45 protein-coding genes are annotated in these 56,258 nt (G+C 71.2%); 23 read left to right on the forward strand and 22 right to left on the reverse strand.

The genetic code is table 11. The annotated features are described in order from the left end of the window. On the reverse strand, positions 1–1,249 hold a 1,249-nt coding region (locus RGD00_RS09510; protein WP_310457086.1), incomplete at its 3' end, for a GumC domain-containing protein. A 26-nt stretch (positions 1,250–1,275) separates the two neighbouring features. Next, positions 1,276–2,154, reverse strand: coding sequence for a CpsD/CapB family tyrosine-protein kinase (locus RGD00_RS09515; protein ID WP_310457087.1), 879 nt, complete (start codon positions 2,152–2,154; stop codon positions 1,276–1,278). A 278-nt stretch (positions 2,155–2,432) separates the two neighbouring features. Here RGD00_RS09515 and RGD00_RS09520 point away from each other — a divergent pair, with 278 nt between their 5' ends. Beyond that, a complete protein-coding gene (locus RGD00_RS09520) occupies positions 2,433–3,410 on the forward strand; it encodes a glycosyltransferase family 2 protein (protein ID WP_310457088.1) in 978 nt (325 codons plus the stop codon). Between the two features lie 2 nt (positions 3,411–3,412). Here RGD00_RS09520 and RGD00_RS09525 read toward each other — a convergent pair whose 3' ends face one another. Next, entirely contained in the window at positions 3,413–4,168 is a 756-nt protein-coding gene (locus RGD00_RS09525) for a WecB/TagA/CpsF family glycosyltransferase (protein WP_310457089.1), read from the reverse strand. Between the two features lie 345 nt (positions 4,169–4,513). On the opposite strand from RGD00_RS09525, the gene RGD00_RS09530 reads away from it, so the two are divergent. The 9 genes from RGD00_RS09530 to RGD00_RS09570 all read left to right on the forward strand — a co-directional run bounded on the left by RGD00_RS09530 (position 4,514) and on the right by RGD00_RS09570 (position 23,043). Next, a complete protein-coding gene (locus RGD00_RS09530) occupies positions 4,514–5,866 on the forward strand; it encodes a glycosyltransferase family 4 protein (protein ID WP_310457090.1) in 1,353 nt (450 codons plus the stop codon). A 66-nt stretch (positions 5,867–5,932) separates the two neighbouring features. Further along, on the forward strand, positions 5,933–12,331 hold the full coding sequence (locus tag RGD00_RS09535) for a type I polyketide synthase (RefSeq protein ID WP_310457091.1): 6,399 nt from the start codon (positions 5,933–5,935) through the stop codon (positions 12,329–12,331). 2 nt (positions 12,332–12,333) lie between these two features. Continuing rightward, a complete protein-coding gene (locus RGD00_RS09540; protein ID WP_310457092.1) occupies positions 12,334–13,347 on the forward strand; it encodes a glycosyltransferase family 2 protein in 1,014 nt (337 codons plus the stop codon). After that, positions 13,347–17,906, forward strand: a complete 4,560-nt coding sequence (locus RGD00_RS09545; protein ID WP_310457093.1) for a MupA/Atu3671 family FMN-dependent luciferase-like monooxygenase — start codon at positions 13,347–13,349, stop codon at positions 17,904–17,906. The genes RGD00_RS09540 and RGD00_RS09545 overlap by 1 nt, the downstream gene beginning before the upstream one ends. Beyond that, complete coding sequence (locus RGD00_RS09550; RefSeq protein ID WP_310457094.1) at positions 17,903–18,628, forward strand: 4'-phosphopantetheinyl transferase family protein; 726 nt, start codon at positions 17,903–17,905, stop codon at positions 18,626–18,628. The genes RGD00_RS09545 and RGD00_RS09550 overlap by 4 nt, the downstream gene beginning before the upstream one ends. Before the next feature lie 44 nt (positions 18,629–18,672). Then, on the forward strand, positions 18,673–19,641 hold the full coding sequence (locus RGD00_RS09555; RefSeq protein ID WP_310457095.1) for a hypothetical protein: 969 nt from the start codon (positions 18,673–18,675) through the stop codon (positions 19,639–19,641). Between the two features lie 53 nt (positions 19,642–19,694). Continuing rightward, complete coding sequence (locus RGD00_RS09560; protein ID WP_310457096.1) at positions 19,695–19,817, forward strand: hypothetical protein; 123 nt, start codon at positions 19,695–19,697, stop codon at positions 19,815–19,817. Then, entirely contained in the window at positions 19,814–22,225 is a 2,412-nt protein-coding gene (locus tag RGD00_RS09565; RefSeq protein ID WP_310457097.1) for a hypothetical protein, read from the forward strand. Before RGD00_RS09560 ends, RGD00_RS09565 begins: the two co-directional genes overlap by 4 nt. Continuing rightward, positions 22,225–23,043, forward strand: coding sequence for a glycosyltransferase family 2 protein (locus RGD00_RS09570; RefSeq protein WP_310457098.1), 819 nt, complete (start codon positions 22,225–22,227; stop codon positions 23,041–23,043). Before RGD00_RS09565 ends, RGD00_RS09570 begins: the two co-directional genes overlap by 1 nt. 190 nt (positions 23,044–23,233) lie before the next feature. On the opposite strand, the gene cbiB is transcribed toward RGD00_RS09570, so the two are convergent. Beyond that, a complete protein-coding gene (gene cbiB / locus RGD00_RS09575; protein WP_310457099.1) occupies positions 23,234–24,181 on the reverse strand; it encodes an adenosylcobinamide-phosphate synthase CbiB in 948 nt (315 codons plus the stop codon). Further along, positions 24,178–24,738 carry a histidine phosphatase family protein gene (locus RGD00_RS09580; protein WP_310457100.1) on the reverse strand — a complete coding sequence of 187 codons (561 nt, stop codon included), beginning with the start codon at positions 24,736–24,738 and terminating at the stop codon, positions 24,178–24,180. The genes cbiB and RGD00_RS09580 overlap by 4 nt, the downstream gene beginning before the upstream one ends. A 65-nt stretch (positions 24,739–24,803) precedes the next feature. On the opposite strand from RGD00_RS09580, the gene cobU reads away from it, so the two are divergent. The 4 genes from cobU to RGD00_RS09600 are packed head-to-tail and all read left to right on the forward strand — an operon-like array spanning position 24,804 to position 28,498. Continuing rightward, positions 24,804–25,310, forward strand: coding sequence for a bifunctional adenosylcobinamide kinase/adenosylcobinamide-phosphate guanylyltransferase (gene cobU, locus RGD00_RS09585; RefSeq protein WP_310457101.1), 507 nt, complete (start codon positions 24,804–24,806; stop codon positions 25,308–25,310). Further along, positions 25,307–26,326, forward strand: a complete 1,020-nt coding sequence (gene cobT / locus RGD00_RS09590) for a nicotinate-nucleotide--dimethylbenzimidazole phosphoribosyltransferase (protein WP_310457102.1) — start codon at positions 25,307–25,309, stop codon at positions 26,324–26,326. The genes cobU and cobT overlap by 4 nt, the downstream gene beginning before the upstream one ends. Next, entirely contained in the window at positions 26,319–27,056 is a 738-nt protein-coding gene (locus RGD00_RS09595; RefSeq protein WP_310457103.1) for an adenosylcobinamide-GDP ribazoletransferase, read from the forward strand. Before cobT ends, RGD00_RS09595 begins: the two co-directional genes overlap by 8 nt. Continuing rightward, the gene (locus tag RGD00_RS09600) at positions 27,053–28,498 is read left to right on the forward strand and encodes a cobyric acid synthase (RefSeq protein ID WP_310457104.1); all 1,446 of its coding nucleotides are present in this window, start codon (positions 27,053–27,055) and stop codon (positions 28,496–28,498) included. The genes RGD00_RS09595 and RGD00_RS09600 overlap by 4 nt, the downstream gene beginning before the upstream one ends. Before the next feature lie 170 nt (positions 28,499–28,668). On the opposite strand, the gene RGD00_RS09605 is transcribed toward RGD00_RS09600, so the two are convergent. Next, a complete protein-coding gene (locus RGD00_RS09605) occupies positions 28,669–29,829 on the reverse strand; it encodes a DUF1501 domain-containing protein (RefSeq protein ID WP_310457105.1) in 1,161 nt (386 codons plus the stop codon). 10 nt (positions 29,830–29,839) lie between these two features. Continuing rightward, positions 29,840–31,180 carry a DUF1800 domain-containing protein gene (locus RGD00_RS09610; RefSeq protein ID WP_310457106.1) on the reverse strand — a complete coding sequence of 447 codons (1,341 nt, stop codon included), beginning with the start codon at positions 31,178–31,180 and terminating at the stop codon, positions 29,840–29,842. Between the two features lie 114 nt (positions 31,181–31,294). On the opposite strand from RGD00_RS09610, the gene RGD00_RS09615 reads away from it, so the two are divergent. From RGD00_RS09615 to RGD00_RS09630, 4 genes are read left to right on the forward strand one after another with little or no spacing between them, the layout of a single operon-like run. After that, complete coding sequence (locus RGD00_RS09615; RefSeq protein WP_310457107.1) at positions 31,295–32,488, forward strand: glycosyltransferase; 1,194 nt, start codon at positions 31,295–31,297, stop codon at positions 32,486–32,488. A 54-nt stretch (positions 32,489–32,542) separates the two neighbouring features. After that, positions 32,543–34,009: a hypothetical protein gene (locus RGD00_RS09620; RefSeq protein ID WP_310457108.1), complete on the forward strand. Its 1,467-nt coding sequence runs from the start codon at positions 32,543–32,545 to the stop codon at positions 34,007–34,009. Further along, positions 34,006–34,716: a hypothetical protein gene (locus RGD00_RS09625; protein WP_310457109.1), complete on the forward strand. Its 711-nt coding sequence runs from the start codon at positions 34,006–34,008 to the stop codon at positions 34,714–34,716. Before RGD00_RS09620 ends, RGD00_RS09625 begins: the two co-directional genes overlap by 4 nt. Further along, complete coding sequence (locus RGD00_RS09630) at positions 34,706–37,018, forward strand: sulfatase-like hydrolase/transferase (protein WP_310457110.1); 2,313 nt, start codon at positions 34,706–34,708, stop codon at positions 37,016–37,018. Before RGD00_RS09625 ends, RGD00_RS09630 begins: the two co-directional genes overlap by 11 nt. Positions 37,019–37,110: 92 nt before the next feature. Here RGD00_RS09630 and RGD00_RS09635 read toward each other — a convergent pair whose 3' ends face one another. From RGD00_RS09635 to RGD00_RS09645, 3 genes are read right to left on the reverse strand one after another with little or no spacing between them, the layout of a single operon-like run. Then, positions 37,111–37,806 carry a class I SAM-dependent methyltransferase gene (locus tag RGD00_RS09635; RefSeq protein ID WP_310457111.1) on the reverse strand — a complete coding sequence of 232 codons (696 nt, stop codon included), beginning with the start codon at positions 37,804–37,806 and terminating at the stop codon, positions 37,111–37,113. Then, on the reverse strand, positions 37,807–38,697 hold the full coding sequence (locus RGD00_RS09640; protein ID WP_310457112.1) for a hypothetical protein: 891 nt from the start codon (positions 38,695–38,697) through the stop codon (positions 37,807–37,809). It lies immediately after the preceding gene. Positions 38,698–38,707: 10 nt separating this feature from the next. Further along, on the reverse strand, positions 38,708–39,523 hold the full coding sequence (locus RGD00_RS09645; RefSeq protein ID WP_310457113.1) for a hypothetical protein: 816 nt from the start codon (positions 39,521–39,523) through the stop codon (positions 38,708–38,710). A gap of 234 nt (positions 39,524–39,757) precedes the next feature. On the opposite strand from RGD00_RS09645, the gene RGD00_RS09650 reads away from it, so the two are divergent. Next, positions 39,758–41,482, forward strand: a complete 1,725-nt coding sequence (locus tag RGD00_RS09650; RefSeq protein ID WP_310457114.1) for a glycosyltransferase family 2 protein — start codon at positions 39,758–39,760, stop codon at positions 41,480–41,482. Between the two features lie 235 nt (positions 41,483–41,717). Here RGD00_RS09650 and RGD00_RS09655 read toward each other — a convergent pair whose 3' ends face one another. The 10 genes from RGD00_RS09655 to ffh all read right to left on the reverse strand — a co-directional run bounded on the left by RGD00_RS09655 (position 41,718) and on the right by ffh (position 48,538). Continuing rightward, positions 41,718–42,527, reverse strand: a complete 810-nt coding sequence (locus tag RGD00_RS09655; RefSeq protein WP_310457115.1) for a division plane positioning ATPase MipZ — start codon at positions 42,525–42,527, stop codon at positions 41,718–41,720. A gap of 152 nt (positions 42,528–42,679) precedes the next feature. Continuing rightward, positions 42,680–42,901: a 50S ribosomal protein L31 gene (gene rpmE / locus RGD00_RS09660; protein WP_310457116.1), complete on the reverse strand. Its 222-nt coding sequence runs from the start codon at positions 42,899–42,901 to the stop codon at positions 42,680–42,682. Between the two features lie 11 nt (positions 42,902–42,912). After that, on the reverse strand, positions 42,913–43,290 hold the full coding sequence (gene rplS / locus RGD00_RS09665) for a 50S ribosomal protein L19 (RefSeq protein WP_310457117.1): 378 nt from the start codon (positions 43,288–43,290) through the stop codon (positions 42,913–42,915). Between the two features lie 236 nt (positions 43,291–43,526). Next, positions 43,527–44,342 (reverse strand): tRNA (guanosine(37)-N1)-methyltransferase TrmD, encoded by an 816-nt coding sequence (gene trmD / locus RGD00_RS09670; RefSeq protein WP_310457118.1) that lies wholly within the window; start codon positions 44,340–44,342, stop codon positions 43,527–43,529. Next, positions 44,339–45,250, reverse strand: a complete 912-nt coding sequence (locus RGD00_RS09675; RefSeq protein WP_310457119.1) for a hypothetical protein — start codon at positions 45,248–45,250, stop codon at positions 44,339–44,341. Before RGD00_RS09675 ends, trmD begins: the two co-directional genes overlap by 4 nt. Beyond that, positions 45,250–45,765 carry a ribosome maturation factor RimM gene (rimM, locus tag RGD00_RS09680; RefSeq protein WP_310457120.1) on the reverse strand — a complete coding sequence of 172 codons (516 nt, stop codon included), beginning with the start codon at positions 45,763–45,765 and terminating at the stop codon, positions 45,250–45,252. The genes RGD00_RS09675 and rimM overlap by 1 nt, the downstream gene beginning before the upstream one ends. A 68-nt stretch (positions 45,766–45,833) precedes the next feature. Next, positions 45,834–46,175, reverse strand: coding sequence for a 30S ribosomal protein S16 (gene rpsP / locus RGD00_RS09685; RefSeq protein WP_310457121.1), 342 nt, complete (start codon positions 46,173–46,175; stop codon positions 45,834–45,836). A gap of 49 nt (positions 46,176–46,224) precedes the next feature. Further along, the gene (locus tag RGD00_RS09690; RefSeq protein WP_310457122.1) at positions 46,225–46,521 is read right to left on the reverse strand and encodes a chorismate mutase; all 297 of its coding nucleotides are present in this window, start codon (positions 46,519–46,521) and stop codon (positions 46,225–46,227) included. Then, positions 46,518–47,048, reverse strand: a complete 531-nt coding sequence (locus tag RGD00_RS09695) for a GNAT family N-acetyltransferase (protein WP_310457123.1) — start codon at positions 47,046–47,048, stop codon at positions 46,518–46,520. Before RGD00_RS09695 ends, RGD00_RS09690 begins: the two co-directional genes overlap by 4 nt. Further along, positions 47,045–48,538, reverse strand: coding sequence for a signal recognition particle protein (gene ffh / locus RGD00_RS09700; protein WP_310457124.1), 1,494 nt, complete (start codon positions 48,536–48,538; stop codon positions 47,045–47,047). Before ffh ends, RGD00_RS09695 begins: the two co-directional genes overlap by 4 nt. Before the next feature lie 257 nt (positions 48,539–48,795). Here ffh and RGD00_RS09705 point away from each other — a divergent pair, with 257 nt between their 5' ends. The 3 genes from RGD00_RS09705 to mhpA all read left to right on the forward strand — a co-directional run bounded on the left by RGD00_RS09705 (position 48,796) and on the right by mhpA (position 53,048). Further along, positions 48,796–49,137 (forward strand): RidA family protein, encoded by a 342-nt coding sequence (locus tag RGD00_RS09705; protein WP_310457125.1) that lies wholly within the window; start codon positions 48,796–48,798, stop codon positions 49,135–49,137. 152 nt (positions 49,138–49,289) lie between these two features. Beyond that, positions 49,290–51,347: a hypothetical protein gene (locus RGD00_RS09710; RefSeq protein ID WP_310457126.1), complete on the forward strand. Its 2,058-nt coding sequence runs from the start codon at positions 49,290–49,292 to the stop codon at positions 51,345–51,347. 126 nt (positions 51,348–51,473) lie between these two features. Next, positions 51,474–53,048: a bifunctional 3-(3-hydroxy-phenyl)propionate/3-hydroxycinnamic acid hydroxylase MhpA gene (gene mhpA, locus RGD00_RS09715; RefSeq protein ID WP_310457127.1), complete on the forward strand. Its 1,575-nt coding sequence runs from the start codon at positions 51,474–51,476 to the stop codon at positions 53,046–53,048. A gap of 3 nt (positions 53,049–53,051) precedes the next feature. Here mhpA and RGD00_RS09720 read toward each other — a convergent pair whose 3' ends face one another. Both RGD00_RS09720 and RGD00_RS09725 read right to left on the reverse strand, forming a co-directional pair. After that, entirely contained in the window at positions 53,052–53,783 is a 732-nt protein-coding gene (locus RGD00_RS09720; protein ID WP_310457128.1) for a GntR family transcriptional regulator, read from the reverse strand. A gap of 118 nt (positions 53,784–53,901) precedes the next feature. Next, positions 53,902–55,077, reverse strand: coding sequence for a cytochrome P450 (locus RGD00_RS09725; RefSeq protein WP_310457129.1), 1,176 nt, complete (start codon positions 55,075–55,077; stop codon positions 53,902–53,904). Between the two features lie 75 nt (positions 55,078–55,152). Here RGD00_RS09725 and RGD00_RS09730 point away from each other — a divergent pair, with 75 nt between their 5' ends. After that, the gene (locus RGD00_RS09730) at positions 55,153–56,085 is read left to right on the forward strand and encodes a LysR family transcriptional regulator (protein WP_310457130.1); all 933 of its coding nucleotides are present in this window, start codon (positions 55,153–55,155) and stop codon (positions 56,083–56,085) included. Positions 56,086–56,258 lie beyond the last annotated feature (173 nt).

Genomic DNA, 56,258 nt, shown 5'->3' on the forward strand with positions numbered 1-56,258 from the left:
CCGCCCCCAATAGCGCGAGCCCGGTCGTCCGCAGGGCGCGCTGCCGCCGCCGTTCGCCCGGCGTCTGGACGTAGGGAATGGATACCACCGGCACGATCCCCACCGCGCGTTCCAGTTGCCCCGCCGTCCGCAGCACCGGGTTGCGCAGTTCCAGCGCCAGCGCCGCCGCCAGCGCCAGCGCGAGGCTCGCCGCCGTGCCGAACACCGCCGTCTTGCGCCGCCCCGAACTCAGCGGATAGTCCGGTTCCACCGCGCGTTCCAGCATGACGAAGCGAAGGCCCTGTTCGCTGGCGTCCAGCCGCTGGCTGGTCTCCGCCTCTGCCAGCCGGCGGGTGACGACGGCGAATTGTTCGCGCAACTGGTCCAGCCGCCGGTCATAGCTGCCCAGCATCGTTTCCACCGCCGGCACCCCCGCCAGGATCGCGGCGATTTCGCCCTGCCGGTTGCGGATCATCATGCGCTGGTCGTCGATCACCGCGATCTGGGCCGTCAACGTGTCGATCTGCCGCTGGATCACCGCGCGCAGCGGTCGCTCGCCCTCCAGCGCGCTGCGCTGGCCGGTCAGTTCCAGCACCCTTTGGTCCAGCGCGCGCAGGTCGTCGTCCAGCCGCATCGATTCTTCCCGCAGGCTGGCGGCGGCAGAGGGCAGCGCCTGAAGGTTCTCGTTCTTGTAGCGGGTCAGGTCGGCCTCCAGCGTGGCGATTTCCGCGCTGATGCGGCCCTCTTCGGCGCGATAGAATTCCAGCGTTTCGCGGATGCGTTCCGCCTCGCGGCTGGAATTCAGCCGTAGCACCTGTTCGGCAAGGTCGTTGGCCACCGCCGCCGCCAGCACCGGATCGCCAAGCCGCGCGGTGATCAGCAGCGCCGATACCCCCTGCGTCGGCCCGGGCGTGGTGGGGGCGATGCTTTGCAATGTCACCGCCTGGCGCAGCGCGGCCACCTGTTCATTGGGGCTGAGCGGCGCACCGTCGCGGAACAGCCCGTGCCGGTCGATCAGCGCCAGCAGGTTTTCGCGCTGGAACAGGCGCTGTTCGATCAGTTGCAATCTTTGTGCCGCCGCCGGATCCCCCGGCGCCCCCGCCGTGGTCAGCGCGTCGATCTGGATCACCGCGACCGATTCATACGTCCGCGGTTGGCCGAGCGCGACCCACAGGCTGACCGCCATCCCCGCCAGCACGATCGGCAGCATCAGCAGCCAGCGGCGGCGCAGCATGCCGATCAGGTCTTGCAGCGTCTGGATGTTTCCCATGCAACTCGTTCCAATACCTGCGCGGCCTAGCGCGCGTCATAGCGATAGCGGGCCTGCCCCGGTTCCTCTGCCCGGTTCAGCACCACGCCCAGAACGGGGGTGCGGCCTTCCAGCAGGCGGGTGCAGGCGGTGATGTCCTCGGCCCGGGTGCGGGTGCCGTCGGCGACCAGCAGCACGCAATCCACCGCCGGCAGAAAGCCGATCACGTCATCGCCCGCCAGCGCCGGGGGCAGGTCGTAGATCACGATGTCGGGCTCCAGCGCCTCCTGCATCGCCTCCAGCGCCTCGCGCGTGTCGCTCGCCTGCAACAGCGCCGCCGCATCCGGCACCGGCGTGCCGTTGAGGCCGAGCGCGAGATTCGCCCCGATGCGCAGGAAATGCGATTCGAGCGGCTGGTCGTCGGTCAGATAGTCGCGCAGCGCCCCGGGATCGGCCACGCCCAGAAGATCCGCCAGCCCCGGGTGGCGCAGTTCCAGATCCACCAGCACCGTATGCACCTGCGGCAGCCGCGCCAGCGCCAGCGCCAGATTGGCGGCGACCATGCTCTTGCCGCAGCCGCGGGTGGGCGAGGTGACGGCCAGCCGCGTCCACTGCCGTTCCTCCATCGTCTGGAGGATGCGCGTGCGCAGCATGTCGAACCGGGTGGCGGCGGGGCCCTCGTGGCCCGTGGGCAGCAGGCGGTGGCGTTCCAGATGCTGCGGGTCGGGCTGGATCGCGGTCAGCTGTTCCCACCGCCGCGCAGGGTCGGTGCGCGGCATCAGCGCACCGGCGAAGGGATCGCGCGGGCGGCCATGGCGGATCACCGCCGGCAGGTCCTGCGTGCCGCGGTGATAGCGGAAGACCGAAATGCCGGACCGGCCGCCCTGCGGGGAATCGCTGTCCTTCACCATGTCGATCTGATCCATCCGGCCGCCCCTGACGGCGGGCTGTGGATAGCTGTCTGCCATCGCCTCGGCCACCTTCCTGCTGCGGCCCGGCGCAAGCGGCCCGCGGTTGACGCCAACCCGCCTGTGCAGCAGGCCGGGCCCGGGCCATGACATAGCGCGGAACGCCGCGCGTCCCGATCACATGCCAGTGCCCGGGCCCCCGCCCAGCAAAGAAGTCTTTACCAGACAAGGCCCAACAGGGAAAGTGGCGCCGCCGATCCGGGCCTTCTGCCCGGGTGCTGTGACCGGGAAACCGCATGGATTCGCACGAAAATGCCTTGGTTGGCGCCGATCCGGCCATTGATGCGGTGGTGATCGGGCGGAATGAAGGCGCGCGGCTGGCGGCCTGCCTCGCCTCGCTCGCCGGGCAGGTGCGCCGGGTGGTCTATGTCGATTCGGGTTCCACCGACGGCAGTGTGGAGGCCGCGCGCGCGGCGGGGGCAGAGGTGGTGGCGCTGGACATGGGCCAGCCCTTCACCGCGGCGCGGGCGCGCAATGCGGGGCTTGCCCGGGCGATGGCGGCGGCGGACCCGCCGGCGTTCGTCCAGTTCGTCGATGGCGACTGCATGGTGCAGCCGGGCTGGGTCGCGGCGGCGGCGGCCTTTCTGGTGGCGCATCCGCAGGCGGCGGTGGCCTGCGGGCGGCGGCGCGAACGGTTCCCCGATGCCTCGGTCTACAACCGCCTTTGCGATCGCGAATGGTATACGCCCGTGGGCCTTGCCCGCGCCTGCGGCGGCGATGCGCTGATGCGGGCGGCGGCGGTGACGGCGGCGGGTGGTTATCGCGACGACCTGATCGCGGGGGAGGAACCCGAATTGTGCCTGCGCCTTGGCCGCGCGGGCTGGCAGGTCTGGCGGCTGGATGTGGAAATGACGCTCCACGATGCCGCGATGACCCGCTTCGGCCAGTGGTGGCGCCGCAGCCGCCGCGCGGGCCATGCCTTTGCCGAGGGCGCGGCCCTGCATGGCCGGGGGCCGGAACGCCACTGGGTGGCAGAGACGCGCCGCGCGCTGCTGTGGGGCGTGGCGCTGCCGGTTGCGGGGCTGGTGCTGGTGCCGTGGTCGCTGCTGCTGTGGCTCGCCTATCCCGCGCAGGTCCTGCGCCTGTCGCGCCGGATGGGGGCGGAGGCCGCGTTTTTCACCACCCTGGGCAAATTCCCCGAGGCGCAGGGGGTCTTGGGCTACCACCTCGCCCGCCTGCGCCGCCGCCGGGCGGGGCTGATCGAGTACAAATAGCCTCAGCCCCCCGCCCGCAGCCGCAGCGCCGCCCGCACCTGCCCCGGCAGAATCGCCGCGCAGCGGGCATAGCGGGGGACCAGCCGCCGGGGGCTCGACCCCATGCGCCAGACCCATTCCAGCGCCAGCCGCCGCACCCAGGCCGGCGCGCGCCGCTGGTGGCCGGCCAGAAAATCCACCCCCGCCCCGACCGAGGCGAAACCGACCGCCGGGGCAAGATCGCGCCCGCGCGCCGCCAGCATTTCCTGCTTGGGCGCGCCGAGCGCCAGCAGGCACAGCCGCGCCCCGCTGGCCGCCACCTGCGCCAGCACCGCCGCCGCCTGATCCCCCGCCGGGTCGAACCCGAAGGGCGGCGCGATCCGCGCCACGACGCGCAGGCCCGGCACATCCGATTCCAGCCGCGCCGCGGCGCCCGCCAGCGCCGCATCGGTGCTGCCCACCAGCGCCACCGTCACGCCCTTCGCGGCGGCCAGCCGCACCAGCGGCAACACCAGATCCGACCCCGGCGCCAGCGCCACCGGCCGCCCCGCCAGGCGCGACAGCCACACCACCGGATTGCCGTCCGCCACCACGATGTCCTGCGCCGCATAGACGCGGCGGAAGGCGGCATCGGTGCGCAGCTTCACCAGATGGTCGAGGTTCAGGGTCGCCAGCGCGAACCCCTCGCCCGCATCGAACCGCCGCCCGGCCTCTGCCAGCGCGGCGGGCGCGTCGGGGGTGTTCACGCGGATCGTCTCGGCGCCGAAGCGGAATTCCATGCGGGCCTCCCGGGGGGACAAGGCTGCATAGCCCCGGGGCGCCCGCCGGGGCAAGCCCCGGCCCGGGGTGTCCTGCCCTTTGCCCGGCGTCTGGCCGGGTGGTTCGGGCGCGCCGGGGGCCAGCCCCCGGACCCCCGGAGTATTTGGGGCAAGATGAAGCCAGCGATGCTCCTCCCGAAGGAAGGGCGGCTTCTTCTTCACTTTCTGTCCATAAATATCCCAGGGGTCCGGGGGCTGGCCCCCGGCGCGCGGTCTTCCACCGGCACTGCCCCTGCCGTGGCTTGCCAGTGCCTTGTTGCCGCCGCATCCTTGCGGCAAGGGGATCCCCGGAACCGAGGACCTGCCATGACCACCCGCCCTGCCGACCGGACCGCCCGCCCGCGGGTGCTGGCCATTGCCGAGGCCGCCAACCCCGAATGGGTGAGCGTGCCGCTGGTCGGCTGGTCGCTGGCGCAGGCGCTGCGGGGGGTGGCGGATGTCCATCTCGTCACCCAGATCCGCAACCGCGAGGCGATCCTGCGCGCGGGCCTTGTCGAGGGGCGCGACTTCACCGCCATCGACAGCGAGGCCGTCGCCCGCCCGATGTGGAGGCTGGGCGAGGCGCTGCGGATGGGCGAGGGCAAGGGCTGGACCATCCTTCAGGCCATCGGCGCCATCACCTATCCGTGGTTCGAACATCTCGTCTGGCGCCGCTTCGGTGCCGACATCCGGGCCGGGCGCTATGATCTCGTGCACCGCATCACGCCGCTCAGCCCCACGGTGCCGAGCCATCTTGTCCGCAAGGTGCAGGCCGCGGGCGTGCCCTTCGTGCTGGGCCCGCTGAACGGCGGGGTGCCCTGGCCGAAGGGGTTCGAGGCCGAGATGGCGCAGGAACGCGAATGGCTGTCGCGGCTGCGGCGCGCCTACCGGCTGCTGCCGGGGGCGGGGGCGACGCTGGCGGCGGATGCGATTCTGGTGGGCTCGCGCCATACCGGGGCGGATATACCGGCGCGGCATCGCGGGCGCTGCATCTGGCTGCCCGAAAACGGGATCGACCCGGCGCGGTTCTGGCGCGCCGCCGCGCCGGCGCCGGGCCCCCTGCGCGCCTGTTTCATCGGCCGGATGGTGCCCTACAAGGGCCCCGACATGCTGCTGGAGGCCGCGGCGCCCCTGCTGCGCGACGGGCGGCTGCGGCTGGAGATGATCGGCGACGGGCCGATGCTGCCGGATCTGCGCGCCCGCGCGGCGGCCCTGGGGGTGGCGGAGGCCGTCACCTTCCACGGCTGGCTGGCGCATGGGGCGGTGCAGGACGTGGCGGCGGGTTGTGCGGTGCTGGCCTTCCCCTCGATCCGCGAATTCGGCGGCGGCGTGGTGCTGGAGGCGATGGCGCTCGGCCTCGTGCCGCTGATCGTGGATTACGCGGGCCCGGCGGAACTGGTGGTGCCGGAGACGGGGGTCAAGGTGCCGCTCGGGCCGCGGGCGGACATCGTGGCGGGGTTCCGCGATGCATTGGCCCGCATGGCCGGTGATCCGGCCGCGCTGGCCCCGATGGGGGCCGCCGCCCGCGCGCGGGTGCTGGATCACTTCACCTGGGACCGCAAGGCCGCGCAGGTGGCAGCGGTCTATGACTGGGTGCTGCGCCGCCGCTCCGACCGGCCCGAACCGCTGCCCCCGCCGCCCCCGCTGGCTGTGCCCGAATGCCGCGGCACCGGGGCCTGATCCGCACCATATTTTGGACAATCTTTCGATTTAGCCCTAGCCTTCATCCATCCGGTAAACAGTTTCATGACCCAAGCCGTGCCCCTGCCCCCCGTTTCCGACACCGACATCGCCATCGTCGGCATGGCCGCGCATCTGCCCGGCGCGGGCAGTGTCGCCGCCTATTGGGACAACCTGTGCAACGGCATCGAATCCATCCGGCGGCTGGGTGACGACGACCTGCGCGCCGCGGGCGAATCGGCCGCGAGGATGCGCCAGCCCAACTATGTCCCTGCCGCCGCCACGCTGGACGGGTTCGAACGGTTCGACGCGGAATTCTTCGGCTTTTCCCCCAAGGAAGCCGCGATCATGGACCCGCAGCACCGCCAGTTCCTCGAGGTCGCGTGGGAGGCGCTGGAGGATGCCGGCCATCCGCCCGAAGGGTTTCCCGGCCAGATCGGCGTCTTTGCCGGCTGCGGGATGGGCAGCTATTTCTATTTCAACATCTGCTCCAACCCCGATCTGGTACGTTCGACCGGCATGTTCCTGCTGCGGCATACCGGCAACGACAAGGATTTCCTGTCCACCCGCGTCAGCCATATCCTCGACCTTCGGGGGCCGAGCCTGAACATCCAGACCGCCTGTTCGACCAGCCTTGTGGCGGTGCATGTGGCGGCGCAATCGCTGCTGAACGGCGAATGCGACATGGCGCTGGCGGGCGGCGTCACGATCGAGTTGCCGCATGCGCGCGGGTATCTCTATGAGGACGGCGAGATCCTGTCCCCCGATGGCCATTGCCATGCCTTCGACCACCGCGCGCAAGGCACGGTGTTCGGGTCCGGCGCGGGCTGTGTGGTGCTGCGGCGGCTGAAGGATGCGATTGCCGATGGCGATCACATCTGGGCCGTGGTCAAGGGCACCGCGGTGAACAACGACGGCGCGGCCAAGGCGGGGTATCTGGCGCCTTCGGTGGACGGGCAGGCGCGCTGCGTGGCAGAGGCGCATGGGGTGGCGGCTGTGCCCGCCGACACCATCGGCTATGTCGAATGCCACGGCACCGGCACCTATCTGGGCGACCCCATCGAGGTCGCCGCGCTGACGCAGGCGTTTCGGGAAAGCACGGACAAGGCGGGCTTCTGCCGCATCGGGTCGGTCAAGACCAACATCGGCCATCTGGATACCGCGGCGGGGGTGGCGAGCCTGATCAAGGCGAGCCTTGCTGTGCACCACGGGGAAATGCCCGCGTCCTTGGGATACGAATCCCCCAACCCGGCGATCGATTTCGACACCTCGCCCTTCCGCGTGAATGACCGGCTGTCGCCCTTCCCGCGCCTTGACGCGCCCCGGCGGGCGGGGGTCAACAGCCTCGGCGTCGGCGGCACCAATGCCCATGCCGTGCTGGAAGAGCCGCCCGCGCGCCCCCCTTCGGGCGAAAGCGACTGGCCCTTTCAACTGCTGGTCCTGTCGGCGCGCAACAAGGCGGCGCTGGACGAGGCGTCGAAGAACCTCGCCGCCCATCTGCGCGCGCATCCCGAACAGCCGCTTGCCGATGTGGCATGGACGCTGAAACAGGGCCGCCGCGCGTTCGAACGCCGCCGGGTGCTGGTGGCCGCCAGCCATGAGGAAGCCGCCGCCCTGCTGGACGATGGCGACCCGCGCCGGGTGTTCACCCATACCCATCTGGGCGACGGGCCCGAGGTGGTGTTCATGTTCCCCGGCGGGGGCGCGCAATATGCCGGGATGGCGCGCGACCTCTATGAGACGGAGCCCGTGTTCCGCGAATGGATGGACCGCGGCCTCGACCACCTCGCGCCCCGGCTGCCGCACGACCTGCGCGCGCTGTGGCTGCCCGGGGAAGGGGCGGCGGGGGCGGCGGCGGCGCTGCTCCGCCCCTCGGTCCAGTTGCCGCTGATCATGATCGCCGAATACGCGCTGGCGCAGTTGTGGATCAGCTGGGGGGTGAAGCCCGCGGCGCTGATCGGCCATTCGATGGGCGAAAACACCGCCGCCTGTCTGGCCGGGGTGATGGGGTTCGAGGATTGCATCGACCTTGTGCACCTGCGCGGCCAGTTGTTCGACACCGTGCCGCCGGGGGGCATGCTCAGCGTGCCGCTGGCGGTGGACAGCCTGCGCCCGATGCTGGGCGAGGGGCTGGACGTGGCCAGCGTCAACGCCCTCGACCTGACCGTCATCAGCGGCCCCAGGGCGGCGCTGGACGCGCTGGAAACCCGGCTGCGGGCGGATGGGGTGGAACCGCAGCGGGTGCAGATCGACATCGCCGCCCATTCGCGGATGCTGGAACCCATCCTGCAACGCTTTGGCGACCACCTGCGCGGCATGCGCCTGTCTGCCCCGCGCCTGCCCGTGATTTCCAACCGCACCGGCCAGCCGCTGACGGCGGCAGAGGCGACGGACCCCGCCTATTGGGTCGCCCATCTGCGCGGCACGGTGCAGTTCGCGCAAGGCATGGCGCATCTGATGGCCGAACCGGGCCGGGTGTATCTGGAGGTCGGGCCGGGCAAGGCGCTGTCGTCGCTGGCGCAGGCCAACGGGGTGCCGGGCAATCAGGTGCTGTCCTCGCTGCGTCACCCGGATCAGGCGCTGGCGGATGATGTCTATTTCCTCGGGCTTCTGGGGCGTCTGTGGGCGCTTGGCGTGCCGGTGGACTGGGCCCCGATCTGGGGCGAGGCGCGGCGCAACCGCGTGCCGCTGCCGACCTATCCCTTCCAGCGCCAGAGCTATTTCATCGAACCCGGCAAGGGCGCTGTGGATGACGCGCCCGACGGGCCGATGCGCAGCGACGATGTGGCCGCATGGGGCTGGCGCCCCGTCTGGCGCCCCCGCGCGGTGGATTGCCCGGTGGAAATCGACGCGGCGGGGCTGGCAGAGGCAGGGCCGCTCTGCTGGCTGGTGTTCACCGATACCGCCGGGGTGGCGGCGCGCGCCGTCGCGCGGCTGCGCGCGGCGGGGCACACGGTGGTCGAGGTGCGCGCGGGCGACGGTTTCGCGCGGCTGTCGGACCATGCCTATACCCTCGCCCCCGAACGCGGGCGCGAGGATTACGACCGGCTGATCCGCGATCTGGTCGCGCGCGGTCTTGCCCCGCAGCGGGTGGCGCATTTCTGGCTGCTGACGGCGGACGAAAGCTTCCGCCCCGGATCGTCGTTCTTTCACCGGGTTCAGGAACAGGGGTTCTATTCGCTGCTGTTCCTCGCGCAGGCGATCGAGGGCGAAAGCCTGCCCCGGCCGATCCATCTGACCATGGTGACGAACGGCGCCGCGCAGGTGCGCGACGAACCCTTGCCCTACCCGGAAAAGGCCACCGCCACGGGCCCCCTGCGGGTGATCCCGCGCGAACTGCCGGGCGTGACCTGCGCCGTGCTGGACGTGGCGCTGGACCGGCGGCCCAGGGGCGATGCGCTGGACCGGCTGGCGGACCGCGTGCTGGAGGACATGCTGGCCGAACCCGCCACCCTGTCGGCCGCGCTGCGCGGCGAGCGGCGGTACGAACTGACCCACCGCCCCGTGGCGCTGCCTGCGGCGGATGCGCCGGTGCTGAAACAGGGCGCGGTCTGCCTGATCACCGGCGGTTTCGGCGGCATCGGCCTGTCCATCGCCGAAAGCCTGATCGCCCGCCACGGCGCGCGGATCGTGCTGCTGGCCCGCCGCCCGCTGCCCCCGCGCGACGCATGGCCCGCGCTTTTGCGCAACAGCCCCCCCGGCGACCCGCTGGCCCGCCGCATCGCCGCCCTGCAACGGCTGGAATCGCTCGGCGGCGCGGTCGAGGTTATCGCCGCCGATGTCTGCAACGTCGAGGATCTGCGCGCCGCCCGCGCGGCCGCCGAGGCGCGGTTTGGCAAGGTGGATGTGCTGATCCATGCCGCGGGCGTGGTGGATGACGGCCCCCTGCTGGCCAAGGGCCCGGCAAGCGTGGAAGAGGTGTTCGCCCCCAAGGTCCACGGCACGCAGGTTCTGGCCGGCGTCTTTCCCGATGGCGATCTGGACCTGATGGTGGTGTTTTCCTCCACCTCCACCGTCATCGCGCCTGCGGGACAGGTGGATTACGTCGCCGCGAACGAATTCCTGAACGCTTGGGCGAAAAGCCGGCAGGGCGGGCGCACGCGCGTTCTGGCGCTGGATTGGGGCATCTGGACCGGCGTCGGCATGGCGGCAGAGGCACTGGCCGAACGCGCCCCCGCGCCCCGCACGCCCGCAGGCCAGCCGCTGCTGGACGTGGCGACCTTCGACGCCGAGGGCCATCGCCTTTACACCGCCGACTGGCGGGTGGCGGATCGGTGGGTGCTGGACGGCCACCGCCTGAAATCCGGCGCGGCGCTGATCCCCGGCACCGGCTATCTGGAACTGGCGGCAGAGGCGCTGCGCGCGCAGGGCGAAACCGGCCCGTTCGAGATCCGCGACCTTTACTTCTTCCGCCCCCTCGCGGTGGATGAAGGTGAAACCCGCGCCCTGCGCCTGCGCCTTGCCCGGCGGGACGAAGGCTATGGGTTCGAACTGCGCAGCGATGTGCAGGCCGATGGCCGCCGGGGCTTTCAGTTGAACGCGCAGGCGGTGCTGGCGCTTGGCCATATCCCCGCCCCCGCGCCGCTGGACCTGCCCGCCATCGCCGCCCGCTGTACCGAAGGCGTGGCAGAGGATCCGCAGGGCATCCGGTCCCCGCAGGAGGACCACCTGACCTTCGGCCCCCGCTGGCGCGTGCTGCGCCGCATGGGTTTCGGGCAAGGCGAGGGGCTGGCGCGGCTGGTGCTGGCCGATGCCTTCCGCGCCGAACTGGCGGGCTATACGCTGCACCCCGCGCTGATGGATATCGCGACCGGATGGGCGATGCGGCTGATCGCGGGGTATCACCCCACGCATCTGTGGGTGCCGGTCAGCTATGCCCGCGTCACCGTGCACCGGCCCCTGCCGGCAGAGATCCACAGTTGGGTCCGCAACGCCACCGACAACACCGCCGAAGGCCCCTTCGCCAGTTTCGACGTGACGCTGGCCGATGCCGCGGGGCAGGTCTGTGTCGAGGTTCACGGCTTCACCATCCGCCGGCTGGACGGCGCGCTGACCCTGACGCAGCGCGTTGATGCGCGGGAACTGGAGTTCCCCGAAACCGGCGCCGCCCGCCCGCCCTCGCCCGCCGAGGAACGGCTGCGCCACAACCTGACCCAGGGCATCCTGCCCGGGGAAGGCGCCGACGCCTTCCACCGTGCGCTGGCCCTGGGCCTGCCGCAGGTCATCGTGTCGTCCATGCCGCTCGACGCGCTGGAACGGCAGGCGGGCGAAGGGGCGGGGGCCGAAGCTGCGGCGGGCCAGAAGTTCCAGCGCCCCGAGTTGGACAGCGCCTATGCCGCCCCCCGCAACGACATCGAGCGCACCTTGGTGGGCTTCTGGGAGGATCTTCTGGGCGTCGACCGCGTGGGGGTCGAGGACAGTTTCTTCGACCTCGGCGGCCATTCGCTGATCGCGGTGCGGCTGTTCGCGATGATCCGCAAGGCGTGGTCGGTCGATTTCCCGATTTCCGTCCTGTTCGAGGCCCCCACCATCGCCCGCTGCGCCGCGCTGATCGAACAGCGCATCGGCCCGGTGGCCGAAGGCACGGGCGACGCGCCGCGGGCCCCCGAACGCCGCTTCACCCATCTTGTCCCGATGCACGAAGGCGAAGGCGGGCCGCGCACGCCGTTCTTCCTTGTGGCGGGGATGTTCGGCAACGTGCTGAACCTGCGCCATCTTGCACAGCTTCTGGGCCATGACCGGCCGTTCTACGGGCTTCAGGCGCGCGGCCTTTACGGCGATCAGGAACCCCATGGCACGCTGGAAGAGGCCGCGCGCGACTGCATTGCCGAACTGCGGCAGGTGCAGCCCCGGGGGCCCTACCTTGTGGGCGGCTTTTCGGGCGGCGGGCTGACGGCATGGGAAATCGCCCGGCAGCTGGAAGCCGCGGGCGAAACCGTCGCGCTGACCGTGCTGCTCGATACCCCCCTGCCGATGCGCCCGGGATTGAGCCGCGCCGACCGGCTGCTGATCCGTCTGGCAGAGGCGCGCGAAAAGGGCCCGGCCTTCGCCGCCGAATGGCTGCGCGCCAAGCGCGCGTATCGGGCCGAACTGCGCCGCCGCGCCGAACAGGGCGCGGCCGAATCCGAAGGCCATCAGTTCCACAATGCCGCCATCGAGGCCGCCTTCCGCGCCGCGCTGCCGCTTTACGGCCTGCAACCGCGCAGCGCCCCGGTGGTGCTGTTCCGCCCGCCGCTGGACCGGCGCTGGCAGGTCACGGGCGGGCGGTGGGTCAGTACGGCGCGGGAATATGTCACCCCCGACAACGACTGGTCGCCCTTCGCCCCCGCCCTGTCGGTCATCGAGGTGCCGGGCGATCACGATTCGATGGTGCTGGAACCGAACGTCCGCGTCCTCGCCGCCCGCCTGCGCGCGGCGATCGAGGCGGCCGAACGCCCCGCCCCTCTGGCACGGGCGGCGGAATAGCCATGGCAGAGCCCACCGTCCTTGCCGTCATTCTCAACTGGCGCACCGCGCCGATGACGCTGCGCGCCGCCGAATGCTGCCTGACGGCGATGGAGGGCATCGCCGGCGCCATCACCATCGTGGACAACGATTCCGGCGACGGGTCGTATGAGGCGCTGGTGCAGGCGGTGGCCGACCGCGGCTGGCACCGCGTCCGCGTCATCCAGTCGGGGCACAACGGCGGCTTCGGCGCGGGCAACAATGTGGGGATCCGCGCGGGCCTGCCCGGCGGCGAAAAGCCCGATTTCGTCTATATCCTGAACTCCGACGCCTTTCCCGCCCCCGACGCGATCCGCCAGTTGCTGGACTACCTGCTGGCGCACCCCCATGTCGGCTTTGCCGGCAGCCACATCCACGGCCCCGAGGGCGACCCGCACACCACCGCCTTCCGCTTCCCCTCGGCATGGAGCGAACTGGAAGGCGCCGCCCGCACCGGCCCGATCAGCCGCGCGCTGGCCCGCCATACCGTCCCCATGGCCCTGCCGCGCCACCCCGCGCGGGTGGACTGGCTGGCCGGGGCCAGCATGATGATGCGCCGCACGGTGCTGGACCGGATCGGGCTCTTCGACGAGACCTTTTTCCTTTATTTCGAGGAAACCGATCTCTGCCTGCGCGCCCGCCGCGCCGGGTGGGAAACCCATTACATCCCCGCCAGCCGGGTCGCGCATATCGGGTCGGAATCCACGGGAATGAAACGCTGGACGCGGATCCCGCAATACTGGCTCGACAGCCGCCTGCACTATTTCGTCAAGAACCACGGGGCCATGGGTGCCATGGCGGCGACGCTGGCGCATGTGGCGGGGGGGCTGGTGTGGCGGGCGCGGCGGCTGGTCGCGGGCCGGCCCCGGCTCGATCCGCCGCATTTCCTGCGCGACCTGATCGTGCATGATGCCAAGGCAGGGCTGCGCGCCCTGACCCAACCGCGCCGCGCCCCCGCGCGGCAGACCGCCGGGAAGTCCCCGGCACGGAGACCATGATGAGTGCCTTTTCCGCCATCCTTGTCGGCAACGAATCGCTGTTGATCCAATGCGCCGAACTGCTTTTGTCGCGCGGCCATGCCATCGCCGCCGTCATCACCCGCGCGCCCGAGGTGCGTTCCTGGGCCGAGGGCCGGGGCATCCGCGCCGAGGCGCAGGATGCGGGCGTGGCCGGGCGGCTGGCCGGGGTCGGGGCGGACTGGCTGTTTTCCATTGCCAACCTGTCGCTGATCCCCGATGCGCTGCTGCGGCTGGCGCGGCGCGGCGCGATCAACTTCCACGATGGCCCGCTGCCCCGCCATGCGGGGCTGAACGCGCCGGTCTGGGCGCTGCTGGAAGGGGAGGCGCGCCACGGCATCACCTGGCACCTGATCGAGGGCGGCATCGACGAGGGCGACATCCTCGCGCAGGCGGAATTCGACATCGCGCCGGGGGATAGCGCGCTGACGCTGAACACCCGCTGCTACGAGGCCGCGATAGAGACGTTCGGGGGCCTGCTGGCCGATCTGGAAACCGGCACCCTGCGCCGCCGGCCGCAGGACCTGACGCAGCGCAGCTACCATGCCCGCGACGACCGGCCCAAGGCCGCGGCGCGGATCGACTTTGCACAGGGGGCCGCCGCCATCCTGCGGCTGGTGCGGGCGCTGGATCACGGCCGCTACCGCAACCCGCTGGCGCTGCCCAAGATCGCGGCGGGGGGCCGGGTGCTGGCCGTGGGTGCGGCGGAAATGGCGGAAGGCGCGGGCGCGCCGGGGCAGGTGCTGGACGCCACCCCCGCCGGGCTGGTGGTCGGCTGCGCCGATGGCGCGGTGCGGCTGGCCGGGCTGCGCGATCTCGACGGCAACGCCATCTGCCCCACCGCCATCGCGCGGGCGGGCGACATGCTGCCCGCCCTGACGGGGCGCGATGCTGCGGCGATCACTGCCGCCATCGCCGCCCTGACCCCGGCAGAGGGCCGCCACCGCCGCGCGCTGGCCGCCCTTGCGCCCGCCGAATTGCCGCTGGCCCGCCCCGCCACGGGCGCGCCGCAACCCGTGGCGAAAGCCGTCGAAACGCCGGATCGGGCCGCCCTGATCGCCGCCTTCGGCCTGCTGGCCGCACAGGGGGCGGGTGGGGCGCGCGACATCGCGCTGACCGATGCCGCCGGGCCGCAGGCGCCGGGCTATGTCTCCGGCTGGGCGCCGCTGCGCCTGCCCGCCGAGGGGACGGCGGGCGCGCTGGTCGCGGGTGCCGAGGCCGCGGTGGCCGAAGGGCGCAAGACCCCCGGTTTCGCCGCCGACCTGCCGCTGCGCGACCCTGCCATCGGCCGGATTACCGTGCCGCCGCTGGCGCTGGCCTTTGGCGCGGCGGAACTGGTGGCGGGCAGCGCCCTGACGCTGGCCCTGACGCCCGCGGGGGCCACGCTGATCCACGACGCCACCCGCCTGTCGCCGGATGCCGCCGCCCTGCTGGCCGCGCGGCTGGCGCATCTGGCGGCCGCCCTTGCCGCCAACCCGGATGCGGATGTGGCCGGCCTGCCGCCCATGCCGGATGCCGAACGCGCGCTGGTCATCGACCAGTGGAACCGCACCGACACCGCCTATCCCGCCGATCAATGCATCCATCAGGCGTTCGAGGCGCAGGCCGCCCGCACGCCCGAGGCCGTGGCGCTGGTCTGCGACGGCGCGCAACTGACCTATCGCGCGCTGAACACCGCCGCCAACCGCGCCGCGCATGTGCTGATGGACATGGGCGTCGGCCCCGGCACGCCGGTGGGGCTGCATACCGGGCGGTCGGCACATCTGCTGATCGGCGCGCTGGCGATCCTCAAGGCGGGCGGGGCCTATGTGCCGATGGACCCGGCCTATCCGGCAGACCGCACCGCGCTGTATCTGGAGGATTCCGCCGCCCCCGTGGTGGTGACGGAATCGGCGCTTGCCCCGCATCTGCCGCCGCATGGGGCGGAGGTGCTGGCGCTGGATGCCGACCCGCGGCTCGATACCGCATCCATCGCCAATCCCGACAGCGGGGTGACGGGCGCGGATCTGGCCTATCTGATCTACACCTCGGGTTCGACCGGGCGGCCCAAGGGGGTGATGGTCGAACACCGCAACGTCGCCAACTTCTTCACCGGCATGGATGCCCGCATCCGCCACGACCCGCCGGGGGTGTGGCTTGCCGTCACCTCGCTGTCCTTCGACATCTCTGTGCTCGAACTCTTCTGGACGCTGGCGCGCGGGTTCAAGGTCGTGCTGACCAGCGACGAAAACCGCACGCTGGTGTCGGGCGGGCGCATGGGGTCCGACCGGGGGATGGAATTCAGCCTGTACTACTGGGGCAACGACGATGGCGTCGGCCCCGCCAAATACGCCCTGCTGCTGGAAGGCGCGAAATTCGCCGACGCCCACGGCTTCTGCGCCGTCTGGACGCCGGAACGGCATTTCCATGCCTTCGGCGGGCCATACCCCAACCCCTCGGTCACGGGCGCCGCCGTCGCGGCGGTGACAAAGACCATCGGTGTGCGCGCGGGATCGGTCGTCGCCCCGCTGCATCACCCGGCGCGGATCGCCGAGGAATGGGCGGTGATCGACAACCTGACCAACGGCCGCGCGGGGCTTGCCATCGCGAGCGGCTGGCAGCCCGACGATTTCGTGCTGCGCCCGGAAAACACGCCTCCCGCCAACCGCAAGGCGATGTTCGACGCGATGGATCAGGTGCGCCGGCTGTGGCGCGGCGAAAAGGTCGCCTTCCCCACCGCGACGGGCAGTTTCGAGGTGGCCACCCAACCCCGCCCGGTATCGCCCGAACTGCCCATCTGGGTCACGACCGCCGGCAACCCCGACACATGGCGCGAGGCGGGCGAGGTGGGCGCGAACGTCCTGACCCACCTTCTGGGCCAGTCGGTGCAGGAAGTGGGCGAAAAGATCGCGCTCTACCGCGACGCGCTGCGCAAGGCGGGGCACGACCCGGCGCGCTTCACGGTGTCGCTGATGCTGCACACCTATGTCGCCCGCGACCGCGAAATCGCGCGCCGCACCGCGCGCGGCCCGATGAAGGATTACCTGCGGTCCGCCGCCGGGCTGATCAAGCAATATGCCTGGGCCTTCCCGGCGTTCAAGAAACCGCAGGGCGTGACCAACCCGGCCGAAATCGACCTGCGCGGCCTGACCGAGGATGAACTCGAAGGCATCCTCGATTTCGCCTTCCTGCGGTATTTCGAGGATTCGGGCCTGTTCGGCACGGTGGACGATTGCCTCGACCGGGTGGAACAGCTCAAGCGCATCGGGGTGGACGAGATCGCCTGCCTGATCGACTACGGCATCCCGCGCGAAACGGTTCTGGAAGGGCTTTACCCGCTGGCAGAGGTGCTGCGCCGCGCCAATGCCGGGCCGGAACTGGCCGAGGGCGATTATTCCATCGCCGCGCAGATCCTGCGCCACGGGGTGACGCATCTGCAATGCACGCCGTCCATGGCGCGGATGATCGCGATGAACGACGACAGCCGCGCGGCGCTGGCGCGGGTGCGCCACCTGATGATCGGGGGCGAGGCGCTGCCCGGCGCGCTGGTGGCCGATCTGGCGAAGGCGGGCCCCGCGACGGTGGAAAACATGTACGGGCCGACGGAAACGACCATCTGGTCCTCGACCGCCACCGCCGATGCGGCCGAACCCGTGGCGAATATCGGCAGCCCGATCGCCAATACCCGCATGTATGTGCTGGACGATGCGCAGCGCCCGGTGCCCGTGGGCGTGGCGGGCGAATTGTGGATCGGGGGCGCAGGCGTGGCGCGCGGCTATTGGCAGCGCGACGACCTGACGGCGGAACGGTTCCTGCCCGACCCGTTCCATGAGGGGCGGATGTACCGCACCGGCGATCTGGTGCGCTGGCGGGCGGACGGGCGGCTCGATTTCCTCGGCCGGGCGGACCATCAGGTCAAGCTCCGCGGCTACCGGATCGAACTGGGGGAAATCGAGGCGGCGCTGGAATCGCAGCCCAATGTCCGCCAGGCCGTGGTTCTGGCGCGCGAGGATGTGGCGGGCGATCCGCGGCTGGTGGCCTATGTCACCCCGGCGACGGCGGATCCGGTGGCCTTGCGTGGTGCACTTGCGGCGCGGCTGCCCGAACATATGGTGCCTGCCGCCATCGTGGCCCTGCCGGATTTCCCGCTGACCCCCAACCGCAAGGTGGACCGCAAGGCCCTGCCCGCCCCGTCAGAGGCCGCCCCCGCGCCCGCAACGGCGGCCTACGAGGCGCCGCAGGACGGGGTGCAGGCAACCATCGCCGCGATCTGGGCGCGGGTGCTGAACGTGCCGCAGGTGGGGGCGAAGGACAACTTCTTTGCCCTTGGGGGGCATTCGCTGCTGGCGGTGCAGGCGCATCGGGAAATCCGCGCGGCGCTGAACAGCACGAAACTGTCGATCACCGACATCTTCCGCTTTCCCACGCTGTCGGCGCTGGCCGCGCATCTGGACGACAGGCCCGCGGCCGACGATCCGGCGGATACCGCCGACCGCGCGCAGGCGCGGGCCGATGCCATGTCGCGCCGCCGGGCGCTGCGTGCGGCGCGGACCGGCGCATGATGGCGGCGGATCTCAGCCCCGGGGCGGGTGTCCGGGCGGAACTGGCGGCGGCGGCGCTGGCGCTCTTGTTGCCGCCGCGGGTCACGGTGGCCGGGTTCGACCTGCGCGACGATCCGCCCCCGCCCCTGCCGGGCGAGGATCCGGGCCGCGCCGTGCCGCGGCGGCAGCGGGAATTCGCGGGCGGGCGGGCGGCGGTGCGCCGCGCGCTGGCGCTGATGGGCCAGCCGCCGGTGGCGGTGCCGGTGGGGCCGGGGCGCGCGCCGGTCTGGCCTGCGGGCGTGGTCGGCAGCCTGACCCATACCGGCCCGGTCTGTCTGGCCGCCGTCGCCCCCGCGCCCGGTTTCCACGCCATCGGCATCGACGCCGAACCCGACGCGCCCATGCCCGCCGACCTGCTGCCCGCCGTCTGCCGGGCAGAGGAACGCGCCTGGCTTACCGCGCGCAGCGACGGGTTGCGGCTGGCCCGCGCGGTCTTTGCCGCCAAGGAGGCCGCGTTCAAGGCGCAGTTCCCGCTGACCGGGGCCTGGCTCGCCTTCACCGAGGCGCTGGTGACGCTCGATTTCGCGGCGGGCAGCTTTACGCTGCGTTTCTGCCGCCCGGCGGGGCCCTTTGCCGAAGGGGCGGAACTGCCCGGGCGGTTCGCGTTCCGGGGCGGGCTGGTGCTGGCGGCGGTCGCAATTGCCCGCGACGGCGCCTTGCCCCTTGGCCCCGCCGCGCTTTGAGGCCATCCTGTCGCCGGTGAAACAAACGGAACAGGGCGCAGGGCATGCGGCGGCGGATCGTGCTGGGGGGAACCATCGCTGCGGTGGCGGCGGGGGTGGCGGGCTGGTTCGGCCTGCGGCGCCTGCGCCCGGCCCCGCTGCCGCCCGCGGCTTTTGCGGCGATCTATGCCGACCCCCTGCCGCCACCCGACGGGCCGATGCGGGTCTATCATCTGGGCCACAGTCTGGTGGGGCGGGACATGCCGGCGATGCTGGAACAGCTCGCCCCCCCCGGGCATGGCCATCACAGCCAGCTGGGCTGGGGCGCCACGCTGAAGGCCCATTGGGGCCCGGCGGCGGATATCGGCGGGTACGACCGCGAAAACGCCCATCCCCGGTTCCGCCCCGCGCCAGAGGCCACCGACAGCGGCGCCTATGACGCGGTGGTCCTGACCGAGATGGTGGAAATCCGCGATGCCCTGCGATATTTCGACAGCCCCCTGTGGCTGGCGCGGTGGGCGGCGCGGGCGCGGGCGGCCAATCCGGCGGTGCGGGTATACCTCTACGAGACATGGCACCGGCTGGACGACCCCGAGGGCTGGCTGGACCGCCTCGACACCGATCTGGACCGCCACTGGATCGGCGGCGTTCTGCGCCCGGCGCTGGCGCGGCAGGGGGTGGGCGGGCCCATCCACCTGATCCCCGCCGGGCAGGCGATGGCCCGCGTGGTGCGCACGGTCGAGGGCGGCGGGGCCGTGCCCGGCCTCGCACGGCGCGAGGACCTGTTCGCGCGCGAGGAAAGCGGCGCGCAGGACATGATCCATTTCAACGACCAAGGCGCCTATCTGGTGGCGCTGGTGCATTACGCCGTCCTTTACCACCGCAGCCCCGAGGGCCTGCCCCACGCCCTGTTGCGCGCGGACGGCACCCCGGCGGATGCCCCCTCGCCAGAGGCTGCGGCGCTGATGCAGCGGCTGGTGTGGGATGTGGTGCGCACGACGCCCCTGACCGGCGTCGGGGATATGGCGGCATGACCGGCGCGCGGGCGGATCACCGGGCGGTGCCCGGCGGCGAGAAGGGGAACGGCATGAACCTGTCTGCCCTTTGCGCGGGGCGGGTGCCCGGCGCGGCGCAATCGGTGGCCGGCTGCGGCCCGCGCGGCGTGCGGCGGATCGGGAAAGGCCCCGGGGGCAAGGGAGGAACGGCATGAACCTGTTGGGGCTTCTGGGCGGTATCCTTTTCGTGGGGCAGGGGCTGTTCGGCCCCGGCCTGCCCGCCATGGTGGAACAGGCGCTGCGCCAGCGCGGGATAGAGATCGCCGTGACCGATCCCGCCCCCGACATGCCGCTGACGGTGGCGGCAGAGGCGGTGGCGGCGCAGATCGCCGCGGATCCGCCCGCCGCGCTGGTGATCCTGCCCGAGGATCCGCAGGCCCCCGGCACCGCCGAGGCCATCGCCCGGCTGGCCGCCGCGGCGGCAGGCGCGCGGGTGCTGGTGGTCGAGGGCTGGCCGCCGCTGTCGGCCGGGGCGGACTGGCGCGGGCGCATCGCCGCCGACCTGCCCGCCTGGCAGGCGCTGGCCCATGCCGCCGCGCATCCCGGCGAGCCCGTGCCTGAACTGGTGCCCGCCGCGCAGGCGCTGGTGCAGCTGGCCGACCGGGGGGCGGGGGCGCTCGATCTGCCCTGGGGGCTTTACGGGCCCGAGGGGCTGGCGAACGACCGGGGCCGGACGCTGGCCGCCTATGCCGTATTCGCCAGCCTTTCCGGGCAAAGCCCCGAGGGCCTGCCGCCCCGGCTGTTGCGCCGATGGGCCGCACGCGACGGGGCGGTGGACGTGGCGATGGCGCGGGCGATGCAGGCGGCGGTGCAGGCCGCGCAGGCGGCGCATGTCCTGCCCGCGCCGCCCGCGCCGCCGCCCGCTGCGGCTGCCGATGCCGCCACCCCCGTGGCCGTCGCCGCCGCCGCGGAACCGGCTGTTCCCGCCCCCGCCCTGCCGGGGGTGCTGAACCCCAACCTCGCCTTCGGGCTCAACGGCGTGGCGGACTGGACGCCGCAACTGCCCTTCCTCGACCTGTTCAAGACCGCCCGGCCCTGGACGGGGCACCTGCATGGCCGGTGGGGCGGATGGGGGCATGCCGAACTGGCGGCGGGCGGATGGCTGGACGACAACGGCTGGCCCCGCGCCATCCCGCCCGAGGTTTCGGCGCTGGAGGCGTTCATCCTCACCGACCTGCCGCCCGACACCGCCGACGCCGCCGGCCGCTATCGGCTGACCTATGCCGGCCAGGGGCGCCTGAGCGTCGGCGGGCGGGCGCAGACGGTGCGCAGCGGGCCGGGCGAGATCTGGTTCGACGCCACCCCCGGCGAAGGCGTGGTGGCGATCCGGCTGGAGGCGACGGACCCCGCCGACCCGATCCGCGACATCCGCGTGGTGCGCGAGGACCGGATCGCGCTTTACGAGGCGGGCCGGATCTTCAACCCCCGCTGGCTGGAACGGATCCGGGGGGTGCGGCTGGTGCGGTTCATGGACTGGATGGGCACCAACAACGCCCCCCATGCCACGCTGGCCGACCTGCCGCGCCCGGACGATTACACCTGGGGCTGGCGCGGCGTGCCGATGGAGACGATGGTGGCGCTGGCGAACGAGCTTCACGCCGACGCCTGGTTCACCGTGCCGCATCTGGCCGACGACGCGCTGGCCCGCCGCATGGCCGAACTGGCGCATGCGGGGCTGGACCCCGATCTGCGCGCCTGGGTGGAATATTCCAACGAGGTCTGGAACTGGCAGTTCGGCCAGACCCGGTGGGCCGACCAGCAGGCCCGCGCGCGTTGGGGGCGCGAACACGCCTGGCTGCAATTCTACGCCCTGCGCGCGATGGAGGTGGCCACGATCTGGGCCGAGGTCTTCGGCCGCGCCGCCCCCGACCGGCTGGTGCGGGTGATCACCACCCATACCGGCTGGCTGGGGCTGGAACAGGACATGCTGCACGCGCCGCTGTGGGTGGCCGAAAACCCCGGGGTGAACCGCCTTCCCGCCGACGGGTTCGATGCCTATGCGGTGACGGGGTATTTCGGCGGCGCGCTCGGCGGCGACGAAAAGGCCCCGATGGTGCGCCGCTGGCTGGCCGCATCCCGCGCGGCGGCGGAATCGGCGGCGGACGGCCAGGGCCTGACCGGCGCCGCGCGCGACGCCTGGGTCGAGGCGCACCGCTTCGACACCGCCGTGGCGCTGGCGGCGGCGGAACTGCGCGACGGTGCGGAAAGCGGCGATCCCGGCGACAGCATCGTCCGGCTGGTGGCAGAGGTCTGGCCTTATCACGCCCGCGTGGCCGCCGAACACGGGCTGCAACTGGTGATGTACGAGGGGGGCACGCATGTCGTCGGCCTCGGCGCGCAGGTGGATGACGCGGAACTGGGCGCCTTCTTTGCCCATCTGAACTACACGCCGGAAATGGGTGCGCTCTACACCCAGTTGCTGGAAGGCTGGCGCGCGGTGACGGATGCGCCCTTCAACGCCTTCGTCGATGTGTCGCAGGCGTCGAAATGGGGAAGCTGGGGGCATATGCGGCATCTGGCCGACAGCTCGCCGCGCTGGACGGCGCTGACGGGGCCGCAATAGTGCTGAGCGTGATCCTGCCCGCCAGCAACGAGGCCGGATGGATCGGCCCCTGCCTGCGTGCGCTGCTGGCCTCCGACCCGGCGGGGGGGGTGGAGGTGATCGTGGTCGCCAACGCCTGCCGCGACGATACCGTGGCGGTGGCGCAGGGTTTCGCCCCGCAGGCCGCGGCGCGGGGATGGGGCTTCACCGTGTTGGACCTGGCCGAGGGCGGCAAGATGAACGCGCTCAACCACGGCGATGCGGTGGCGCGGGGCGACATGCGCGCCTATCTGGACGCCGATGTGACGGTCGGCCCGGCGCTGCTGGCGCAGGTGGTGGCGGCGCTCGACCGGCCGGGGGCCGCCTATGCCAGCGGTCGGCCGGTGGTGGGCGCGCGCGGCGCGCTGACCCGCGCCTATGCGCGGTTCTGGACGCGGCTGCCCTTCATGGCCTCTGCCGCGCCGGGGTTCGGGTTCTTCGCGGTGAATGCGGCGGGCCGGGCGCGGTGGGGGGCGTTTCCCGACATCATTTCCGACGACACCTATGTGCGGCTGCTGTTCGCCCCCGCGGAACGGATCGGCGTCCCCGCCCCCTATGGCTGGCCGATGGTCGAGGGTTTCGCCCGCCTTGTCCGCGTGCGGCGGCGGCAGGACGCGGGCGTGCGCCAGATCGCGGCCCGCTGGCCCGAGCTGCTGACGAACGAGGGCAAGGCGTCCCTCGGCGCGGGGGGCCTCGCGCGGCTGGCCCTGCGCGACCCGGTAGGGTTCGCGGCCTATGCGGCGGTCTCGCTGGCCGTGCGGTTGCGGCCGGCGGGGGATGGCTGGACCCGGGGGCGGTAGGGCGTGGGCCGGGCGGGGTAAGGAAACGCACTGCGTTTCCCCCGCCCGTGGCGCGAGAAGCGCCCGCGGGAGCAGCGGCGAGGGCATCGCTATGGCGAAGGCACGTGCCTTCGCCAGTCAGAGCGACGGAACCGGCTGCCGATGCGCTTGGCCAGTCACCGCCGTATCGGGATCACGGCACAGTAGTGCCTCAGACCCCCGCCGCCACGGCCACCGCCAGCAGGCCCGCCAGCACTGCCATCCCGCGCCGGTAGACCGCCAGCCCCGCCGCGATGTCGCTTGCCCCCGGGTCGCGCGCCCCGGCGTTCACCCAGGGCTCTGCCGCCACCCCGCCCGCATAGGCGCGCGGGCCCGACAGCCGCACGCCAAGGCCCCCGGCCATCGCCGCCTCGGGCCAGCCCGCGTTGGGCGAACGGTGGTGGCGCGCATCGCGCCCCATGCAGGCCAGCGCCGCCCGGGGCCGCGCCGACACCAGCGCCAGCACCAGCGCCGTCAGCCGCGCCGGGATCAGGTTCGCCGCATCGTCCAGCCGCGCCGCGCCCCAGCCGAAGGCCGCATGCCGGGGCGTCCGGTGGCCGATCATCGAATCGAGCGTGTTGACCGCCTTGTACCCCGCGATCCCCGGCAGGCCGAACAATAGCCCCCAGAACAACGGCGCCACGATGCCGTCGGAGGCGTTTTCGGCAAGGCTTTCCAGCGCCGCCCGCGCCACGCCCCCTTCGTCCAGCCGCTCGGGGTCGCGGCCGACGATCTGCGCCACCGCCGTCCGCGCGCCCGCCAGATCCCCCGCCGCCAGCGGCCGGGCGACGGCGGCGACATGCTGGTGCAGGGACCGCAGCGCCACCAGCGGCCAGGCGAGGCACCCGGCCAGCACCGCCCCCGCCCATCCCCCGGGCAGCGCCGCCTGCACCATCGCGGCGGGGATCACCGCCGCCGCCAGCACCGCCAGCACGCAGGCCACCCCGGCGATACGGCGGCGGGCCTCGGACGCGGGCATGCGGTTCCAGCGCCGGTCCAGCATGGCGATCAGCGCGCCGATCCATGTCACCGGATGCCCGATGCGCGCGTATAGCCGGCCGGGCCAGCCGAGCACGGCATCCACCGCCATCGCCACCAGCATCGCGCCCGCAAAGCTCATCCCGCGATCCGGTTCACATAGCCGATGGACCAGACCGGCCCCGGAAACGCCCGCACCAGCGACAGCGACAGCGGCGCCACCTCGAAGGCCAGCGCGGCGGCGGGCGAATCGAGCGCCAGCGCCAGCGCCCCGCGCACCGTGCCGGCGTGGGCGACCACCGCCACCCGCCCGCCCTGCGCGGCCCCCGTCAGCGCGGGGGCCAGACGGGCGCAGAGGTCGGCGAAGCTTTCGCCCCCCGGCGGGGCATGGGAGGCCAGCGCCGCGCGCGGCAGGGGGCCGAGGTCGGGGGGCACCGCGCCTTCCCATGCGCCGAAATCCTGTTCCCACAGCCGCGCGTCCTCTGCCGCCGCCATGCCGGGAAACAGCGCCGCCGCCGTGTCGCGGCACCGCCGCGCCGGGCTGACCAGAACCCGCCCCACCGGCCCCGCCGCCGCGCGCACCGCGGCCAGCGCCCCCGCATCCGGCAGCACCGCGGCCACATCCCGCCGCCCGGTCAGCCCCGTCACCCCCGCGACGGGCGCATGGCGGATCAGCACGAACTCTGTCACGGACGTCACGGGTTGGGTCTTTCCATTCGGGCGGATTGCTGCTTCCTATGCCCCGCAACCGGGCAGGAGGGAAGATGGCGACGATACTCATCACCGGCGGCGTGCGGTCGGGCAAGAGCCTGCTGGCGGAAACGCGGGCCGCCGCCCTGCCGGGCCGCCCCGTCTATATCGCCACGGCGGAACCCGGCGATGCCGAAATGGCCGAACGTATCGCCGCCCATCGCGCCCGCCGCGGGGCCGAATGGCGGACGGTCGAGGTGCCGCTGGATCTGGCGGGGGCGCTGGACGCCACCGACGGCCACGGCCCCCGGCTGGTCGATTGCCTGACGCTGTGGCTGTCGAACCTGATGGGCGCGGGCCGCAACTGGCGGGCAGAGGCCGAGGCGCTGGCCGCCACGCTGGCGCGGCAGCAGAGCCCGGTGATCCTGGTGACGAACGAGGTGGGCATGGGCATCGTGCCCGCCAATGCGCTCGCCCGCGCCTTCCGCGATGCGGCGGGCGGCCTGAACCAGCGCATCGCCGCCATGGCGGACGAGGTGATCCTGACCGTCGCGGGCCAGCCGCTGAAGGTGAAGGGATGACGCTTTTCCCCGCCCCCGGCTTTGCCACCCTGCGCGCGCGCCTTGCCGCGCTGCCCGCGCCCGATGCCACCGCCGCCGAGGCCGCCCGCGCCCGGCAGGACAGCCTGACCAAACCCCCCGGCGCGCTCGGCCGGCTGGAGGATCTGGCCGCGTTCATGGCCGCATGGCAGGGGGATGCGCGCCCGCGGCTCGACCGCGCGCAGGCGCTGGTGTTCGCGGGCAACCACGGGATCTGTGCGCAGGGGGTCAACCCCTTCCCGCAGGAAGTCACGGCGCAGATGGTGGCCAATTTCCGCGCCGGCGGGGCGGCGATCAATCAGCTCTGCCGGGTGGCGGGGGCGGATCTTCAGGTCGTGGCGCTGGACCTCGACCGCCCGACGCGGGATTTCACCCAAGGCCCGGCGATGACCGAAGGCGAAACGCTCGCCGCGATGGCGGCGGGTGCGGCGGCGGTGGATGCGGGCGCCGATGTGCTGATCCTGGGCGAAATGGGCATCGGCAATTCCACCATCGCCGCCGCGCTGGCCCGGGCGCTGTTCGGCGGGCGGGCAGAGGATTGGGCGGGCCCCGGCACCGGCGCGGATGCGGGCGGCGTGGCGTTGAAGGCGCGGGTGATCGAGGCGGGGGTGGCCCGCCATGCCGCCGCGCTGGCCGATCCGCTGGCGGTTCTGGCGGCGCTCGGCGGGCGCGAACAGGCGGCGATCTGCGGCGCGGTGCTGGCCGCGCGGGCGGCGCGGGTGCCGGTGATCCTCGACGGGTTCATCTGTACCGCCGCCGCGGCGGTGCTGCACCCCCTGGGGCCGGACCTGCTGGCGCATTGCATCGCGGGCCATACCGGGGCGGAACCCGGCCACCGGCGGCTGCTCGACGCGATCGGCCTGCGCGGCCTGCTGGATCTGGGCCTGCGGTTGGGCGAGGGCACGGGGGCGGCGCTGGCGCTGATGGTGCTGCGCGGGGCGCTGGCCTGTCATGACGGCATGGCGACCTTTGCCGAGGCCGGGGTGGCCGATGGCTGACCCGCTGGCCCATCTGCGGCTGGCGCTGATGGTGCTGACCCGCCTGCCGGCGGGCCGCCTTGCCGCGCCGCCCCCGCTCGGGGCCGCGGCATGGGCCTTTCCGGTCGCGGGGGCCATCGCGGCGCTGATCCCGGCGGGGGTGTTCGCGCTGGCCTTCGCCGCGCTGCCGCCGCTGCTGGCCGCCCTGCTGGCGCTGGCCGCCGGCATGGCCATAACCGGCGCGCTGCACGAGGACGGGCTGGCCGATCTTGCCGACGGTTTCGGCGGCGGGCGGACGCGCGAACGCAAGCTGGAAATCATGCGCGACAGCCGCATCGGCAGCTATGGCGTGCTGGCGCTGATCCTGTCGGTGGGGCTGCGCGCGGGGGCGCTGGCGGCGGCGCCGGATGCGGGCGCGGGGGCGCTGGCGCTGGTGGCGGTGGGCACGGCCAGCCGCGCGCCGCTGGCCGCGGTGATGGCCGCGCTGCCCCCCGCACGGGCCGAGGGGCTGGCGGCCGCGGCAGGGGCCCCCTCCGTCCCGGTCTGGGCTTTGTCTGTCGCCCTGGGCCTCGGCGCGCTGCTGGCCCTGCCCGCGCCGGGCCTGTCGCTGGCCGCGCTCGCCCTCGCCGTGCTGGCGATGGCGTGGCTGACCCGCCGCCAGATCGGCGGGCATACCGGCGACAGCCTCGGTGCGACGCAGCAGGCGGGCGAGGTGGCGTTGTGGCTGGTGCTGGCGGGGGGATGGGCGTGAACGCGCTGATGATCCAGGGCACAGGGTCGGATGTGGGCAAGTCGCTGCTGGTGGCGGGGCTCTGCCGGGCGGCGCGGCGCCGGGGGCTGCGGGTGCTGCCCTTCAAGCCGCAGAACATGTCCAACAACGCCGCCGTGACGGCCGACGGGGGCGAGATCGGCCGGGCGCAGGCATTGCAGGCGCTGGCCTGCGGGGTGGATCCCGTCACCGACATGAACCCCGTGCTGCTGAAACCCGAAACCGACATCGGCGCGCAGGTGATCGTGCAGGGCCGGCGGATGGGCAGCTACCGGGCGCGCGCCTATGGCAGCCTCAAGCCGCAGCTGGCGGCGGCGGTGATGGACAGCTTCGCCCGCCTGCGCGCGCAGGCCGATCTGGTGGTGGTCGAGGGCGCGGGCAGCCCGGCAGAGGTCAACCTGCGGCAGGGCGACATCGCCAACATGGGCTTTGCCCGCGCGGCGGGCGTGCCGGTGGTGCTGGCGGGCGACATCGACCGCGGCGGGGTGATCGCGCAGATCGTGGGCACGCAGGCGGTGCTGGACCCCGCGGATGCGGCGCTGATCGCGGGTTTCATCGTCAACCGCTTCCGCGGCGACCCGCGGCTTTTCGACGATGGCTACCGGCTGATCGCGGCGCGCACCGGCTGGCGCGGCTTCGGCGTGGTGCCCTGGTTCGCCGATGCCGCGCTGCTGCCGGCCGAGGATGCGCTGGACCTGACGCCGCGGGGCGGCGGGCCGGTGCATGTCGCCTGCCTCGGCCTGTCGCGGATCGCCAATTTCGACGACCTCGACCCGCTGAAGATGGAACCGGCGGTGCGGCTGACGATGGTGATGCCGGGGCAGGCGGTGCCGGGCGACGCGGCGCTGGTGATCGTGCCGGGCACGAAATCGACGCGGGGCGACCTGGCGTTCCTGCGCGCGCAGGGCTGGGACGTGGACCTGCTGGCCCATCACCGGCGCGGCGGGCGGATCCTTGGGCTTTGCGGCGGCTACCAGATGCTGGGCCGCACCGTCGCCGACCCGCAGGGGATCGAAGGCGAGCCGGGCGCGACCCCGGGCCTCGGCCTGCTCGACGTGGATACGGTGATGACCGCCGACAAAAGGCTCGCCCGGGTGGCGGCGGTGCATGCGGCCACCGGCCTGCCGGTTTCGGGCTACGAGATCCACATCGGCCGCACCACCGGCCCCGACTGCGCCCGCCCCTTCGCCCATGTGGACGGCACGCCCGAAGGCGCGGCATCGCCCGGCGGCAGGGTGCAGGGCAGCTACCTGCACGGGCTCTTTTCCGAGGACGCCTTCCGCGCGGCCTTCCTGTCCGGCCTCGGCGCCGCATCCGGGGGCGTGCGCTATGGCGCGCGGGTCGAACAGGTGCTCGACGACCTCGCCGCGCATCTGGAAACCCATCTGGACGTGCCCGCCCTGTTGCGGCTTGCGGGGGCCTGAGTCTCTCCGCCCGGCGGCGGTGCGGGTGGAAAGTGCGGGAGCCTCCGGCGGGGATATTTGGGGACAGAAAGTGATGCAGGGCGGGCCCTTCTTCACTTTCTGTCCTTAAATATCCCGGGGTCCGGGGCAGCGCCCCGGCGCTGCCCTCGACATCCCGCCAATCAGCAGGGTCAGCGCAGCACCGGCTCCGCCCCGCCCATGTCCAGCCCCGGGAACACCACCCGTTCCAGATCGCCGCGTGCCAGCCCGAACATCCCCGCCAGTGCCTGTGCCGCATGGGCGCGCACATCGGCGGTGGGCATCAGGTCGCGGCGGTTGAGAAGGTCAGCCTCTGCCAGCCCCGGCCAGCGGCCCAGTACCCGGCCCCCGCGCAGCGCGCCGCCGGCCATCAGCATCGCGCCCCCGGTGCCGTGGTCGGTGCCGCCGGATCCGTTTTCCCGCGCGGTGCGGCCGAATTCCGTCATCGCCAGCACCAAGGTCGTGCCCCAGTGCGCCCCGAGCCCCGCCCGCAGCGCCAGCACCGTCTGCGCCAGCGCCGCCAGCCGGTCGGCCATCAGCCGCGCCTGTCCCTGATGCATGTCCCATCCGCCAAGCGAAAAGGTCGCGATCCGCGCATCCGCGACCAGCCGGGCGGCGACATGGGTGCCGATGTCGGTCGCGGCCAGATCGCCCTTCGGGTTGGGCCCGGCGGCGGTTTCGGTGGCCAGCGCCTGCGCCCCCGTCCAGACCGGCGCGAACAGCGGGTCTGCGCCATGCAGTTCGTCCAGCAGCAGCCGCCCCTGCGCCGACAGGCGCGGGTCGGCGACCGGCATCCAGTGCGCGGTATCCGCCGCGCCCTCGAGGATCAGCATCCGTTCCCGTCCCACCGTCACCCCCGCCCGCGGCCCCGCGCCGGGGATCAGCCCGATAGCGCGGTTCAGCCAGCCGTCCCGCCCCGGGGTCAGCGCGCCGTCCGCCGCGCCCCCGCCGTTTTCCAGGAAATCCTGCCCGGTGAAGTGGCTGCGGCGGCGGTAGGGGGTGGCGACGGCGTGGGCGAAGCCCAACTCGCCCGTCTGCCACAGCGGCAACAGCGGGGCGGCGGCGGGATGCAGGGCGAAGAAGCCGTCGAGAGGCGCGCCCCCTTCCCCCTCGGCCAGCGTCGGCCGCAGGCTGGCATAGGCCGGATCCCCCACCGGCCGCAGCACGTCGAGCCCGTCCATCGCACCGCGCAGCACGATCACCACCAGCCGGTTTTCCCCCGGCGCGGCGGCAAAGCCGATGCGGGTGATCAGCGGGCTTGCCGCCGCCGAACAGCCGATCAGGAAGCTGCGCCGCGAGATCAGCAGATCCATCCCCGCCCCCCTATCGCCGCATGAAGGCGGGCGCGGCGAACAGCACGGCCACGCCTTCCCACCGTTGTTCGGCGCCGCGCACGGCCTGCGCCGTTTCCGGCCCGCCCGCAAGGTCGCCCAGCATCCGTTCCGCCAGCGCGCCGGGGTCGTCCACCGGCGGGGTGCGGCGGGCAAGTTCCACCGCCCAGTCCAGCCGCGCCGCCAGCATGGGGGCCGACAGCCAGCCCCCGGCGGTGTCGGGCCAGCCGTCGGGCTGGCGCGGGCGGTGGATCGGCTGGCCGAGCCGGGCCATCGCCTCGGCCACCCGCAACCCCACCTTGGGGATCGCGCCCACCCCGGCCTCCTGCCCCGTCATGTCCAGCGCGCGCAGCGTCGCCACGATGTATTCGTGGGGCGAACGGACCTTGGCCAGTTCCGCCGCCCGCGCCGCCGGATGCGTCAGCAACAGGCGATAAAGGGGCGGCAGCGCGCCCTCGCCGCGCAGGTATTCGGCGGCCATCGCCTGCACCAGATCGGCGGGCGGGTTGTCGGACAGGAAATGGCCCGCCAGCATCCGCGCCACGCTGTCCGCCGTCTGCGACCGCATCGCGATGTCGGCGACCAGCCGGCGGATTTCGTCCTCCCCTTCGCCATAGGTCACGCCGAGGATGCGCTTGTCGCCCGGCTCTGCCCGGTCGGGGTCGAAGGCGGTCCCGTCCGGCCCCGCCGTCAGCCCGGCCAGCAGGCGGGCGGTTTCGGTCACGTCGCGCTGGTCGTAGCCGGTGCCCATGCTGTGCAGTTCCAGCAGTTCGCGGGCAAGGTTCTCGTTCAGCCCCTGCCCCCGGCGCTGGCCAAGCACCGAATGCGGGCCGACCGAGCGGACCTGATCGAGATAGACCAGCATCGCCGGGTGGAACACCGAGGCCGCCAGCATGTCGGGAAAGCGGCCCGCGACATGGGGGCGGATCGCCTCGTCCCGGAAGGGCTGGACCAGATGGGCCATCGCCGCCGGGCCGAAAGCCACCGTCAGCCGGTTGGCCCAGAGGTTCGCCAGCCGTTCGCGGAACCCCCGTGTGGCGGTGGCGGCGCGGGGGATCCATGTCAGCGGATCCTCTGCCGTGATGCGTTTCAGTTCCGGGCCTGCGGTGGCCGCCACCGCCTGCCCGGCGCGGCGGGCGGCGGCGTCATCGCGCGCCTGCCGCTGCAACGCCAGCCGTTCGGCCAGCGTGGGGCGGTGCCAGCGCGCATCGTCGGGGTCGGGGGGGGCAAGCTGCGCCATCAGCCGGTCGGCGTCGTACCCGCCCGGCAGCGGCGCCGTGCCGCCCCGGGGGCCATAGCCGAAGCGGATGTCCTCGATCAGGGATGATGCCATGCTGCGCCGCCTTTGCGGTTCAGGTAGGCACGGGGCGGCGGAAACGCAAGCCGGGGTTTGCATCGCGCCGGGTTGGCGGTACACCGGGCAGGCTGGCAGCCAACGGGGAACGGCGTGAGGATCGCCTATCTGGTCAATACCTATCCGCGCCCCTCGCACACCTTCATCCGGCGAGAGATCCGGGCGCTGGAACGCCGCGGCATCGCGGTGCACCGTTTCGCCATGCGGTCGGACCGCGCGGCGCTGGTGGACCCGGCGGATGTGGCCGAGGATGCGCGGACGGAACATGTGCTGAAGGCCGGCGCGCCGGTGCTGGCGGCGGCGGGGCTGCGGGCGCTGGCGACGGCGCGGGGGTGGCGCGCGCTGCGGCTGGCGGTGGGCTGCGGGCGGCGCGGGGGCGGGGTGCTGCGGCATCTGGTCTATCTGGCAGAGGCCGCGCAGGTCGCCCGCCGGTGCCGCGATCTGGGGGTTGCGCATCTGCATGCGCATTTCGGCACCAATTCGGCCACCGTCGCCATGCTGGCACATGAACTGGGCGGGCCGCGGTTCAGTTTCACCGTCCACGGGCCCGAGGAATTCGACGCCCCCGCCGCGCTGTCGCTGCGGCAAAAGATGGCGCGCGCGGCCTTTACCGTCGCCATCAGTTCCTTCGGGCGCAGCCAGCTGATGCGGTGGGCACGGGCGGCGGACTGGCCGCGGATCCATACCGTCCATTGCGGGATCGAACCGGCGCTGTTCGCCCCCGCGCCGCTGCCCGAAGGCCCGGCGCGGGTGGTGGCGATCGGGCGGTTTTCCGAACAGAAGGGGCAGTTGCTGCTGGTGCGGGCGCTGGCGCTGGCCGTGGCCCGCGCGCCGGGGCTGCATCTGGTGCTGGTGGGCGACGGCGAATTGCGCGGCGCGATGGAGGCGGCGGTGGCGCAGGCGGGCATCGGCGCGCATGTGACCCTGACCGGCTGGCTGGACGAGGCCGGCGTGCGCGCCGAACTGGCCGCGGCGCAGGCGCTGGTGCTGCCCAGTTTCGCCGAAGGGCTGCCGATGGTGGTGATGGAGGCGATGGCGGCGGCGCGCCCGGTGGTGGCGACATGGATCGCCGGGGTGCCCGAACTGGTGGTGCCGGGCGGCACCGGCTGGCTGGTGCCCGCGGGCGATGCGGGGGCGCTGGCCGATGCGCTGGTGGCGCTGGCGGGCACGCCGGTGGATCGCCTGCGCGCGATGGGCGAGGCGGGCCGCGCCCGGGTGCTGGCCCGCCACGACATCGACGCCGAGGCAGGGCGTCTTGCCGCGCTGTTCGCGGCGGAAACCGCTTGACCCCGGGCCCCGCCGCGCCGGACAAGTGCCAAGGGATCGAAGGAGGTACGCGACATGCCCGGCGGCGACGGCACGCCATCGCAGGCCCCCGATGAAGGGGTTCTGATCCGTGCCGAGAACGGGGATGTCGTCACCTTCGACGCCACCGGGTTGACGCTGCGGCTGTCGGATACCGTGCTGGCCGATCTGCGCCGCCGCCTGCCGCTTGCCCCCGCCGCGCCTGTTGCCGCCCCCGACCCTGCCCCCGACGCGGCCGATGTGTTGGGCGACATCGACGCATGGGGGCTGGCACAGGCGGGCGGCTGGCACCATTTCACCGCCCGGCTGGAACCGGGGCGCGGCGCGCGCGGCTATCGCCGCCCGGTGGCGGGGGGCGACATCATCGCCGACGCGCCGGGGCCGCTTTGCGCCCTTCTGGCGCTTGGCGGTGCGCGCCGCGCGGGGTTCACGCCGGGGCCGCCGCGCTGGCGGTTCAACGTGCTGGCGCCGGGGGATCATATCGGCGCGGTGGGGCTGGAAGGGACGGCAGAGGCCGTGCGGACCCCCGGCCTGCAACATATCCCACATGCGACGCGGGAATCGATGACGGCCGACCGGCTGCTCGACTGGCGGGCGGATCGGGGAATGGGCCTGCCGCTGATCCTGACGCGGGCAGAGACGGACAATGTGGCATCCATCGCGGCGCTGGCCGAAGGCCGGGGCTATGCCAATTTCCTGACCGCGGTGGACAGTCTGATCGCCGCCGCCGCAACCCTCGGCCGCCGCCCCCGGGTGCTGGCGGTGGGGCTGGATCACACGCTGGAGGATCCGGGCACCGACCCGGATGCCTTCGTCACCGGCCTGCGCGCGTTGATGGCGCGGGTGGAGGCCGATTTCAACGCCCGCGGCCTTGCCCGCCCGCTGTTCCTGATGACGTTCGAGGCCGGCACCCGCGCGCGGGGGGACCAGCCGCAGATATTGGCCCACGAACGGCTCGCCCGCGCGCACTGGCCGCATGAGGTGCTGTTCAGCGCGCCGGGCTACATGTTCGCGCAGGACCGTTTCGGCCGGCCCCTTGATGCCGCGCGGCTGCGCATGGCGGAAATGGATGCGCATGCCATCGCGGGGCATGGCGCGGGGGGCTGGCGCTGCCCGCTGCCGCTGCTGGCGGAAACCGAAGGGGATGGAAGGGTGATCCGCGTCACCTGCGACGCGCTGGCGCCGCTGGTGATCGACGCGGGCGATCCGTTGCGCGCGGGGCCGGCCTGCGGGTTCGGCCTTGCCGGTACGGATGCGCGGGTGAAGGGTGCGGCGGTTGCGCCGGATGACGACCGGGCGGTGCTGGTGACGCTGGACCGGCCCGTGGATGGCCCCGCGCGGCTGCGCTATGCCTTCGGCGCGGCGGACAGCCCCGACGAATACCCCGCCAACCGGGGCGCGCTGCGCGATACCTGGGCCGCGCCGGCGCTGGACGGGCAGGGATTGCTGCACCGTTGGGCGCTGCCCGCCGAACTGCCGGTGCATCCGGGGGCGGGGCGATGACGCTGGTCTATCACGGCCGCCTGCCGCCCGGGGCGTTGGTGAACCACCGGGCCGAGGGGCTGTGGCTGCATGCCGAACCGGGGGCCTTCGCCGATGCCGACGCGCCGGGGCGCATCTTCGCCTGGCAGGCGAAGGCGGGCGAGGGCGTGGCGGTCGCGGTCGGCCCCAACAAGACCGGTACGCTGACCGCGCCCGGCCGCGCCGCGCTGCGGTTCGAAAGCGGCGAACAGGGCGGGCTGGTGCTGCCGGGGGCATTGGCCGATACCGCGCGGTGCAGTTTCGGCCTGATCTGGCACCCGGCGGCGGCGGATGCCGAAACCCTGCTGACCCTGCACCCCGGGGATGGGGGATACCTCTACCTTGCCGCCGCGGGTGGCACGATACGGGTGGAACGCAAGGGCGGGGGCCTCGACCTGCGCGCGGCGCAGCCCGATGGGCCGGTGCTGGTGATCTGCGGCATATCGGGCGGGCTGGTGCGGCTGGCGGTGAACGACGCCCCGCCGGTCATGGCCTCCGCCGCGATGCCCCCCGCCCCGGCGGATCTGTTCATCGCCTGCCGCGGCCAGCGCGCGGGGCTGCGCGGCAAGCTGGGGGCCTTTGCGCTGACGGATGTGTTCGTCTGGCCCGGCCACGACTGCCTCGCCGCGCCCGGCGACCCGGCCCGCGCCGCCGCCCTTGACCAGTGGAGGGAAACCCGTGCCCTTTGACCGCGCCACCCTTGCCACCGGCAATATCGTCGTCATCTGGATCGACGACATGATCGACGTCTTCACATGGCGCAACGCCTTCGGGGTGACGATCCAGACCCCCAACATCGACCGCCTGATGGCCGAAGGCGTGCGCTTTGCCAATGCCTATGCCACCGTGCCGCTCTGCGCCCCCTGCCGGGCGGAAATCGCCACGGGCCTGTCGCCCTTCCGCACCGGGCTGGTGGACCTCAACCGGTTCTGGCGCGACGTGCTGCCGCCCACGGCGTCATGGGTCTACGACCTGCGCCGGGCGGGGTTCCGCACCTTCACCACCGGCAAGACCGATGCGAACTACAAGCCGATGCCGGAGGAATACCGCCGCGTCCTGTTCCACGAGGATGCACCCGCCGACGACCGGGGGCGCAGGCGCGGGGTCAAGGAATATCTGGATACCGGCCCCGGCATCGCCGGCGTGAACCACCCCGACGATGACGGCAGTCAGGACAACAGGTTCTACGACTGGACCGTGGCGCAGAACGCCATCGACTATCTGGGCCGGGCGGAACGGGGGCGACGGCACCTGATCCAGCTTGGTTTCAAGCACCCGCATTACAACCTGATCTGCCCGGATCGGTTCTACCAGCTGTACGACCCGGCGGCGATCACCTGGCCCCGCACCGCCCACCCCGACGATTTCCACGGCCCGCAGCCGGGGATGGCGGTCTATGAGCTTGCCTATATCGTCAACGGCCAGTGGACGCCGGAAAAGGCCGGGGATGCGGCATGGCGGCAGGTGGTGCGCGGCTATTTCGCCGCCTGTTCGCATGTGGATCACGAAATCGGCAGGTTCATGGATGCGCTGCGCGCCTCGCCTCTGGCCGGGAACACCACCGTGGTGCTGCTGTCGGACAACGGCTTCAACCTCGGCACCCACGACAGTTTCCACAAGATGAGCCAGTGGGACAGCGCGGCGCATGTGCCGCTCGGCCTCTGGCATGGCGGGCTGCCGGGGGGGCAGGTGGTGGAGATGCCGGTGGCGCTGCACAACGTCCCGCGCACGATCATGGACCTTGCGGGCCTGCCGCCCCGGCCCGACTGGACATCCGGCCAAAGCCTGCTGCCGCTGGTGGACCCGGCCTTCGGCGCCTACGACCGGGCGAAATCGCCGCTGACGGCGGTGTTCGGCACGCTGTCGGTGCGGCCGTCGGCCGAGGGCCTCAGCCACCTGCGCTATTTCCGCTACCCGAACGGCGAGGAGCACGTCTACGACGTCGTGGCCGACCCGGGCGAGACGACGAACCTTGCCGGCGGGCCGGAAACCCCGGCGCTGCGGGCCGAATTGATGCGCGCGGCGCTGGATCTGGGGCTGGACCTGCGGGGGGCAGAGGACCCGGCGCGCGGGATCAACGCGATGATGGCGATGGATGGCGCGGTGGTGCTGGAAGGGGGGCCGGATGCCACCGATTTCTGGGCCTATGGCGCGGCGGCGGACCGGGTGGTGCCGCACCCGGACGGGCGGCAGGATACCTTGTGGTACATGGCCGGGCCCGATGGCCATGTGCTGCGCGTGCCCGCGGGGATCGACAGGCTGCGCATCGCCACCGTGGTGTCGCGCAGCGAAGAGGATGGCCAGACCGGCAAGGTGCAGCGCATCGTGGCGCATCCCGACAGCCGCATCGACTTCGAGGCGTCGGAGCGCGTCAGCGTCCATGTCACCGGGTCCGACCGGGGCGACGTGATGGTGGGCCCCGCCTATGCCGGTGCGGTGTTCGAGGGGGGCGCGGGCGACGACCTGCTGGTGGCGGGATCGTCGCGGCGCAACGATCATCATGCGTTCTACGGCGGGGCGGGCAACGACACCCTGCGCGGCGGGGCCGGGCGCGACACGCTGGACGGCGGGGCGGGGGACGACCTGATCGTCGCGGGCGACGGCTTTGCCCGCATCTACGGCGGGGCGGGCAACGACACGATAGAGGCGGGCGACCGCACCGTGGTGATCCATACCGGGCCGGGGCGGAACCGGGTTGTTTCGGGCGAGGGACGCGACGAGATCCATGTCGGCCCGGGCGAAAACACCGTCACCGGCGGCCCGGGCGGGGTGCGCTATGTCATCGCCTGGGGCGGCGTGACCACGATCACCGACTGGCACCCCGGCGACCGGCTGGACCTGTCCGCCTGGCCCGCCGCGCCGCAGGTGGCGGCGGAAGGCGGGGATGTGGTGATCCGCCTCGGCCTGTCGGCGGTGGTGTTGCAGGGGGTGACGGATCCCGCGGCTGTGGCCGAGGGGCTGGCGCTGCCCGGGGCCGGGGCGGCGGGATAGGGTGTTGCGGTGGAACCCCGACCTGCGATTGCCGGGAAAGACTGATGGCAGAAGGCCCCCCATGGGGCGGGATCTGGCCCGCCCCATGGGCCTCAGACGTAATGCCCCTGGATGGGGGGCGCATAGGCCGGGGCCTCCAGCGGTTTGCGGCAGGCGTAGAGCAGCATGTGCGGCCCTTCCAGCATGCGTTCGCCCCCGCGCGGCTTGCCGGTGGGATCCTCGATCGGGATGATGCGGCCGGGCGACTTGCGCGGCACGATCGAGACCTCCAGCATCTCGTAGCCCCGGGCGTGGTGCCAGTAGCGCCAGGGCACGTCCGGGCCGGTCTGGAAGAACCCGTGGCCGAACCAGCCGTCCGCCGCGATATAGCCCAGCATCAGCCCGCCGGGTTTCAGCAGCGCATGGCAGTTGTCGATGGCCTGCCCGATGTAGAAGATATGTTCGGTCGTGCCGCCGTCGATCACCACATCGAACTTGCCCTTCAGCCGCGCCGGCACCGCGCGGTTGAGGTCGTGGATATGCTGCGCGCCTTCCTTGTCGGTGAAGTCCAGCGCCTCGATCACGGGATAGCCGAGCGCGGTCAGCAGCGTTTCGGTGAACCCGTCCTCCTGCGCCACGCCTTCGGGCGTCAGGTCGAACCCCAATCCCTGTGCCGCCTTGCAGAACCGTGCCAGCTTGCGCCCGTTCAGGTGCAGCTTCTGCCGCCCCAGGATCACGCCGCGTTTGGCGCCGTTCAGATGCGCGGCATGGCGCGCCAGGAACATCGCCGGGATAAGACTGATACCCATTCACTCGTCCTCATCGTTACTGTCGGCGCTTTCGGGCGCCAGCCTGCGGACGAAACTGACCCCCGTCGCGGCCTTGAGCATCTTTTGCGCCGCCCGGTGCAGGCCGATTTCGCGCAGCACCTCGGGCTGGCGATAGTGGACGGTGAAGATTTCCCGCCCCTCGGGCAGGGGTTCGCCGCGCAACTGGCCGCCGAGGATGTAGTGCTGTTCCTCGGGCAATATGTTCCAGCGCAGCCCCGCGCGCTGGATCGCGACGGGCAGGGTCATCTGGTCCAGATAGGGCCGGCGGTTTTCCAGCGTCTCCACCCGGTCGAGGATGCGCGCGGTATCGTACCACACATCGGGAAAGCGCCCGCCCGGCCCCGGCGTTTCGGGAAAGATCACGAAACCCGCGCTGAAATAGGGGATGCGCGGCTTGCGCGACTGCCGCATCAGGCGGATGCGTTCTTCGGGGATGGGCATGCCGAAGGCGGCATAGATCACATCCCAGATTTCCTCGCCCGCCCACCGCATGGATGCCGCGGCGGAACAGGATACATGCCCGTCGCGCGCGATATTCGCCACGCTGTTCGGGCGCAGGAACAGCACGTCGGAATCGACGAAGGCCGACCATTCGGTATCGCGTGGCTGCATCGCGGCGATGATCTTGTTGCCGTGGGGATAGGGGCTGTCCCACATTCCTTCGGTGCGCATCGGGCGGATTTCGCCGCCCATCATCTCATGCGCCTTCAGCACCGCGGGGTGCAGTTCCTGCATCCGGTGTTCGGGGCAATAGCCGATGGCCTTCACGCCATCGCCGAACTGCGCCCGGATCGAGGCGAGCAGGCTGCACGCCATGATCTCGTACCCCGGCGGCTCGACGATATAGACGAAGCTGAAGCTGTCGCGCACCCCGCCGCCCCTATTCTTCCAGCGCCTTCGCCGGGTCCACCCCGATCTGTTCGCACATCCGCGCGGCATAGGAATTGGGCAGGGGCGGGTTCTTGCGCCACCAGGGCTTGGTGCCGTTGGTGTAAAGATGCACCGACAGGGTGTTGTCGGTGAAATGCCCCTCGACCCGCCCGTAGGGGTCGTAGAACACATCGTTCAGCTGGAACGGCACCGGGTAAAGGTAATCCGGCGACAGCGCCTTTTCGTAATCGCCGGTCTGCTGCGCGAACCAGGTGAAGGCCTGCGGGCCGAAGGCGGTGCGTTCGGCATTGTAGATCCGCACCGCATGGGGCAGCGACGGATCCTGCTTTTCCAGCCGCTTGCGCTGTTGCTTGTTGAACCATGCCGGCGCGTCGGGCAGGTTTTCGTAATAGTCCAGCAGGCGGGCCATCAATTCGCCCTCGCGCGGGATATAGACCACCCCGCAGTTGAGCGCGCCGCGGAAACCGTGGCCGGCGTAGATGTTCTGCATCTCGTCCGGGAAGGGTTTGTGGCAGAAGGCGTCGCAGTCGATCCAGACCGCATCGGTCGCCTGGATCATCTTGTAGCGGAACACGTTGGACAGAAAGCTTTCCGAGGTCTGGCGCACGATGTCCATGTCGATCGACATGATTTCGGTGGCCGGGCGGACATCGATACCCTCGGGCACATTGTCCACGTTTTCGGTACAATAAAGCGTCGTCGGATGCCCCTGCCGCACATGCGACAACAGGCAAAGCTGATTGAGGTAATGAAGCCGGGGCCCGATCCAGAGGGATGCGACGGGCCTGCGCGCGGGTACTGCCATGACTGCCTCTCACTCTCCACCGTGATCCTGCCGGTATCCGATGGACTTTTTAAGAATTGCCGGGATATTGCAGCAAAGGGCCGATCCTGTCCAGCGCGGCGGCGCGGGGTTGGGCGGCGGAAAAAGGGCAGGCGGGACGGCATCATGGCAAAGCGCGGGGTGGGCAGGGCGTCACCGCTGTTGCGGGAACTGGCGGCGCGGAAAAGCCCGCACGGGATTGTCACCGCCCTGTCAATGATGAAGGACGAAGGCCCCTTCCTGCTGGAATGGATCGCGCATCATCTGGCGGTCGGTTTCACCCGGATCGTCGTCTATACGAACGATTGTTCCGACGGCACCGACACGATGCTGAAACGGCTGGAAACACTCGGCCTCGCCCATCACCGCGACAACATCATCCCCGAAGGGCTGCGCCCGCAGCCCTCGGCGCTGAACTACGGGCAGGAAGAACCGCTGGTGCAGGAAAGCGACTGGCTCTTGGTCTTCGACGCCGACGAATTCCTGTGCATCAAATACGGCGACGGCACGCTGGACGACCTGATCGGGGGCATCACCGCGCAGGGCGCGAACGGGATGGTGGTCACCTGGCGCATCTTCGGATCGGGGGGCGTCCACCACTGGTCGCGCGATCCGGTGACGGAACAATATCTGATGGCCGCGCCGCCGATGTGGAACAAGGGCTGGGGCGTCAAAACCCTGTTCCGGTTCGACCCCGACCACTGGAAACTGGGCATCCACCGGCCCAAGATGAAGAGCAAATGGCTCGAAACCGATTTCCCCGACAGCGTGAAATGGCTGAACGGATCGGGCCTGCCGATGGAGGATTACTTCAAGTTCCGCGGCTGGCGGTCGATCACCCGCACGGTGGGCTATGACTGGGCGCAGATGAACCACTATGCGGTGAAGTCGATCGACAGCTATGCCATCCGCAAGTTCCGCGGCAACGTGAACTTCAAGAAGGACAAGTACAATTCCGACTACTGGGCGTTGCAGGACCGCAACGAGGTGCGCGACGATGCGATGCTGCGCTATTCCGCCGCGCGCAAGCGGATCTTCGACGCGCTGCTGACGGACCCGGACCTGAACCGCCTGCATTTCGCCGCGCTGGAACGGGCGGAATCGCGGCTGGCGGAATTCAAGGGGACAGAGGCTTACGAGGCCATGGTGGCCGATCTCAAGGCCGCCAGCGCCATCCCGATCTCGCAGGTGGAGGCCAAGCCCCCGCAGGCGCGCGACCCCGAAAAGATCGCGGCGCTGATGTCAGCGGTGGAAAAGCGCGCCTCCGCCAGGGCGAAGGAGGACCGCAAGGCAAAGGCCCCCGCGCCGGGCGCGCCGGTGGTCGCCAGCCCCTATGTGACGGGGGCGGACCTGTCGGCGGACATACCCCTGCAATGGGTGCCGAGCCAGGGGATCGACCTGCCCGCCGACCCCCGCGTCTTCACCCCCCCGGCGCTGGAGGCGATCATGGCCGGCAAGTTCGACCGCGCGGCGGTGCGGCGGCTGCCGGGCCTTCTGCCGCAGGGCGCGCGGCTGGCGGTCTACGGGGCGGGCTGCGGGTTCCTGCCGCTGTGCCTGTCGCGGATCCGCCCGGATCTGTCGATATGGGCGGCAGAGGCAGATCCGGGCCTGCGGGCGCTGCTGGAACGGGTCTGGGCGCGGGCGGGCGACGCGCCGGGGCCGCGGCTGGAACTGGCGGAACCCGCGGCGCTGCTGGCCGCGGCGCGGGCGGATGCGGTGCTGCTGGACGACCCGGCCTGCGGCCCCGAGGTGCTGGGGGAGATCCTGCCCGACCGCCTGCTCCTCGGCCCCCGCCTGCTGGCAGGGCAGCCCGGGGCGGCAGAGGCTTTCGCCACCGTCTGCGCCGCGCGGGGCCTGCCCGACCGGGCAGTGGTGCCCCCGGCCGGGGTGCTGGTCTTTGGCCGCGGCCTGCCGGTGCGGGAAAAGAAGGCGGACGGCTGAGGAAGGCCGGGGTGAACCCCGGCCTGCGGGCGCAGCGCCCACGCCGGCGGGTGGTGCGGGTGGAAAGGTCGGTGGCCTCCGGCGGGGATATTTAGGGACAGAAAATGGTGAGGGGCGCACCCTTTCTCATTTTCTGTCTGAAAATATCCTCAGGGGGTGAATTGGCGCAGCCAAGAGGGGGCAGAATGCCCCCTGCGCCGTTCGGGCCGGGTGCTGCGCCGCGCGGGATGCCCGGTCAGAAGTCCACCGTCACGCCCGGCAGGTTCAGGGCCTTGATCAGGTCGCGCAGTTCCTGCCGTGCGGCGATGTTCGACATGTTCAGGTTCTCCACCCCCACGTCGCGCAAATCCAGCAGGGTGATGCCGCGCGGGAACAACTCGCGAAAGATCACCCGTTCCGAAAACCCCGGCGCGACGCGGAAGCCGATGCGGCGCGACAGTTCTTCCAGCGCCGCGCCGACCTTCTTCTTGTTGTGCATCTGCTGCGCCCCGAGGCGGTTCCTCAGCACGATCCAGTCGATGGGCTTCAGCCCCGCCTGCGCCCGCAATTGCCGCGCCTGCCAGACCATTTCGGAATAGATCGACGGCCCCTTGACCCGCCCGGTTTCCGGGTCGATCCGCGCCAGCAGGTCGAAGTCGATGAAACTGTCGTTCAGCGGCGTGATCAGCGTGTCGGCCAGCGAATGCGCCAGCTGGCTCAGCCGGGTATGCGAGCCGGGGCAGTCGATGACGATGAAATCGCTGTTCGGTTCCATTTCCGCCATCGCGGTGGACAGGCGGTGGTCGAACGGGTTTTCGTTCGGCGCCAGCCCCGCGGCGTCGACCTCTGGCAGCTCGCGCAGGTCCGGCGTGGGCAGGGCCAGCCCTTCCTTCGCCATGAAGGCGCGGCGGTTTTCCAGATAGCGGCCGAAGCTGCGCTGGCGCAGGTCGAGGTCCAGCGCGCTGACGCGGAACCCCATGCGGGCCAGCGCCGTGGCGACATGCATGCAGGTGGTGGATTTCCCCGACCCGCCCTTTTCGTTCCCCACGACGATGATATGCGCCATGCGGTGCCGCCCCCTGCTGGTTTCGCTGTTGCGCGCCTTCATAAGCGTTGCGCCGCGCAGAGGGAAGCGGGAAGCCGCCGATGCCGGGGCGATCCGTCGGGGCCCCGGAAAGCAAAAGGCCCCGCGCGGGCGGGGCCTTTCCGGTGCCGGGTTCAGAAACCCAGACCCGCGTATTTGTTCTTGAACTTCGACACGCGCCCGCCGGTGTCCATCAGCTTGGTCGAGCCGCCGGTCCAGGCCGGATGCGCCAGCGGGTCGATGTCGAGCGCCATCTGGTCGCCCTCCTTGCCCCAGGTCGAGCGGACCTGGAACACGGTGCCGTCGGTCATCTTGACGTCGATCAGGTGGTATTCGGGGTGGATGCCCTTTTTCATGATCCGGCTCCTTACGCTTCGGTCTTGGGCTTGTAGTTGCTGACTTCGGCGATCCGGGCGGATTTGCCGCGGCGCGACCGCAGGTAGTACAGCTTGGCGCGGCGCACGCGGCCGCGGCGGACGACCTCGATCGAGTCGATGTTGGTCGAATAGAGCGGGAACACCCGTTCCACGCCTTCGCCGAAGGAAATCTTGCGCACGGTGAACGAGGCCGAGATGGTGTTGCCGCCCTTGCGTGCGATGCAGACGCCTTCATAGTTCTGCACGCGCGACCGGGTGCCTTCGGTCACCTTGAAACCGACGCGCACGGTGTCGCCGGCCTTGAAATCGGGGATGGTTTTGCCGAGGGCGGCGATCTGTTCCGCCTCGATCTGTGCGATCAGGTTCATCGCGATACTCCTTAGCCCGCGGTTGTTCCGCGAAGGTGATGCTGTCCATAGCTCCGGTCTTCGTCCGGGTCCCCGCCGCGTTGCCGCGCCGCGCCCGCCGGAGGTGGCCATGCGTTCCTGTTGTCGCTTTCCGCGGGGCCCGGGCGCACGGAAGAAGGTGCAGGGCCAAAACGAAAAGGCCCGGCGGCCGATTCCGGCCCCGGACCCGCGCGGTATAGGCATGCGGGGGCGGGCGGTCAAGCCTTGGGGTGGTGCCGGGCGGACCATCGGGCCCAAAGATCGGGGCGGCGTTCCGCGGTCAGCCGTTCGGCCTGTTCGCGCCGCCATTTCGCCACCTCGGCATGGTTGCCGGATGTCAGCACCGCCGGGATCTCTCGCCCCTGCCAGACGGCGGGGCGGGTGTATTGGGGATGTTCCAGCAGGCCGTCGGCGAAACTTTCCTCTTCGGCAGAGGCCGCGTTGCCGAGGACCCCGGGCAACAGCCGCACGGCGGCGTCCAGCATCGCCTGCGCCGCGATTTCCCCCCCCGTCAGGACGAAATCGCCAAGCGAGATTTCCTCGACCCGGTAGGCGTCCAGCACCCGTTCGTCCACGCCCTCGAACCGGCCGCAGAGCAGCGTCACCCCCTGCGCCGCCGCCCAGTGCCGTGCGGTGGCCTGATCGAAGCGGCGCCCCCGGGGCGAGAGGTAGACCACCGGCCAGCGGGCGCGGTCGTCGGGCGTGCCCTCTGCCGCGCGGTCCAGCGCACGGGCCACCACATCGGCGCGCAGCACCATGCCCGCGCCGCCGCCGGCGGGCGTGTCGTCCACGTTGCGGTGCCGCCCCTCGCCGAAGTCGCGCAGCCCGATGGGGTCGAGCCGCCACAGCCCTGCATCCAGCGCCTTGCCGGTCAGCGACAGGCCGAGCGTGCCGGGGAAGGCCTCGGGGAACAAAGTGATCACACGCGCCTCCCAGGCGCCGCGCAACTGGTTCGTCTCTGCCATCAGGTCGCGCGGGACGAGGCTTTCGCGGATGCTGCGGCGGCCGTGGGATCGGGCGGGGCGGTCGGTCATGGGGTCTCCGGCAGGGGGGCGTGGTCCTCTGGCGTCTCGGCGGGCGCCGCCGCGCGCAGGGCGGCGGCCAGTGCGGCCAGCGCGGTGTTCGCCGCCGCCCCGTTGGCGTCGTCGATGGCCATTTCCACCTGTCCGGCCCCGGGGAATTCTTCCCACCGGTCGGGCATCGCCTGCACCACGGGCAGCGCGCGGCGGGCGAACAGGGCCAGCAGCGCCGGGTCGGACCATGTGACCTCGAAGGCCACGGTCATCGGATAGGGCTGGCGGTCGTCGGCCACCACCGCAGGGTCGGTGCCCCACAGGATCGTGCCGCGCCGCCCGGCAAGGCAGGGGCCCGATGTATCCAGCAGCGCCGCCAGCCGTTCGGCGGCGGTGAAGGCCCGATCCACACCGGCGGCCATCGCCGCGGTGACGGCGGCCTGTGCGGTGGCGTCGGGCGTTTCGGGGGGCAGCGCCGCCACGGGGCGCAGGATCGCGTCCAACGCAGGGTCGGGGTCCGCGGCCCCCGCCTGCATGCCCTTCAGTTGCGCCAGCGCATCGTCCAGGAATGCCTCCATCTCGGGGTTCGGGGGCTGCGGCGTCCAGACCAGCCGCAACAGCAGTTGCGGCGCCAGCGCCAGTGCCGGCGGCAGCCACAGGGGCAGCGCCAAAGGCCCGCCCAGAACGCGCGCCAGATAGAAACCCAGAAGATACAGCACCGTGATGATCGCCGCCTGACCCGCCAGCTGGCCCAGAAAGGCCAGCCAGCGCGGCAGCAGCCAGGGCCGGGTGACGGCCAGCACAAGCGCCGTGCAGGCGATCAGCGCCAGCAGCGCCGCCCCGCCATGCCCGGCCAGCCCCGCCAGCACCGGCGCCGCCAGCCACAGCCCTGCCGCCAGCAGCATCAGCCAGCGCAGGTGCCCCGCCATCATTCCACCCCTTCGGGCGGATCGGCGATGAGGCGCCCGCCGGCGATGTCCACCGTGGGCACCACCTGCCGGGTGAAGGGCAGCAACAGCGGCGCCTTCATCCCCGGTCCCATCACCTCCAGAATGTCGGACGCGCCATGGTTGTGCACGGCCTTGACCGTGCCCAGAACCGTGCCGCCGGTATCCAGCACCGTCAGCCCGATCAGGTCGGCATGGTAGAATTCATCCTCGCCCGCCGGGGGCAGGCGGTCGCGGTCGGCGTAAAGGCGCAGGCCGCGCAGGGCGTCGGCCGCCTCTTTCGTTCCCACGCCCGACAGCCGCGCCACCAGCCCGTTGCCGGTGGTGCCGGTGATCTTCACCTCGAACCGGCGGGTGCCGTCTTCGGACCACAGCGGCGCATAATCCGCGATCGCCGCGGGATCGGCGCAGAAGCTTTTCAGCCGCACCTCGCCGCGGACCCCGAAGGATCCGGCGATAGCGCCGACACAGACACGCGCAGGAACAGGGGTGGGCATGGCGGGGCTCCGGTCGCGCGAAGGGGCCGGCCGGGATGGCCGGCCCGGATGTCAGGCGAAAGCCGGGATCATTCCGCGGCTTTGGCGGCCTTTTCCTTGGCGCGTTCGGTGGCCTTCTTGCCCGGCACCGCCTGCTTGGGGTTGTTGCGCGCGGCCTTCGGGCGGGCGCCAGCGGCCTCGAGGAAGCGCGCGACCCGGTCGGTCGGCTGCGCGCCCTGGTCGAGCCAGTATTGCACGCGCTCCATGTTCATCTTCACGCGGTCCTCGCTGTCCTTGGCGAGCAGCGGGTTGTAGGTGCCGAGCTTTTCGAGGAAGCGGCCGTCGCGCGGCATGCGGCTGTCGGACGCGACGATGGCGTAATACGGGCGTTTTTTCGAACCGCCACGGGCGAGACGGATTTTCATGGACATCTGGGTTACTCCTTCGGGATGTCGGGGGGACGGGCGGTGCGCCCGGGGTCTACTTCAGAAGCTTCTCGTGGTGACGGATCACTTCCGAGATGATGAAGTTCAGGAATTTCTTGGCGAATTCGGGGTCGAGGTCGGCCTCTTGCGACAGCCGTTCCAGCCGCTCGATCTGCCGCGATTCGCGCGCGGGGTCCGATGGCGGCAGGTCGTTCGCGGCCTTGAGCCGCCCCACCGCCTGCGTATGCTTGAACCGTTCGGCCAGCGTATAGACGAGGATCGCGTCCAGCCGGTCGATCGATTCGCGGTGATCCTTCAGCAGGTCCTGGGCGCGGGCGACGGCATCGGTCATTGCGGGGCTCCGGGTGCGGGGTGGCGGAAGATCAGCGAGCGGCCGAGGCGGACGTGATCGAATTCGTATTCCAGCACGCAGCCGAGCCGTTCCGCCAGCGCGATGGACCGCGTGTTGCCCGGCGCGATCAGGCTGATGGCGGTGGTCCAGCCCAACACGTCATAGGCATGGGCGCGAGCGGCCAGCGCGGCCTCGCGCGCGATGCCGCGGCCCTCGGCGCCCTGCATCATGACCCAGCCGATTTCGGGCTCGGGCCAGCCATCGGGGAACCACAGGCCGACATGGCCGCAATAGGCGCCGGTCGCCTTTTCCTCGACCGCCCAGAAGCCATAGCCGCGCAGCGCCCAATGCCCCAGATGCGTCGCCAGCCCCCGCCACGCCATTTCGCGCGTCAGCGGCCCGCCGATGAAATGCGACCGTTCGGTGGCGAAGAAATCGGCGAAGGCGTCGAAATCCGTCTGCCGGTAGGCGCGCAGGATCAGCCGTTCGGTTTCCAGCCGGGGGATGTGCAGGTCGAACCCGGTCATTTCTTCTTCATCAGCCCCGACAGGCCCGAAGGCAGCGTCATCCCGCGCGGCATCCCCATGGCGGGCATGGAGCCCATCCCCTGCTTCACGCCGCGGGCCAGTTCTTCCATCTGTTCGGGCGACATCTTGGACGGGTCGGGCATGCCTCCCTTGCCCATCATCTGCCTGATGGCCTGTTTCATCATCCCGCCCTTGCCGAGCTTCTTCATCATGTCGGCCATCTGCTTGTGCTGTTTCAGCAGGCGGTTGAGGTCGGCCACGTCCAGCCCCGCGCCGGCCGCGATCCGCTTCTTGCGGCTGGCCTGCAAGATGTCGGGGTTGGACCGTTCCTTCTTGGTCATGGAATTGATCAGCGCGATCTGCCGGCGCAGCATGCGGTCGTCGATCCCTGCCTGTTCGGCGGCCTTGGCCATCTTGCCCGCGCCGGGCATCATGCCCATCAGGCCCTGCATGCCGCCCATCTTGAGCATCTGTTCCAGCTGCATCCGCAGGTCGTTCATGTTGAACAGACCCTTCTGGAACCGCTTCATCATCCGTTCGGCCTGTTCGGCCTCGAACGTCTGTTGCGCCTTTTCCACCAGCGCCACGATGTCGCCCATGCCGAGGATGCGGCCGGCGATGCGTTCGGGTTCAAAGACTTCCAGCGAGTCGGTCTTTTCGCCAAGGCCGACGAAACGGATGGGCTTGCCCGTGACCGCGCGCATCGACAGCGCCGCGCCGCCGCGCCCGTCGCCGTCCATCCGCGTCAGCACGACGCCGGTGATGCCCACCTTGCCGTCGAATTCGGCGGCGACGTTCACCGCATCCTGCCCGGTCAGGCCATCGACCACCAGCAGCGTTTCGCGCGGGTTCGCCACGTCGCGGACGGCCTGCACCTCGTTCATCAGCACTTCGTCGATGTGCAGCCGGCCCGCGGTATCCAGCAGGTAGACGTCATAGCCGCCAAGGCTCGCCTGCGTCTTTGCCCGCCTGGCGATCTGCACCGCGCTTTCGCCCTTGACGATGGGCAGCGTGTCCACCCCGATCTGGTTGCCGAGGATCGCCAGCTGTTCCATCGCCGCCGGGCGGTTGGTGTCGAGGCTGGCCATCAGCACCCGCTTGCCCTCGCGTTCCGTCAGGCGGCGGGCGAGTTTCGCGGTCGTCGTCGTCTTGCCCGACCCCTGAAGGCCCACCATCAGGATCGGCGCGGGCGGGTTGTCGATCTTGAGCCGCCCGGGATCGGTATCGCCCGCCAGCACATGCACCAGTTCGTCATGCACGATCTTGACGACCTGTTGGCCCGGCGTGACCGATTTCGTCACCGCCTGCCCGGTCGCCTTGTCCTGCACGCGCCTGACGAAATCGCGCGCCACGGGCAGCGACACGTCGGCCTCCAGCAGCGCCACGCGGACCTCGCGCAGCGCGGTGGCGACATCGGTATCCGACAGCGCGCCCTGCTTCGTCAGCCGCTCGAACACGCCGGAAAGGCGCTCGGACAGATTCTCGAACATCCCGGTCTCCTGCGACCAACGACCCCGCGGGGCCCGCCAAATGCCAACCGCACCCGCGGGCGAATATCGCTGGCGGGTGGCGATCCCTGCGCGCGGCAAGGGACCGGAAGGCGCAAGGCTTTCCGGATAGCCCCCCGCACCTACGCGCGAAGGGGGCCCGAGTCAACCCCGCAAGGTCAACCCCGCAAGGCCCTTTGCTTGACCGCCGGGGCCTGCGCCCCTAAGCCTGCGCCACAGTCCCGTTCAAGGAATCCCCCATGGTCAAACGTCTCCACACCGGCAAACGCATGAGCGAGGCCGTCATCGCCAACGGCACCGTCTGGCTGGCCGGTCAGGTCGCCGAGGGCGCCACCACCGCCGACCAGACCCGCGCGGTTCTGGCGCAGATCGACGCGCTGCTGGCAGAGGCCGGCACGTCGAAGGAAAACATCGTGCAGGCGATCATCTGGCTGGCCGACATGGCCGATTTCGCCCAGATGAACAGCGTTTGGGACGAATGGGTGCCGCAGGGCCACACCCCCGCCCGCGCCACGGGCGAGGCGAAATTGGCCGCGCCCGGCTACCGGGTGGAAATCATCGTCACCGCCGCCATCCTCTGACAGGGCGCATCCTGCGGATCGGCCGGGGCCCCGTTCGCGGGGCCCTTCTTCTGTGATCACAGCCCTGATCCATGTCAATGCGCGCCTTCTCCTGTGCCGGCTATCATTAACACATGTAAACGGCCCGAGGGCCGGCCACAGGAGTGAACCCCATGACAGATATGCCCATCCGCCTCGGCAGCGAGATCATCGTCAACAGCAGCGTCTTTTCGTACCAGGGCGAGCCGACCGTCACCGCGCTGGCGGGCGGCGGATATGTCGTGCTCTGGACCGCGTTCGTGAACCAGGACATCCCCGACACGTCCTACCGCGATGTCGACAGCGTGTTCGCGCAGATCTTCGACGCCGGCGGCAACACGGTGGGGGGTGAATTCCGCGTCCACGCCGACCGCGCCTATTCGCAGAACGGCGGTTCTGCCGTGGCGCTGTCGGACGGCGGCTTTCTGGTGGTGTTCCAGTCGAACGCCCCCTCGGTCGGCGCCTTCGACGGGGGCGAGATCGTCATGCGCCGCTTCGGCGCCGACGGCACCCCCTCGGGGGCGGAATTCCGCATCAACACGAACATCCAGTACCCGCAATCCCTGCCCGTCATCACCGAGCTGGCGGACGGCGGCTTCGTCGTCGTCTGGCAATCCCGGATCGGCGGCCTCTACGAGCCCCATGACGTGCAGGCGCAGATCTTTGCCGCCGACGGCACCCCGGTGGGGGGCGAGTTCAAGGTGAACCTCACCACCGACAGCAACCAGGAAGCGCCCGACGTGATCGGCCTTGCCGATGGCAGTTTCGTCGTGGTCTGGGAATCGGATGGCCAGGACGGCAGCGGCGATGGCGTCTATGCCCGCCGGTTCGCCGCCGACGGCAGTTCCCTGACGGCCGAATTCCGCATCAACACCGCAACCGGCGATCACCAGCGCCTGCCCGCGATCGCGGCGCTGTCCGATGGCGGCTTTGTCGTGGTCTACGATTCCAACGGGCATGAGACCACCGGATGGGGCTATGGCATCTTCGGCCAGCGGTATGACGCGGCCGGCAACGCGGTGGGGGGCGAATTCCAGATCAACACCCGGACCTCGGGCGACCAGCGGTTTGCCGATGTGGTGGCGATGCCGGATGGCGGCTTCATCGTCACCTGGGCCGATGCCGGCGTGATCCGGTTGCAACGCTTTGCCGTCGATGGCAGCCCGGTGGGGGCGGAATACCAGGTGGACGCCGATCCGGGCTATTACCAGGGCACCCCCGCGATAGAGGTTCTGGCCGATGGCAGCTTCGTCGTCGTCTGGACGAACTACAACAATGCGGGCATTCCCGACACGATCCGCAGCCAGCATTTCGCGGCGCAGAGCTTTGGCACCGACGCCAACAACCGCATCGCGGGTACCCCGGGCAACGACTGGATCAACGGCCTTGGCGGCAACGATTCGATTCGTGGCCAGGCGGGCAACGACACGATCCTGGGCGGCGCCGGCAACGACACGCTGCTTGGCCTTGCCGGATCCGACAGCATCCTGGGCGGCGACGGTGACGATTTCATCGACGGCGGCGGCATGCCCGACACGCTCGACGGCGGTGCGGGCAACGACACCATCCTGGGTGGCGGGGGCAGGGACTGGATCACCGGCGGCGACGGCGACGACTGGATCGACGGCGGCGACGGCCGCAGCCGCATGTGGGGCGATGCCGGCAACGATACCATCCTGGGCGGAACGGGGCAGGATGTGATCCGCGGCGGCACGGGCGACGACCTTTTGCAGGGCGGCGCCGGTGAGGACCGGCTGTTCGGCGAGGCTGGCGCCGATACGCTGGATGGCGGCGATGGCAATGACCGGCTCGTGGGCGGGCGCGATGCCGATCTGCTTCTGGGCGGGGCGGGCTCCGACACGCTCGAAGGCGGCGGCGGGCGTGACAGCCTTGATGGCGGTGCGGGCGATGACATCCTGATCGGCGGCGCGGGCACCGACACGCTGACCGGCGGCGCGGGGGCGGACATCTTCGTCTTTGCCGGCGGTGGCTTCGGCAACGACCGGGTGACCGATTTCGAGGTCGGTATCGACAAGATCCAGATCACCGGCGGCTTTGGCCAGACCGACATCGCCTTCGATCAGGTCGGCCCCGGCGCGCGGATGACGCTGGTACCCACGGGCGAGATGGTGATCTTCTTCGGGCTGAACGTTGCCGACCTGCAGGGGTTCGGGGATTTCATCTTCACCTGAGCGGGATCGCGGCATGGGGCGGGAAGGCTTCCCGCCCCATGTTGGCAAAGTATTTTCGAAATACTTGCAATATTTCGTTAATTGATCTAGGCAGGCCCTGCACCACATCCGGGGGAGGGATCTGCCATGGTACGCACAGCCGAAGCGCATGGGGTAGAGGTGGCGGTGATCGGCCTGGGGCCGGTCGGGATCACCCTGTGCAACCTGTTGGCGGATATGGGTGTTTCCACCGTCGGCATCGACGCGGCGGCGGATGTCTATGCGCTGCCCCGCGCCATCGGCATGGACCACGAGGTGATGCGGGTCTTTCAGCAGATCGGCCTTGCCGGGGCGCTGGCGCCGCATGTGGGCGCCTATCGCCGGTCGGAATACCGCGCCGCCGACGGGGGTTTGCTGCGCCTGCTCGATTCCCCGCCCGAACCCTGGCCGCTGTCCTGGCCGCCCTACCTGACCTTCGTGCAGCCGGAACTGGAACGCTGCCTGCGCGCGCGGCTGGCCGACAGGCCGGGGGTGCGGCTGCGCGCCGGGGTGGAACTGACCGGGATCGAGACGCCCGAAACCCCCGTCCTGACCCTGCGCGACACGGCCAGCGGGCAGACCGAAACCCTGCGCCCGCGGTTTGTCGTCGGCTGCGACGGCGGCAACAGCTTTGTGCGCCGCAGCCTTGGCATCGGGTTCGAGGATCTGGATTTCGACGAACCCTGGCTGGTGGTGGACATGATCGTGGACGGGCCGGTGGACGGCCTGCCGGAAACCAATGTCCAGTACTGCGACCCGGCGCGCCCGCACACCCATGTCATCGGCCCCGGCGGCCTGCGGCGGTGGGAATTCATGATGCTGCCGGGCGAGGATCCGGCAGGGATGAACCGGGAAGAGCGGATATGGGACCTGCTGTCCCCCTGGCTGAAACCGGGGCAGGCGCGGCTGTGGCGGTCGGCCACCTACCGTTTCCACGCGCTGGTGGCGCGGGACTGGCGCCGCGGCCGGGTGTTTCTCGCGGGGGATGCCTGCCACATGACGCCGCCCTTTCTGGCGCAGGGCATGGTGCAGGGGGTCAAGGACGCCGCGAACCTGGCGTGGAAACTGGCCGCCGTGCTGCGCGAGGGGCGGGCAGAGCCGCTGCTGGACAGCTATCAGGCCGAACGCCGCCCGCTGGTGCGCGAGGTCATCGCCATCACCAAGGGCCTCGGCCGGATCATCTGCGAACGCGATCCCGACGCGGCGGCGGCGCGCAATGCGCGCATGCTCGCGGAACTGGCGGCGGGGCAGGGGCGGGTGGTGCGGCAGAACCTGTTCCCGCCGATCGCCGACGGGCTGATCGCCCGCCTGCCCGACGGCACGCCCGCGCCGGGGGCGGGCCTGCCCTGCCCGCAGCCCTGGGTGGTGACGGGCACGGGCGGGCGGCAGCGGCTGGATGACGTGGCGGGCCATGGCTTCCGCCTGCTGCTGCGCGCGGGGGGCACGCTGTCGCCCGCGGCGCAGGCGGCCGCGCGGGGCCTCGGCATTACCGTGCAGGCCATCGCCCGCGACCGCGCCGAACCCGCGCTGATCGCAGAGGAACATGGGCTTCTGAACGGCTGGCTCGACGGGCACGGGGCCGATGCGGTGCTGGTCCGCCCCGACCATGTGGTCTTTGGCACCAGCGCCTCGGACGCCGGGCTGCGCGCGATGCTGGACCAGCTGCGCGCGCAGCTCGGCTGAGGCTCAGGCCGCGTCGGTCTGCGGATCGGCAAGGCCCGCCTGATCCGTGGGCGGGAACAGATGGCCGGCGTATTTGATCACGTTTTCCGTGGTTTCGCGGATATGCCGCTCGATCAGCCGCAGCGCCGCGTCCACATCGCGGTCGAGCGCGGCATCGGCGATGGTCTTGTGCTCGGCCTCCTTTTCCCGCCACTGCGGGCGGAACCGCGAGGACATGCGGCGATAGCGGTGCGCGCGTTCATAAAGCTTCTGGCGGATTTCCAGCAGGTTGGGCGAGGCGCAGGCGGACACGAGCGCCAGATGGAAGGCGCCGTGCAGCCTGCTCCATTCCTCGGACAGATAGTATTCCTTGCCCAGTTTCTGTTGCAGGCGGTCCATCCGGTAGAAGGACGACAGGATCCCCGCCTCCCACGCCTCGTCCCCGCGCTGGATGGCGCGGGCCAGCGCCTCGCGTTCGATCAGCACGCGGACATCGGTGAGGTCGTTGAGATCCGCGATCGACACCGGGGCGACGACAAAGCCCTTCTGGTCCTGCGCCACCACCAGATTTTCCGCCGACAGCCGCGAAAGCGCCTCGCGCAGCGGGGAAAAGCTGACGGAATAGAGGTTGCGCAGCGTCTCGAACTTCAGCTTTTCGCCGGGTTTGAGCACGCAATTGATGATGTCCTGCCGCATGCGGTTGAGCACATCGCCCGACCGGGTTTCGCTGCCAGCAGTCTTTTGCGTGTCGGACATGACTTTCCCACATGTTGCCCCCGCCGCGATGCGGCAGGCCCTTCGTGGTAATATTAGGGTATTTTCGAAATAATGCCACCGCGCGATTGCGGCATCGGCGGCAAAAGTCGAAATGGCGTCAGACGTCCCAGACGACGGGCAGCGTGGTCGGCCCGCGGAACACCCAGCCCCGGATCTGCACCGGCGCCGCATCGTCCAGCCGCAGGTTCGGCAGGCGGGCGAACAGGCGCGGCACCGCCAGCTTGCTGACCAGCACGCGCGCCACCCAGGTCCCGGCGCAGAAATGCGCGCCCGCCCCGAAGGCCAGATGCGATTGCCGCGGGCGGAAGATGTCGAAGCGGCCGGGGTCGGCAAAGCGCGCCGGGTCGCGGTTCGCGGCGCCGACGCAAAGGCCGATCTGCTGGTTTTCCGCCAGCGCGACACCGCCCAACGTCACCTCCCGCGCCACGCGGCGGGGGTACATGCCGATGGGGGAAATCCAGCGCACGGCCTCTTCGAACGCCGGCCCCCACAGCGCCGGGTCGGCCTCTACGGCGGCACGCTGGCCGGGGTTCTGCAACAGGCCCAGAACCAGCGTCAGGATCGCATCGCGCGGTTCGTTCAGCCCGCCGCCCACGGCGACCTTGATATTGGCGTGGATCTGGTCGAGCGGCTGGCCCGCCTGCGCCATCGCCGACAGCATCGAGTCGTTGGGGTTTTCGCGGTGGAAGGGCAGCATGCGGGCGATGACCGCCTCGATCCCCGCCGCGGCCTCTGCCGCCAGCCGCGCGACCTCCGGGTCGCCGGCATAGTTTCCCGCCCCGTCCATGAGCGACTGGGACCAGAGCGCGAGCGTGCGCCAGTCCACCCCGCCGAAGCCCAGAACCTCGTCCAGCGCCAGCGCCGCCACGGGGGCGGCAAAGGCGTCGAACAGGTCGGCCCGCCCGGCGGGGTGCAGGGTGTCGATCAGCCGGTCGCAGATCGCCTCGAACTGCGGGGCCCAGCATCGCGCCGCGGTGGCCGGGCGCAGCGCCGGTTCCATCGCCGCGCGTTCGGCCTTGTGCGCCGGGCCGTCCTTGCGCATCAGCGTATGGCCCATGACCTTGTTGACCAGCGAGCCGGGGTTTACCGACGAATAGGTATCGGGATCGCGCTCGATTTCCGTGATGTCGGCAAAACGGGTGACGAGCGCGATGTTCGCCGCCTCGATCCGCACCACGGCGCCCATCTGCCGGGCGCGGTCGTAGATCGGGTAGGGATCGTTCATCAGGTCGCCGAACGACACATCGTCGATGACCGGCATCCGGGCAGGCATGGCGGGGACTCCTCCGGGTTCCTTGCATTTTCGAAAATCGGTGGAATGGCGCGATCAGGCAATGCTATGACCTGAATGGGCCGGATCGGGATTTTCGATGGGGATGCGATGGCGGGCGGGATCGGCAGGCTGGATGTGGATGCGATGCGCCTTCTGGTGACGATCCACGACCGCGGTTCCTTCACCCGTGCGGCGGAACTGTTGGGGGTGAACCAGTCGACGGCCAGCTATACCGTCGCCCATCTGCGCCGGGTGCTGGATGACGTGCTGTTCATCCGCGCCGGCAACCGGGTGGAGCCCACGCCGCGCTGTGCCGAGGCCGTGGCGGAACTGCGGGCGATCCTCGACCGGCTGGACCGTCTGGCGGCGGCGCGGCCCTTCGATCCGGCCACCGCGCGGGGCGAGGTGGTGGTGTCCAGCAACCTGCACGAACGGCTGATGCTGCTGCCGCAGGTGCTGCGGCGGATACGGGCGGCGGCGCCGGGGTTGCGGGTGCATCTGTTCGATGCCGGAACCGGCGGGCGCGCGCAGTTGATGGAAAACCGCGCCGATATTCTTCTGGGGCCGGTGGAGATTCAGGGCGACATCTTCTATCGCCGCCACCTGTTCACCGACCGCTATGTCTGCGTGATGGACCCGGGGCATCCGCTGGCGCGGGGGGTGCTGGATCTGGCGGCCTATGCCTGCGCCGATCATCTGTGGATCACCCACAACGGCCGCTGGCAGGCGCCCTTCGTACCGCGGCTGGCGGCCGAAGGGCTGGAGGTGCGCCCCTGCGTGACGACGCCGAGCCACGACAATCTGGAAGGCATGATCGGCGGCACGGCGCTGGTCGCCACGATCCCCGAAAGCCTGGCCCGCCAGGCCGCCCCGGGCATGGCGCTGCGCCCCTTTCCGCTGGATGTGCGGATCGGCATCGACATGTACTGGACGGCGCGGACGCATGGGTCGGGCGTGCACCAGTGGCTGCGCCAGTTGCTGGCCGAGGCGGCGGAGGCGCTGCGGTGAGGGGGCCTTCCAGCACGGCAGTCGGGCCGGGCGGGAAAAGGAAACGCACTGCGTTTCCCCCGCCCGTCGCGCAAGGGTGCAGCAGGGGGCGGTGATGCCGGGAATAATGGGTAGGCCAGCGCCTGCCCCGGCGGGCGAGAAGCGCCCGCCATGGGCGGGGCGGGCGCTGGCCG

It is taken from the genome of Ruixingdingia sedimenti, assembly GCF_031432425.1.
Lineage (GTDB): Bacteria > Pseudomonadota > Alphaproteobacteria > Rhodobacterales > Rhodobacteraceae > Ruixingdingia > Ruixingdingia sedimenti.

What these genes read in the sequence shown, in the direction of transcription:
- RGD00_RS09610 (WP_310457106.1), bottom strand. Translation starts at nt 31,180, where the DNA reads ATGGCATCATCCCTGATCGAGGACATCCGCTTCGGCTATGGCCCCCGG.
- cobT (WP_310457102.1), top strand. Translation starts at nt 25,307, where the DNA reads ATGACGCTTTTCCCCGCCCCCGGCTTTGCCACCCTGCGCGCGCGCCTT.
- RGD00_RS09635 (WP_310457111.1), bottom strand. Translation starts at nt 37,806, where the DNA reads ATGGGTATCAGTCTTATCCCGGCGATGTTCCTGGCGCGCCATGCCGCG.
- RGD00_RS09565 (WP_310457097.1), top strand. Translation starts at nt 19,814, where the DNA reads ATGAACCTGTTGGGGCTTCTGGGCGGTATCCTTTTCGTGGGGCAGGGG.
- RGD00_RS09625 (WP_310457109.1), top strand. Translation starts at nt 34,006, where the DNA reads ATGACGCTGGTCTATCACGGCCGCCTGCCGCCCGGGGCGTTGGTGAAC.
- rpsP (WP_310457121.1), bottom strand. Translation starts at nt 46,175, where the DNA reads ATGTCCATGAAAATCCGTCTCGCCCGTGGCGGTTCGAAAAAACGCCCG.
- rpmE (WP_310457116.1), bottom strand. Translation starts at nt 42,901, where the DNA reads ATGAAAAAGGGCATCCACCCCGAATACCACCTGATCGACGTCAAGATG.
- mhpA (WP_310457127.1), top strand. Translation starts at nt 51,474, where the DNA reads ATGGTACGCACAGCCGAAGCGCATGGGGTAGAGGTGGCGGTGATCGGC.
- RGD00_RS09545 (WP_310457093.1), top strand. Translation starts at nt 13,347, where the DNA reads ATGAGTGCCTTTTCCGCCATCCTTGTCGGCAACGAATCGCTGTTGATC.
- RGD00_RS09620 (WP_310457108.1), top strand. Translation starts at nt 32,543, where the DNA reads ATGCCCGGCGGCGACGGCACGCCATCGCAGGCCCCCGATGAAGGGGTT.
- cbiB (WP_310457099.1), bottom strand. Translation starts at nt 24,181, where the DNA reads ATGAGCTTTGCGGGCGCGATGCTGGTGGCGATGGCGGTGGATGCCGTG.
- RGD00_RS09675 (WP_310457119.1), bottom strand. Translation starts at nt 45,250, where the DNA reads ATGGCGGGGCACCTGCGCTGGCTGATGCTGCTGGCGGCAGGGCTGTGG.
- RGD00_RS09525 (WP_310457089.1), bottom strand. Translation starts at nt 4,168, where the DNA reads ATGGAATTCCGCTTCGGCGCCGAGACGATCCGCGTGAACACCCCCGAC.
- RGD00_RS09695 (WP_310457123.1), bottom strand. Translation starts at nt 47,048, where the DNA reads ATGACCGGGTTCGACCTGCACATCCCCCGGCTGGAAACCGAACGGCTG.
- RGD00_RS09650 (WP_310457114.1), top strand. Translation starts at nt 39,758, where the DNA reads ATGATGAAGGACGAAGGCCCCTTCCTGCTGGAATGGATCGCGCATCAT.
- ffh (WP_310457124.1), bottom strand. Translation starts at nt 48,538, where the DNA reads ATGTTCGAGAATCTGTCCGAGCGCCTTTCCGGCGTGTTCGAGCGGCTG.
- RGD00_RS09720 (WP_310457128.1), bottom strand. Translation starts at nt 53,783, where the DNA reads ATGTCCGACACGCAAAAGACTGCTGGCAGCGAAACCCGGTCGGGCGAT.
- RGD00_RS09605 (WP_310457105.1), bottom strand. Translation starts at nt 29,829, where the DNA reads ATGGATCTGCTGATCTCGCGGCGCAGCTTCCTGATCGGCTGTTCGGCG.
- RGD00_RS09705 (WP_310457125.1), top strand. Translation starts at nt 48,796, where the DNA reads ATGGTCAAACGTCTCCACACCGGCAAACGCATGAGCGAGGCCGTCATC.
- RGD00_RS09645 (WP_310457113.1), bottom strand. Translation starts at nt 39,523, where the DNA reads ATGGCAGTACCCGCGCGCAGGCCCGTCGCATCCCTCTGGATCGGGCCC.
- RGD00_RS09520 (WP_310457088.1), top strand. Translation starts at nt 2,433, where the DNA reads ATGGATTCGCACGAAAATGCCTTGGTTGGCGCCGATCCGGCCATTGAT.
- RGD00_RS09555 (WP_310457095.1), top strand. Translation starts at nt 18,673, where the DNA reads ATGCGGCGGCGGATCGTGCTGGGGGGAACCATCGCTGCGGTGGCGGCG.
- rimM (WP_310457120.1), bottom strand. Translation starts at nt 45,765, where the DNA reads ATGCCCACCCCTGTTCCTGCGCGTGTCTGTGTCGGCGCTATCGCCGGA.
- RGD00_RS09655 (WP_310457115.1), bottom strand. Translation starts at nt 42,527, where the DNA reads ATGGCGCATATCATCGTCGTGGGGAACGAAAAGGGCGGGTCGGGGAAA.
- RGD00_RS09690 (WP_310457122.1), bottom strand. Translation starts at nt 46,521, where the DNA reads ATGACCGATGCCGTCGCCCGCGCCCAGGACCTGCTGAAGGATCACCGC.
- RGD00_RS09530 (WP_310457090.1), top strand. Translation starts at nt 4,514, where the DNA reads ATGACCACCCGCCCTGCCGACCGGACCGCCCGCCCGCGGGTGCTGGCC.
- RGD00_RS09540 (WP_310457092.1), top strand. Translation starts at nt 12,334, where the DNA reads ATGGCAGAGCCCACCGTCCTTGCCGTCATTCTCAACTGGCGCACCGCG.
- RGD00_RS09535 (WP_310457091.1), top strand. Translation starts at nt 5,933, where the DNA reads ATGACCCAAGCCGTGCCCCTGCCCCCCGTTTCCGACACCGACATCGCC.
- cobU (WP_310457101.1), top strand. Translation starts at nt 24,804, where the DNA reads ATGGCGACGATACTCATCACCGGCGGCGTGCGGTCGGGCAAGAGCCTG.
- trmD (WP_310457118.1), bottom strand. Translation starts at nt 44,342, where the DNA reads ATGACCGACCGCCCCGCCCGATCCCACGGCCGCCGCAGCATCCGCGAA.
- rplS (WP_310457117.1), bottom strand. Translation starts at nt 43,290, where the DNA reads ATGAACCTGATCGCACAGATCGAGGCGGAACAGATCGCCGCCCTCGGC.
- RGD00_RS09560 (WP_310457096.1), top strand. Translation starts at nt 19,695, where the DNA reads ATGAACCTGTCTGCCCTTTGCGCGGGGCGGGTGCCCGGCGCGGCGCAA.
- RGD00_RS09515 (WP_310457087.1), bottom strand. Translation starts at nt 2,154, where the DNA reads ATGGATCAGATCGACATGGTGAAGGACAGCGATTCCCCGCAGGGCGGC.
- RGD00_RS09595 (WP_310457103.1), top strand. Translation starts at nt 26,319, where the DNA reads ATGGCTGACCCGCTGGCCCATCTGCGGCTGGCGCTGATGGTGCTGACC.
- RGD00_RS09550 (WP_310457094.1), top strand. Translation starts at nt 17,903, where the DNA reads ATGATGGCGGCGGATCTCAGCCCCGGGGCGGGTGTCCGGGCGGAACTG.
- RGD00_RS09725 (WP_310457129.1), bottom strand. Translation starts at nt 55,077, where the DNA reads ATGCCTGCCCGGATGCCGGTCATCGACGATGTGTCGTTCGGCGACCTG.
- RGD00_RS09710 (WP_310457126.1), top strand. Translation starts at nt 49,290, where the DNA reads ATGACAGATATGCCCATCCGCCTCGGCAGCGAGATCATCGTCAACAGC.
- RGD00_RS09730 (WP_310457130.1), top strand. Translation starts at nt 55,153, where the DNA reads ATGGGCCGGATCGGGATTTTCGATGGGGATGCGATGGCGGGCGGGATC.